Origin of the sequence: Streptomyces sp. NPDC058637, assembly GCF_042717325.1 — a bacterium.
Taxonomy (GTDB): domain Bacteria; phylum Actinomycetota; class Actinomycetes; order Streptomycetales; family Streptomycetaceae; genus Streptomyces.
The window spans coordinates 269774-324830 of sequence record NZ_JBHXRD010000002.1 but is presented as its reverse complement, the minus strand read 5'-3'; the positions used below and the strand labels follow the sequence as shown (position 1 = coordinate 324830).

Genomic DNA, 55057 nt, shown 5'->3' with positions numbered 1-55057 from the left:
ATGATGTGCAGTCCGACATAGCCCTCGGTGGGATGTTCGAAGCCTTCCGGAAGGGTCCCGATCACGTCGAAGCCGAGGGATCGGTACAGCCGCACGGCGTGGGTGTTCGTCTCCACCACGGCGTTGAACTGCATCGCGCGATAGCCCGCCGCCCGCGCCCAGTCCACGGTGTACTCGCAGAGCGCCCGGCCCACGCCCCGGCCCGAGTGCCTGGGGTCGACCATGTAGCTGGCGCTGGCGATGTGGGAGCCGTTGCCCATGTGGTTCCTGTTCATCTTGGCCGTACCCAGCACCGTCCCGGCATCGTCGACCGCGACGACCGCGCGGCTCGGCGCCGGCACGAGCCACCAGCCCTGGGCCTCCTCCTCACCCAGCTCCAGCGGGTAGGTGAAGGTCTCGCCCGCGGTGACGATGTCCTGGAAGAACGGCCAGATGGCGGGCCAGTCCTTCGGAGTGGCTTCTCTGATCAGCATGGGGGCAACGATGCCCCCGACCCCGCACGTCGGCAACGCATTAACGATCACGACTCCGTCGCCTGCCCAGCCCGATGCGGTTGAGCAGCCACCGCCCGGCCGAGGGCCGTGCGCCACCGGAACCTGCTGTCAGGACGGCCGCCCGGGACCGCTCGGTCGCCGGCCCGGGGCCTGGGTCGCGTCCGGGGTGTGGGGCGGGGCGGGCCTCCCGGGCCCGGTCCAGCGCCGCCCCGAGATTCACCCGGCACCAGAGGATCTCGTCCGGATCGTCCGCAAGCATCAGCTGTCCCATGGCCTCACGCCCGGAGATGGAACCCGGGCGTCCGAAGGCGGGGTCCGGGCGCATCCGGGCGAGGTAGGCGCGCTCGTAGGGGTCGTCCACCACCTCCGCGAGCTGGACCGGGTCCAGGGCGGAGGCCTGCACAGCCGCGCGAACCCATGGATCCTCGGTGCGGCTCAGCAGCCTGTCGGTCCTGCGGGAGCGCCAATTGCGCGCACGGCGGTCGCTCCCGGCCTCCAGCATGGCCCGCATCCCTGCCGGGCTCCTGCCGGTGAGCAGCTCCGGCTCCCTGGCGGCGAAGGCGACGAGCTCGTCCACGAGATAGAGCCAGACCACCGCCCGGTACCGGTTCAGGTAGAACGCGACCGGTGAGACGCAGCCGATCCGGGCGAGGCCGGTGAAGCGGCCGGGACTGATGCCGAGCAGTTCGGCGCCTTGCGCCGTCCCTGCCGTGCGCACCTTGGCCCGAAGCGTCTCGGGGAACCCTTCGGTGGCGCGCAGCCGGTCGATCTCCTCCCGGCGGATACGCGGCCTCCCGCCGGGCGGCTCTTCGGCGCTGATGAGCCCCAGATGAACGGCGAGATCGAACTCCCCGCGCTTCAGCGCCAGTTCCTGAGCGGCACGCCCGGCACTCACCGGGCCCTCCGCGGCCACCGCCACTCCCCCGGCGGTCACCGTGGTCCTGCTGTCGCTGCCCGCCGCTCGCGCTCCCGAGGCTCGTGCGCCCGGGATCGCCCTTCGGGTACGGGCGTCCGCCGTTCGCGTGCGGGCTCCCGTCGTTCGCGTGCGCATTCCCGCCGTTCGCGTGCGGGTGTCTTCCGTAACGGTCATGACCGTCCTCCCCCGTGAGGCCCCCGGATGTCCTGTACGGTCCCCGGGTGGTCGAATACTCTCCGTGATCACGGTAACGGGCGGAGGATCTTTTCGTGCGGCCTGTGGACAACTCCGCAGTCCCGACGAAAGATGCAGGTCAGAGAGGTTTGATGTCGTCCATGTCTTGACGTACCGCCACACCGAGGTGTTCTCCCACGCGGTTCACGAGCAGGGTCATCTCGTAGGCGACCTGGCCCACGTCGGCCTCGGCGGCACTCAGTACGCACAGGCAGCTGCCGTCCCCGGCCGCCGTCACGAAGAGCATCGCCTCGTCGAATTCGACCATCGTCTGGCGGGCTCTTCCCGCCCCGAAGTGCCGCCCCGACCCCCGGGCGAGGCTCTGCAGCCCGGACGAGACCGCGGCCAGGTGCTCCGCGTCCTCGCGGGCCAGGGCCGTGCTGGCTCCGGTCACCAGTCCGTCGTTCGACAGGACCAGTGCGTGCTGTATGTGCTCCACCCTGCTGGTGAGATCGTCAAGGAGCCAGTCAAGTCCCCGGTCCAACGCCATACGCTCGTCCTCCCCGTTCATCCGTTCCCCACGTCGTGCGCAAGCCTTGCGTACGGCCCCGTTCCGGGCAAGCGTCCCCCGGTCCACGGGGCGTCGCTTCACGCCAAGACCCTCTTGTCGGCCGAGGATGGGCGCATGGCACACCACATGACTGAGGACGAATGGCGGGCCTTCCTCTCCGAGGGCACCCGCACCGGCAAGGTGGCGACGGTACGGGAGGACGGCAGCCCGCACATCGCTCCCGTCTGGTTTCTGCTCGACGGTGACGATCTGCTCTTCAACACCGGGAAGGAGAGCGTGAAGGGCCGCAATCTCACGCGGGACGGCCGGGTGTCGGTGTGTGTCGACGACGACCGGCCGCCGTTCGCGTTCGCGGTGGTCCGAGGACGCGCGGAGCTGAGCGAGGACCTCGGCACGCTGCGGGAGTGGGCGACCCGTATCGCCTCCCGGTACATGGGCCCGGAGGCGGCCGAGGAGTTCGGGGCACGCAACGGCGTGGCCGGCGAACTGCTCGTGCGGGTACGTATGGACAAGGTGCTCGCGATGGCCCAGGTCGCCGATTAGGACCTGCCCGGCCGACCACGGCCGATTGCCCCGCCGGTGCCACCGGGTTCGCTCCCCCGGTGCCACCGGGTTCGCTCCGCCGGTGCCGGAGCGCGCACGGACGGTGCCGGGGCTGATGCGTCGCCGTCCCCTCCCGCGCCGAGACAGTCAAGGGCCGAGGCACGGGAGGGTTGCGCGGGGCCTCGTCCCCCGCCTCACCGGGGACCCGCCTCACTCCGGGCATCCCTCACTCCGGGCCCGCCTGTCCGACGGCGTCGAGTAAACCGGGCCGTGTGCATCCGCCCGGCTTACTCGACCATCCGGAAGAGAACTTCCTTCCGGAGGCGCGGTCACGCGCGGCGCGGAGGACGACCGGCGGGCCCCGGTCGAGGTCTAGGGCGCGCGAGGTGTCCTCATCGCCGAACGGGCGTGCTCCCGGGAAGCGGTTCACGGCGACGACGAACGGGATCCGGCGGCGATGGCGGAAGCCGCCGTGAGCAGCCAGTTGCGGCGTGAGCGACCACCGGTGCCGAGCGCACGCACGGTGCAACGCAGTCCGAGTGCGGCGCCGATCGATGCCGTCGCGTACGACAGCAGGGGTGTCAGTCAGCCGAAGGTGGCGTGGTCCAGGTGTCCCATGGATCGGGGACGTCAGCCCGGCCGCGGGCGCACGCCGGGGGCTCATGTCGAAACTCCCGGACGATCAGGCAGCGTCCGAACGCGCGTACCGTTTCGTGTCGTTTCGCTCAGGTGGCGACTGAGCGATCATGTCCGTATGGCCGACGACCACACACATGTCCAGGACTTCTTCTCCGTGCGGGCGGCGGACTGGGACACCCGGTTTCCCGACGACGGACCGGCCTACGCCGCGGCGGTCGGCGAGCTCGGTCTTCGTCCCGGCGACACCGTGCTCGACGCGGGCTGTGGGACGGGGCGTGCACTGCCCGCGCTGCGGGCGGCGGTGGGGCCGGGCGGCTCGGTGATCGGGGCCGATCTGACGCCCGCCATGCTCGAGGCGGCGGCACGGGCGGGCCGCGGCGGGAGCGGCGCGCTGCTTGTGGCCGACGCCGCCCGGCTGCCGCTGCGCGCGGGCGTGCTCGACGCGGTTTTCGCGGCCGGGCTGATCTCGCATCTCGCCCACCCGGAGCGGGATCTCCGCGAGCTGGCGCGGTCGGTGCGCGAGGGTGGCCGGCTGGCGCTGTTCCACCCGATCGGGCGTACGGCGCTGGCCGCCCGGCACGGCCGCGGCCTCTCGGAGGACGATCTGCGGGCGGAACCGCGTCTCCTACCGTTGCTGGCCCGGGCCGGGTGGGAGGTGAAGTCGTACACCGACGAGGACGACCGTTTCCTGGTCCTGGCCGTGCGCGCGCCCTGAACGGCCCACTCCACACGGGGCCGTACGAGCTGAAGCCCTCTCAGCACGGAGGGCCTACGAGTTGAGGCCCCTCGCCACGCAGGGCGTACGAGCGGTACGCCGGTCTCCACGCAGGGCGGAGACATCGCGCCGGGCATTCGGATCGCACGCTCCGAGCGCCGGGCGCGCGTGGAGCCGTCCTCCTCACGCCGGGCGCGCGGCGATAGCCCGTACCAGCGCGTCCGGCCTGTCGAACATGACGTTGTGTCCGGCGTCAGGGACGGTCTCCACCCGCACGCCGGCGGCTGTCAGTGTCTCCCCGCCGGAGAGCTCGCCGCTCAGCGCCCCTTGCAGGAACACGCGTTCGGCCGTCGACTCCATCAGCATCCGGCGCACGGTCGGGTCGGTGCCGCGTGTCAGGCCGGTCGCCGAGCGGTGCAGTGCCAGTGGGTCGGCGAGTCTCATGGTCGCGGCCCAGACCGGGCCGACCCGGGCCAGCGCACGGGAGAAGCCGTCGCCGTGGACGAACTCCTCCTCCGTCAGTGCGGCGATGCCGCTGCTCCCCGCGGTGGCGGGCGGATGCGGGTCGAGATTGGCCTCGGTGAGGACGAGTCGCCGGACCAGCTCCGGGCGCCGGTGCGCCAGGACGACCGCGACCGATCCCCCCATGCTGTGTCCGACGAGGTCCGCCTCGCGAACCCCCGCTCCGTCGAGCGCGGCGGCCAGCGCGTCGGCGTGGTCCTCCAGCGTGTAGCCGAAGTCCTGGGGCCGGTCACTGATGCCGTGCCCGGGAAGGTCGACAAGGAGGGAGCGGCGGCCCGACAGAGCCGGATCGGCGGCGATGTGCGCGTGATAGACGCAGGACATGGCTCCGAGCCCGTGCACGTACACCGTGGCCGGACCGGTGCCGTCCCCCGTCCACCCCGACTCGGTCCATCGGATCACGCTGCCCCGCCGGTCGAACCGCGCCTCACGCACTGGACCCCACTCCCTCAGCTCACCGCATCGTCCCTTGACAGACGGAGCATACATCGGCATCGATGTATGCCGAGTTCGATGTACTACGCCCGTCAGGCAGAATGCGGGGCATGCTGGAGCTCTCGATCCTCGGATTCCTGTACGACTCGCCCCTGCACGGCTATGAGCTGCGCAAACGCATCACGGCGCTGACCGGGCATGTGAAGCCCGTAGCGGAGAGCACGCTGTACCCGGCCATCAAGCGGCTGGAGAAGGCGGGGCTGCTGGCCAGGGAGACGCAGCCGGGCAGCACGGCGGCGCCCCGTCACGTCCTGACCCTGACCGGGGCGGGCAGGACGGAGCTCCGGCGCCGACTCGCCGAGCCGGCCCGTGGAGACATCACCGACGAGAACCGGTGGTTCGTCCTCCTGGCGTTCCTGCGGCATCTGCCGGATCCGTCGGCCCAGGCCGAGGTGCTCCTGCGGCGGCTGGCCTTCCTGGAGGAGCCCGCGAGCTTCTTCTACGCCGGCGACCGGCCGCTGCGGGCCGAGGAACTGGACGATCCGTTCCGCCGGGGCATCCTCACGATCGCCCGGGCGACCAGTGAGACGGAGCTGCGGTGGCTCAGGGCCACCCTGGGCTCACTCGGCCGGCACGTCTGAGGCCGGCACGTCTGAGGCCGACGCGTCCGAAGCAGGCGCGTCCGAAGCCGGCGCGTCCGACGGCCGACCGTGCGGGACCGGGCAGCCGCGGAGGCCCGGAGTGGGGAACGTCCCGAGCCGCGCCACCTCGTAGCCGCTCGGGTAGCCCTTGATCTCGGGGTTCTGCCGGGCGTAGTGGGCGGTGGAGCGCGGCGGCAGGAGCCGCACGGCACGGGCCCTCAGCCGGAGTGCTCCGTGGGTCAGCCCCCGGGCCACGGGTCCGGGGCGCCCGTAGCGGAACGCCCGCAGCAGCGAGTCGTCGAGCAGGGCGAGCGCGGCCCTGCGTACGAGGGGGGCGAGCGGCGCCGGATACCAGGAGCCCATGAGGGCCAGCGTCGCGTCGGAGACCGCGCGAGCGCCCTCGTCCCAGCCGAAGTGCTCGGCCTCGTAGCCGTCGAGGGTGCGCTCGAAGTCCTCGTACGTCCACGGCACGTCCTTGATGCCCAGGTGTGTGCCGAGGGTGCGGTAGTAGGCGGCGAAGGCGCGCAGTTCGTGGTCGGACAGGCGGCGCCAGCCGTAGGTGTCGAGCCAGCGCTTGGGCGTGACGACGAAGGTGCACAGGACGTAGCGCATGTCGTCGTCGCTGATGTCGTAGCTGCGGTGCATCCGGTTGATCCGGCGGACCGCCGTGCGTCCCGCCTCGCTGCCGAAACCGTGCTCGACGACGGTGTCGAGGAGAAGTGCGGTGTCGTCGTACCGCTTCTGGGAACGCCCCGTCAGCTCACCGGTCTCCGCGAGAAGTCGGCCGATGCTGGGGACGGCATAGGTGCGGTACAGGGCGAGTTCGAGCGCGCGGGTGATGTCCCAGGGGAATTCGTACGTCACGGTCAGCCGGTAGATCTCCAGGAAGTCCCGTTCGGGGTCGAGCCGCTGGATCTCCTTGAGCCGTTCGAACCGCTTCACCCTGGTCTCCCCTCGTCGGCCGGAGAAGCGAGCCTACGTGGCCGGGCCGTGCGGGCACCACGGTGCGAGACGGGTGCCGGCACGCCGGAACGGTGGCATGCCGCCGCCCGTCGCGGGGGCGATATCCCTCGTCAGGGCCTCGACGGCAAGGTTACCGAGTAGTTAGGGTGCGCCGACGGAGAGAGTGACGATGGACCGGACGACATGGGACGAGGAGGGTGCTGTGGCCGGGACGGACGACACGGTCGCCGACGAGGACGCGCTGTTCGTGCTGACCGCGGTGCTGCTGACCCCCGCGCAGTTCCCGAGCGTGCTCGGGGACGACTACGTGGCCGCGTGCGGTGCGCTCGGCCTCGAACCCTACGCGGAGGGGTACGGTCTCGTCCTCGGCCAGGACGGCGGCGGCGCCCGCTGGACGGTCGTCGTCGAGGACGTCTCCCTGGTGGCGGTCGCCATCGCCTCCTGGGACTGCGGCATGGAGTACGACCTCTCCCCCGACGACCGCTCGGTGGTGTGCGCGCTGCCGGGCTGGCCGCTGGCCCTGGCGGTCGCGGCGCCCGGTGTGCCCGCGCCGCACGACCCTGAGCCGGATCCGGCTGCCGAGGGGACGGACCCGGCGCCCTTGGCGCCGCCGGACACCGCGGCCTGGGGGCCGGCCCAACGGCGCCTCGGCGCGGACGAGATCGCCCTGCGGTGGGCCGCCTGGCGTGAGCAGATCGACGACGGGACCGCGTTCGGGCGGGCGGACGGGAAGACACCGGGCGACACGGAGGCGCCGGAGGACGAGCAGGCTGCAGGGGACTTGTCGGAAGCCTTGATTGCCTCGGACGCGCCGGATGACTCCGCGGGCGACGGCTCCGGGCGGCATCCCGGGGTACGCAGGGTACTCGCGGAGGCCCGTGCGTACGTGACCGAGCCTCCCCCGCCCGGGCGGATACGCTCGGCGTTCGCCCCCGGCGGGGCCCGGACGCTGCGCGTCGACGGGCCCGGATGGTCCCTGGTCGCCAGGACCGACGACATCGCCTTCGTCCTGATGGACGAGGAGCCCGGCGAGGTCCTGCCCGTCGGCCGGGGACCCGAACTGCCGGGGCTGCTGGAGTCGCTGGACGAGCTGGCGGTCAGGCCGGCCTGATCCACCCCGGTGCGCGAAGGCGTCCCCGGGCGTCATGCGGTGGGCGCGGAAGCTCACCGTCCGCGCGACCGGTTACGTCTCGCGCTGCGCGTCCGCGGGGTCGTGCGGCCGGACGCCGAACACCGCGCGCGAGCCCTTCAGCGGCGTGTCCGACGACGGCCAGGACCGCGCCGGGCCGTCCGGGTCGCCCAGGGCCGTCCCGTTGCCCCTGGCGGGCGCACCCGACAGCCGCGTCACCTCGCAGCGCTGTCGGAACGCCCGAACACATCCAGTATGCGGACGCCCATCCGCCGTGCGGTGCACCGCATCCGACGCCGCGCGCCGGTCCATCAAGGATGACGGGACAGCCCTCAGACCCGTTCCAGCGGGCGGTGCGGCTCGGCGGGCAGGTCCGCCTTGACCGGGTCGCCCGGCCGCACGACTCCGCCGACCACGACGACGCCCATGATTCCGGCCTTGCGGACGACGGCGCCGGTCCCGTCCCGGCCGACGACCTGCTTGAGCAGGCCGTCCTGGAAGATGTCGATCTGCAGGCACGGGTTGCGCAGTCCGGTCACCTCGACGACGGCCTCGTCGCCGAGGTGCAGCAAGGTCCCCGCGGGGAGGGCCAGGAGGTCGATCCCGGCGGTGGTGACGTTCTCCCCGAGGTCGCCCGGGGCGACCTCGAATCCCGCGTCCCGCAGCTCGGTGAAGAGCTCCTGATGGATCAGGTGGACCTGGCGCAGATTGGGCTGCGTCGGGTCCTGGGCGACCCTGGACCGGTGCTTGACCGTGACCCCGGCGTGGACGTCTCCCTCCACGCCGAGTCCGGCCAGGAGCGTGATGCTGTCCCTGTTCGGCTTGGTGAACGCGTACACGTCGTTGCTGCTCACCGCCGCGACCGTACTGTTCAGCGCCCTATCTCCTTACGGCTGACCCTGCGGAGCCTGCGTCGCTGGGAGGGGTCGAGCATCAGGTAGCCCACCGCGGGCACTCCGATGAGGACCAGCAGCGACCACCAGAATCCGATGAACGGAATCAGGATGACTGCCGCGACGACGCCCCCGATGGCGATCTTTGCACCGTTCGACATGATCCGTGCCTCCTCCGCGGCCGGAGCCGCTCCTGGTGTGTGAACGCCTGTGCCCGCCCATCGGTTCCTCGGACCGGGCCCCGGATGTCTACCGCAGGGGTTCGCCGACCTCGTGCATGTGCGCCAGGGCCTGCCGGTAGGACTCGATGAGGCCGGTCTCCGCGTACGGCATCCCGATCTCCGCGCAGTGCGCCTTGACCATGGGCTGCGCCAGGCGCAGGTGGGGGCGGGGCATGCTCGGGAAGAGGTGGTGCTCGATCTGGTAGTTCAGGCCGCCGAGGAACCAGTCGGTGAGGATGGAGCCGCGGACGTTGCGCGAGGTGAGGACCTGGCGCTGCAGGTGGCCCCAGCGGTCGCCGTCCGGGTCGGGCATCTCCATGCCCTTGTGGTTGGGCGCGAACGCCATGCCCAGGTGCAGGCCGAAGATCGCGTGGTGCACGAGGGCGAAGACGACGGCCTTGCCGGGTGACAGGACGGTGAGGAGCAGCGTCGCGTACAGGGCCAGGTGTGCGACCAGCAGGAGGCCGGAGAGGACTCGTTCGCGTGCGGGCTGGCGCCGCAGGAACTGGAAGCCGTAGATCTTGAGGGCGATGCCTTCGAGGAGCAGCATCGGGAAGAAGAGGCGCGCCTGGTTGCGGGTGAGCCAGCGGGCGAAGCCCTCACGCTGGGCGGCCTGCTTCTGGGTCCACACCAGGGCGCCGACGCCGACGTCGGGGTCCTTGTCGATGTGGTTGGGGTTGGCGTGGTGGCGGACGTGCTTGTCGTTCCACCAGGCCTCGTTCATCCCGAGGAGCAGGTTGGCGTGCACGAATCCGATGATCCGGCTGACCTTGCGGTCGCCGGATATCTGGGCGTGGCCGGCGTCGTGCCCGACGAAGGCGGTGCGGGTCCACACGATGGCCAGCGGCAGGGCGAGGAGGAGGGTCCACCAGGTGTCGCCGAGGAGCACCATGCCGGTGATCACCGCTCCGAGGGCCACCAGGTTGACGGCGATGCCCGCCGCGTACCAGCCGATGCGGCGCTCCAGCAGCCCCTGGCCCCTGACGGTCTTGAGGAGTGGTGCGAAATCACTGCCGGAGCTCTGCTGACCTGCTGGACCCTCCGATCCGTCGCGGGTGTTCTGCGCAACGGTGGCTACCGCCTGGGGCATGACGTCTCCGGTTTCTGGGCATCTGCACTGACCTCGTCAAGCGTACGGATGGCGGGCCTGTGGCAGCCATGGCGCCATCACCCCGGCTGTACGGGGGCAAGCCCCCGTGCCCGGTGGTGGTGCAGGCCGCACCCAAGCTTCAGAAGGCAGAAACACGTGAGGTGGGTCACTGTGCGTTTCTCCCGGAACGGGCCGTGAGTGGGGTACCCTCGGCGACCCCGGGCCCACTAGTCAAATTTGAGGAATCTGACATCGCTGTGCACAGGCTCCCTGCGGCCACACTCAACGAGATCTCTGAACTCTCCCGCTGCTCCGCAGTCTTCCTCCCCGCGGATCCGGCCCGTACCGGCCTGATCGCGTTCTGGAACCCGGACGGTAGCACCCCGCCCGGAGATCCCGGGAGTTCGGCCGAGCTGACCGTCGTCGGAAGCGACCTCCGCCCCTGCGTGGTTCCGGCGTTGCACCTGCCCGTACGGGACGCGCTCCCGGTACTCACACGTGCGCGCGTGGGCGCGGACGCGTCTGCCGCGACGGCGTTCTGGGGTGCCGCCGGGGTACTCGCCCTGCAACTGGTCGCGCGCGGGCTCCTGCTGCCGGGGCTGAGCGCCGCCGATCACGACGCCTGGCGCGTCGGTCCCCTGACGGCGGACGACCTGGAGCGGATCCGGGTACTGGCGGCGTCCATGCCGCCCGGTGCCCACGCAATGCCGCTCGACGCGGCCGCCGACCCGATCGTGCTGGCCGAACCGGAACCCCTGCTGCGGTCGTTCCTCGACGCGGTGGCCGACGGGCTGCCGCGCTCGCCCGCCGCCGAGTACGCCGCGGGCGGACCCGCGTTCGCCGCCCCCGGCGTACGGCACCTGCCCGCGCTCCGGCCGTGGGCTGCCGATGTGGCCGCCGGGCACGACGCCGGCGTGCGGCTCTCGCTGCGCGTCGAGGTGTCCGGACTGGACCGGGCGGACGAGGACGGTACGGGCGGTGGCCCGGCGTTCCGCGCCGTCCTGCAGATCCACAGCGTCCAGGACCCTTCGCTGGTCGCCGACGCCGCGGACGTCTGGGCGGACCGCGCCCCCGCCGCCTCACTGTTCGGGCCGCGTGCCCGGATGGACGCCCTGCTGGCGCTGCGCCGCGCCGCCCGTGCCTGGCCGCCGCTGACGCCGCTGCTCTCGGCCGCGGTGCCGGACGCCGTCGAGCCGGCCGACGAGGAGATCGCCGAACTGCTGGGCCCCGCCGCACGCACCCTCGCCGCGACGGGTGTACAGGTGCACTGGCCCAAGGAACTCGCCAGGAGGCTCACCGCGCGTGCGGTGATCGGCCCGGCCGACGAGGGGGACGGCCCCTCGGGCGCGCGGCGGACGTCGGAGATGCCGTCCCTGATGTCGGCCGACGCCCTGCTCGCGTTCGACTGGCGGTTCGCGCTGGGCGACGACAGGTTGAGCCGGGCGGAGCTCGACCGTCTCGCCGAGGCGGGCAGGCCGCTCGTCAGGCTGCGTGACCAGTGGGTCCTCGTCGATCCGGAGGAGACCAGGCGCGCCCGCGAGGCCAGGGACCGCAAGGTGACCCCGATCGACGCCCTGAGCGCCGTGCTGACGGGGACCACGGACATCGACGGGCGTCGGGTGGAGGTGGCCGCGACAGGCTGGCTGGAACAGCTGCGTGAGCAGCTCGCCGATCCGGAGTCGTCACAACGGCAGACGGTCGGCCCACCGCCCTCGCTCGCCGCGACCCTGCGCGACTACCAGCTGCGTGGCCTGAACTGGCTGCACACGATGACGTCGCTCGGCCTCGGCGGCTGCCTCGCCGACGACATGGGGCTCGGCAAGACCATCACGCTGATCGCGCTGCATCTGCACCGGCAGGGCATCGGGTCGGCCGCGGGCCCCACGCTCGTGGTGTGCCCGACCTCCCTGATGGGCAACTGGCAGCGGGAGATCGAGAAGTTCGCCCCGGGCACGCCGGTGCGCCGCTTCCACGGTGCCGCGCGTTCCCTGGAAGGCCTGGCGGACGGCGAGTTCGTCCTGACCACGTACGGCACGATGCGTCTCGACGCGGCGCGCCTCGCGCGGGCCTCCTGGGGCATGGTCGTCGCGGACGAGGCGCAGCACGTCAAGAATCCGCACTCGGCGACCGCGAAGCAGCTGCGGACCATCGGCGCCCGGGCCCGTGTCGCGCTCACCGGTACGCCCGTGGAGAACAACCTCTCCGAGCTGTGGGCGATCCTCGACTGGACGACACCTGGCCTCCTGGGCCGGCTGGGTACGTTCCGCACCCGGTACGCGAGCGCGGTGGAGGGCGGCAACGACCCCGCCGCGGCCGAGCGGCTGGGCGCGCTGGTCCGCCCGTTCCTCCTGCGTCGCCGCAAGTCCGACCCGGGTATCGCCCCGGAGCTGCCGCCGAAGACGGAGACGGACCGCGCGGTGTCGCTCACCGCCGAACAGACGGGTCTCTACGAGGCGGTGGTACGGGAGACCCTCGCGGAGATCGCGGGCGCCGACGGTTTCACGCGTCGCGGGCTGGTGGTGAAGCTGCTGACGGCCCTCAAGCAGATCTGCAACCATCCGGCGCAGTACCTCAAGGAGGAGCGGCCCCGGATCGTGGACCGGTCCGGGAAGGTGGAGCTGCTGGACGAGCTGCTCGACACGATTCTGGCCGAGGGCGCGAGCGTGCTGGTCTTCACCCAGTACGTGCGGATGGCACGGCTGCTGGAGCGGCATCTGGCGACGCGCGGGGTGCGGACCCAGTTCCTGCACGGCGGGACACCCGTGGCCGAACGGGAGGCCATGGTGAACCGCTTCCAGGCGGGCGAGGCGCCGGTGTTCCTGCTGTCGCTCAAGGCGGCGGGCACGGGGCTCAACCTCACCCGTGCCGGGCACGTCGTGCACTTCGACCGCTGGTGGAACCCGGCCGTGGAGGCGCAGGCCACCGACCGTGCGTACCGGATCGGGCAGACGCAGCCGGTGCAGGTGCACCGGCTGATCGCCGAGGGCACCATCGAGGACCGGATCGCCGACATGCTGGTCCGCAAACAGGGGCTCGCGGACGCGGTGCTCGGCGGGGGTGAGACCGCGCTGACGGAACTGACCGACGCGGAACTGGCCGATCTGGTCGAGCTTCGAGGGGGCGCACGATGAACGAGGGTCACGAGCCGGAGCGTACGTTTGCCGCGCTGCCGCCCGCACCGGGTCGCGGCTTCGCCTACTCCTGGTGGGGGCAGGCCTGGCTGAAGGCGCTGGAGGACACCGCCCTGGACGGTCAGCAGCTGAAGAAGGGCCGGATGCTGGCGCGGGCGGGCAGGGTCGGCGCCGTCTCCGTGCGGCCCGGCCGGATCACCGCGGTGGTGCAGGACCGCGACTCGACCGCGTACCGCAGTGATGTGCTGCTCCAGCGGCTGGACGAGGAGGACTGGGACCGCTTCCTGGACATGGCGTCCGAACGCGCCGGTCACATCGCCGCGTTGCTGGACCGTGAGATGCCGCCGCACCTGGTGGAGGACGCGGCGGCGGCCGGGGTCGATCTGCTGCCGGGGATCGGTGACCTGGAACCGGAGTGCAGCTGCGAGGCATGGGACCACTGCCCGCACACGGGAGCGCTGTGCTACCAGGTCGCGCGGCTGCTGGACCAGGACCCGTTCGTCCTGCTGTTGTTGCGCGGCAGGGGTGAGCGGCGGCTGCTCGACGAGCTCCAGGCGCGCAGCGCGGCGCGCGGGGCGCGTGGCCCTGACGCGCGGGGGGCGGAGCCTGCCGGTGCTCCGCCCGGGGTCCGGGCCGACGAGGCGTTCGCGGCGCGGGACATCCTGCCGCCGCTGCCACCGCCGCCGCCGTTGCCCGCGGAGCCGGGCCTTCCGCCGTCGCTGGACACGGAGACGGACCCGGGGTCGGACGTCGATCCCGCGGCGCTGGAGATCCTGGCGGCCGACGCCGCCGTGCGGGCCTTCGCCATGCTGACGGACTGCGTCGCCGAGGGGCACGAACACCAACCGCCCTCGACGGTGTTGACCCCGGAGCAGGACGCCGTGCGGCTGGCTGCCACCACCCGTCCGGAGGCGCGGATCACCGCGCGGCTCGCCATGGCTTCGGGGAGGCAGCCTGCCGCGCTCGACGCCGCGGTACGAGCCTGGCGCTACGGCGGGACCGTCGGCCTCGCCGTGTACGACGAGGAGTGGCTGCCCGGCCCGGAGGAGCTCGCACGGGCGCGGGCGCGGCTCGCCGCGGCCTGGGAGGCGGGCGAGCGCCCGCAGCTGCGCGCCGAGCGGAACCGCTGGACGGTGGTGGGTTCCGACGCACAGCTGCGGTACGGGCCGGACGGACGCTGGTGGCCGTATCGCAAGGAGCGCAGCCGGTGGGTTCCGGCCGGGCCCGCGGACGACGATCCGGCGGGTGCGCTGGCGGGCACGCTTCCGGAGGCCTGAGATCCGGACGGGGCGGCGCACGCGTCGCCCCGTTCGTCACCTGCTGCCCGCACGTTCAACTCGATGTCACCAGGTGTTGAGGGTGGGGGCAGAGCCTTGCGCTCGATCACCGAGTCCGTGCCGCCAGGAGGCCCCATGTCCGCGCGCGTTGTCCGTCGTTCCCTCGCCGTCGGGCTGCCGCTCGCCCTGCTCTCCACGGTCTGTGTGGCGGGAACCGCGCTGTCCCAGGACCGCCACGGCCCTGCCGACCGTCCGGAGCGCACGGCACGGGTCACCGGCAGTGCGGTGCTCGGCGATGTCCCGCTGGCCGGATTCAGCAACGGCCTGCTGCCGGGTTCGGTCTCCGACGACCGGGGTGTGATGCTGGGCGGCATCGGCAGCGACATCTACCCGGCGGGCCGCAAGGGCGAGTTCTGGACGGTGACGGACCGCGGTCCCAACGGCCAGATCAAGGTCGACGGCAAGAAGCGCCGTACCTTCGCGGTGCCCGGCTTCGACCCCGCGATCGTGAGGATCCGCGTCGCCGGCGAGCGCGTGGAGGTGCTGGACTCCCTGCCGCTGACGACGCGTTCCGGCGCCGCGGTGACGGGTCTGTCGAACCAGGCGAGCCGCGACGAGGCCCCGTACTCCCATGACGCGCTGACCCCGCTCGCGTACAACCCGAACGGGCTGGACACCGAGGGCATCGTCCGCGCGGCGGACGGGTCGTTCTGGCTGGTCGACGAGTACGGTCCGTCACTCGTCCACGTGTCCTCGCGCGGCCGGGTCCTGACGCGGTACGTCCCGGAGGGCCTGGAGCTGAAGGGCGCCGACTACCGGGTCGTCGAGGCGCTGCCGGGCGTGCTGCTGCACCGCAAGGCCAACCGCGGCTTCGAGGGGCTGGCGCTGCTGCCGGGCGGCGATCTGGTCCTCGCGGTGCAGAGTCCGCTGTCGCTCCCGGACGAGGACGCGGGCGAGGAGTCGCGCAACGTCCGCTTCCTGCGCTTCTCGACGAAGAAGCAGCAGGTGACCGCCGAGTACGCGTACCGTTTCGACCCGGTGGAGGTCGTCGACCCCGGTGAGGACGACACCTCCGAGCTGAAGATCTCCTCGGTCGTCGCGCTCGGCCGCGACAGCCTGCTGGTGGAGGAGCGCACGGACAGGTCGGCCAGGCTGCACCGGGTGACGCTCCCCCGTGGCGCCGGCATCCTGGGATCGGTGTGGGACGACCCGGCCACCTCGCCCGCGTACGAGGAGCTGACGGACCCCTCCGCGTCCGGGGTCCGGGTGCTGCGCAAGAGCCTGGTGGTCGACCTCGGCACGATCGAGGGCGTTCCCGGCAAGATCGAGGGCGTGGCGGTGACGGGCCGGGACACCCTGGCGCTCATCAACGACAACGACTTCGGGATGACGGACGGTGCCGAGGCCTTCGACGCGAACGGCCGCCTGGTGGACAGCGGTGTCGAGACGTCGGTGACCCTGCTGAAGCTGCCCCGCCCGCTGGTCGGCCCGACCCGGTGAACGGCACGCGGTCGCCGGGCACATCTCCCGTGCCGTGCCCGGCGACCGCGTGTGTGTCGCGGCTCCGGCACGCCGCGCCCTTCTCCGTGCGTGGCGCGCCCCGTAGGGTGAGGCGTTACCCGGCCGCGCGGGGGCGACGCGGTCCGGTGTGCTGACGTCGCCCGCGCGAGGGGGAGTCGATGCGGCGCAGAAGGATCCTGCAGGGCGCGGCGGCCACCGCCGCGGTGGCCCTTCTTCCGGCCTCGGCCCGCGCGGTGGCCTCCTCGACGGCCGGCACGGACTACCCGTCGGCCCACTGGGCTCCCGCGTCCCCGTCCAACTACACGGTGTCGAGCCGCCCTTCGGCGTTCCCGGTCGACTTCGTGATCGTCCACGTCGCCCAGCAGACGTTCACCGAAACGGTCGACATCTTCCGGAATCCGGCCAAGCGGGTCTCCGCCCACTACGTGGTGCGCTCGGGGGACGGCTTCGTGGCCCAGTGCGTCCGCGAGGAGAACATCGCCTGGCATGCGGGGAACTGGGACTACAACACCCGCAGCATCGGCATCGAGCACGAGGGCTGGGTGGACGAGCCCGCCTACTTCACCCACGCGATGTACGAGCGGTCGGCCCGGCTCACCGCGGACATCTGCGACCGCTACGGCCTGCCCAAGGACCGCGCCCACATCATCGGCCACCACGAGGTCCCGGGGAGTGACCACACCGATCCGGGGGCGAACTGGGACTGGGTGCGCTACATCCGCCTCGTCAACCTGCTCTGACCGTCCCGCGCCCGGGCGCCGGAGGCCCACTACGGCCTCGTACGTCCGTCAGCCGGCCGGGCCCGCGTCCCCGTCCCTCAGCCGGCCGGGCCCACGTCCGCCCCGGTCGCCGCGTACCGGGGCCGATTCGCCCGTGACGTCCTCCGGTACGTCCTCCGCGTCGACGGCCGGCATCACCGTTGCGCCGCGCAGTCGTTCCAGGTCCCCGGCGCGTACCTGGATGACCAGCAGGGCGATCAGCGCGGCGATGACGGCCATGACGGCGGCGACGACGAACGCGCTGGACACTCCCGAGGTGAGCACCTGGTCGCCCCAGGGGGCGGGGAGTTCGCCGGTCCTGCGGAACTCCTGCTGCTGGGCGGGGGTCGCTTCGGCGAGGAAGCTCGGCACCTGTTCGGTGGCCTCGTTACGGCTGGCCGTACCGAAGACCGTGACCAGGATGGACAGGCCGAGCGATCCGCCCACCTGCTGGGTGGCGTTGAGGACCCCGGACGCGGCTCCCGCCTCACGGGGGGCCACTCCGGAGACCGCCATCAGCGTCACCGACACGAACTGCATGCCCATGCCGAAGCCGAAGACGATGGTGGGCCCCAGGATGCTCCCCAGGTACGAGCTGTGGACGTCGGTCAGCGTGAGCCAGCCGAGCCCCAGCGCCGCCAGGACCGCGCCCACCACCATGAAGGGTTTCGGGCCCCACCTGGGCAGCAGCTTCGAGGCGATTCCCGCGCTGACCGCGATGACCGCGCTCACGGGGAGGAAGGCGAGCCCGGCCCTCAGCGGGCTGAAGTCCAGGACGTTCTGCACGAAGAGCGTCAGGAAGAAGAACATGCCGAACATCGCGGCAGCCAGGCTCAGCATGATTCCGTAGGTGCCCGCGCGATTGCGGTCGCGGAACATCTTCAGGGGGGTGATGGGCTGCTTCGACCGGCTCTCGACGGCGAGGAACAATCCCAGGAACACGACGGCCGCGAGGAAGGATCCGATGGTCAGGCTGTCGCTCCAGCCGTCCTCCGAGGCACGGATGAAGCCGTAGACGAGGAGCACCATGCCGATGGTGGAGGTGAGCGCGCCGAGGACGTCGAAGTGGCCCGGGTGGCGTTCGGACTCCTTGATGTACCGGGGTGTCGCGAAGGCGATCAGCAGCCCGATGGGCACGTTGACGAAGAAGACCCAGCGCCAGTCGAGCCACTCCACCAGGACCCCGCCCGCGAGCAGCCCGATCGCGCTGCCGCCGGCGGAGACGGCGGCGAACACGCCGAACGCCCGGTTGCGCTCCGGACCTTCCCGGAAGGTCGTGGTGATGAGCGAGAGCGCGGTCGGCGAGGCGATCGCGCCGCCGACGCCCTGCAGGGCGCGCGCGGCGAGCAACTGCCAGGATTCCTGGGAGAGTCCGCCCAGCAGCGAGGCGAACACGAAGAGCAGGACGCCGAAGACGAAGACTCTGCGGCGCCCGAGGATGTCGCCCAGGCGGCCACCGAGCAGGAGCAGCCCGCCGAAGGTCAGCGTGTAGGCGTTGATCACCCAGGACAGGCTCTCGGTCGAGAAGCCCAGCGTGGTCTGGATGTGCGGAAGCGCGATGTTCACGATGGTGATGTCGAGGACCACCATCAGCTGGCACGAGGCAATGACGAGAAGAGCGATTCCCCTGCCGTGGCCCCGCTCCGGAGATTCGGCAAGGGTCGAGGTTTTCGCCGGTGATTCCGTCATCGAGTTACCGCGATTCGGGCCGTCCGAGCCTTGAGTGAACGGGAGCGTTCACCCATCGACCGTAGGCCGAACGGGCGTTCCTCGCCAATCGGCCCCGGACCGCCCCGGTCACCGCCGACGGACCGCCCCGGTCACCGCCGACGGGGCGGCGCGGACCCCGCCGGACGGCGGGATCCGCGCGCGGAGTCCTGCCGGACAGGGGGATCCGGCGGGACAGGTGTGCGTCAGACGAAGTTCACGTCACTGCACAGGAAGTACGTCTGGTCCATGTGCGAGGCCTGCCAGATGGTGTACACCACGTGACGGCCGCTGAGGCCGGAGGTGCTCACCGGGATCTCGTAGTTCTGGCTGGGCCCGTAGCTGCCGGTCTCCGCGACCAGCTGGAGGTCTCCCCACGTCAGCGGCTCGGTGGCGGGGTCGAATCCCTCTTCGGTGACGTAGACCTGGAAGTAGTCGGCGCCGTGACTGGCCTGGTCGTACAGCTTGACGGTGAAGTCGCCGCCGATGTCCGTGGTCTTCCAGGCACCCACGGTGTCCAGGGAGTTGTAGCGGCCGCCTTCGGTACGGCCACCGCTGCACAGCTGGCCGTCCGGCACGGCTGCCGGGAAGTCGCCGCCGGAGCCGTTGCGGTACAGCCCGTTCCAGTTCCACATGGCGTTCGGGTCGGCCTGCCAAGCCTGCCAGCACATGGGGTCCTCCTGTGCCATGGCCGGGTTCTGGAAGTCGCTGCCCCAGCGCAGCCAGCAGCCGTAGTTGCGGGAGGCCGGGTCGACGACGGAGCCGTGGGCACTCGCGGTGCCTGTCCATGGCAGCAGACAGAGAAGCGCGGCGACGAGCACACCGCCCAGCCGTGGCATCACGCGACGTAACTTGAGGTGATCATGACAATTCATGCGATGATCTCCACCTTCGGGAGTGGGGGGAATGACCGGCGTGGGAGCGCTCCCGCGCCACAGGGCCTGTGCCCGGAGCCGTCCCGCTCGAAACATGGCCGACGTTCGGACGCGGACCCGCGCCCGACTCCCCGGGGCTCTCTGCGGCTCACCCCATCGGCCCGTCGGCAGGACGCGGCACACAGGGCGCGTGCACAGTCGTAGACATGACGGGAAATCGTGACGAGGACGAACGCGACGAAGGGCACGAGCGCCCGCCCGGCGTCGACGACACGACGGTCGAGGCGCTCGGCGCGCTGACGGAGGCGCTGGAGTCGGTGGAGCGGGCCAGGGGGCGCCTCTACGACTTCCACCAGCTGACGGGCGGCGCGGACCTCACCCTCGACCGGGCCGTGGAACTGCTCCGTACGGCCGGCCACGCGGGCCATGCCGACCTGGTGGAGCGCGAGATCCTGGGCCGCAACGTCATTCCGGGCTGCTGGACCTACCAGATCGTCGAGGCGTACGACGCGACCTACTACCGGCCGTTCGTCGAGGTCGAGGCCCGGGTGAGGCGGGAGCTCGTGGCGGGACGGCAGCACCTGTACGAGGCAGAGATGAAGCAGGCCCGACGCACCCATGGGCATCCCGACCACACGGCGAGGCCCTGACCGTGGAGGCGTCGGATGCCCTGCGACGGATCGCCTTCCTCCTGGAGCGGTCCCACGCGGCCACGTACCGGGTGAAGGCCTTCCGTACGGCCGCCGCCTCGGTCGACGCCCTGCGCGAGGGAGAGCTCGCGGACCGGGTGGCTCGGGGTTCCCTCGAATCGGTGCGGGGCATCGGGCCCCGGACGGCGGAGGTGATCCGGGAGTCGCTGACCGGTGCGACACCCGGATACCTGGAGCGGCTGGAGGCGGAGGCCTCGGAACCGCTCGCCCAGGGGGGTGAGGCGTTGCTGGCGGCTCTGCGCGGCGACTGCCATACGCACTCCGACTGGTCGGACGGCGGAAGTCCGATCGAGGAGATGGGCAGGACGGCGGCGGCGCTGGGCCACGAGTGGACCGTTCTCACCGACCACTCCCCCAGGCTGACCGTGGCCAACGGGCTGTCGCCGGAGCGCCTGCGCCATCAGCTGGAGGTGGTGGCGGAGCTGAACGAGCGGTGGGCGCCCTTCCGCCTCCTCACCGGAATCGAGTGCGACATCCTGCCGGACGGGTCCCTCGACCAGGAACCCGAGCTGCTGGAACGCCTCGACGTGGTGGTCGTCTCCGTTCACTCGAAGCTGCGCATGGACGCGGCGGCGATGACGAAGCGGCTGCTCGCGGCCGTACGGGATCCGCACGCGGATGTGCTCGGGCACTGCACGGGGCGCCTCCTGGGCGGAAAGACCCGCCCGGAGTCGGAGTTCGACGCCGCCGGGGTCTTCGCGGCGTGCGCGGAGGCGGGGACGGCGGTCGAGATCAACTGCCGGCCCGAACGGCTCGATCCGCCGCGCCGCCTGATCGGCCGGGCGGTCGACGCCGGTGTCCTCTTCTCCATCGACACGGACGCCCACGCGCCGGGGCAGCTGGACTGGCAGATCTACGGCTGCGCGCGGGCGGCGGAGTGCGGCGTCCCGGCCGACCGCGTCATCACCACGTGGACGGCGGACCGGCTGCTGGAATGGACCCGCGGGAAGGCGGCCGGCTGACCGTGCCGGCGGGCGCGAGTCCGTACCGGCGGGTGCGGGCGGCGGGGGCCCTGGCGCGGGAACGCCCGGCCGGGCACGCGCCCGCCCTGCGTACCCGGCACCGCCCTCCGCTCGCCCCCGGTTCGGCCGAGTCCGTACCGGCGGGTGCGAGTCCTCCGAGCAGCTCGCCGGTCGGAGCAGGTCCCCGAGGGCACGCCCGCCGGTGCTGCCGCCCGTCGGCTCGGGCGGGCGAACCCTGTGCCGGGCCCGCGGGCCCGGCACACGCCGGAAGGCTGCCGCGGGACGTCGGGCGTACAGTCGATCACGGTGCCGATACCCGAGTGGCTTCCGGGGACGACGGAGGCAGGAGGATCTATGTCCGATCAGCACACCGGACCTTCCCTTCCACGCGCGCGCGGCCCGGTGTCGGCGGGCGTGATCGGCCTTCTGCGTGGTGACGCGCCTCTGCCGGATCCCGGTGCCGCCGGGGACAGCGATCCGTACGGGGCCGATCCGCAGCTGGCGCTGTACGTCTGTTACGAGCTCCACTACCGGGGTTTCGCCGGCGTGCGCCCGGAGCTGGAGTGGGACCCGGGGCTGCTCACCGTTCGTGCCGAGTTGGAGGAACGCTTCCTCCCCGCGCTGCGTGCCGACGCCACGGGACCGCCGGATCTGGACGACGTGCTGGCCGGCCTGCTGGTGGAGCCGGTCCACGGGACCGGGCTCTCGTGGTTCCTGCAGGACCGGGGCGAGCTGCGGCACCTGCGCGCCTACGCGGTGCAGCGCTCCCTGTACCACCTCAAGGAGGCCGATCCGCACGCCTGGGTGCTGCCGCGGTTGAGTCCTGCACCGGCGGCTGCGCGCGGCGCTGGTGGGGCATCTCGCCGCTGTCGAGATCACCTCCTCACCCGCTTCCCGTCGCCTGGCCCGTGCCATGAAACGGACGGGGGCGGGGCCTGCGGCGGAGTTCTTCCACACGGAGCACGTCGAGGCCGACGCGGTGCACGAGCAGGTGGTACGCCGGGACGTCATCGGCGGGCTGCTCGACGACGAACCGGAGCTCGCGGCCGACATCGCCTTCGGGATCACCGCGACCTCCTGTCCGGAGGACCGGCTCGGGGAACGGCTGATGGCGGACTGGCGGACTGGCGGACCTGAGCCGGCCACTCGTACCGCCCTTTCCCACGGGTGCGCGGTGACGCATCCGGTGCCACCGCATCGGAGGCCCTCCATCGGGGCACCGCGCTCGGAGTCATCAAGTCGATTCATGGATTCGAGGAGTCCTGGATGTCCGCGGAACTGACCGAGGAACCGGCCCGTCCGGACCGGCTGCTTACGCTCCCCGGCGTGTACGCGCCGCAGCACGACACCCGCCTCCTCATGGCGGCCCTGGACCGGGAGGAGATCGGCCCCGGCACGAACGTCCTGGACCTCGGTACGGGCAGCGGTGCGCTCGCCCTGCACGCGGCGCGGCTGGGGGCGCGGGTGACGGCCGTGGACATCGCGCGGCGGGCCGTGATGACCGCGCGGCTGAACGCGCTGCTGCACCGGCGGCGCGTCACCGTGCAGCGCAGCGATCTCCTGGCCGCGCTGCCCGGCAGGTCCTACGACCTGGTGATCTGCAATCCGCCGTACGTCCCGTCCCCCATCGGCCGGCTGCCGGGGCGTGGTCCCGCGCGGGCGTGGGACGCCGGGAGCGACGGGCGTGCGGTCCTCGACCGTGTCTGCGGCGCGGCTCCGGCCGCGCTGCGTCCCGGAGGCCTCCTGCTGATGGTCCACTCGGGCCTGTGCGACAGCGACGTGACCCTGCGCCGCCTGTCGGACGCCGGTCTGCACGCACGGGTGAGCGACCGCGCGCACGTCCCCCTCGGGCCCGTGCTGCGGTCCAGACTCCGGTGGCTGAGGGAGTCGGGCCTGGTCGGCCGGGGCGAAACGACGGAGGAACTGGTGGTCATCCGTGCCGAACGTCCCTGAACGTCCTCGCGGGATCTCTGTCGACGGACGGGCGAAGGCCCTCCGCTGATCGAAGGGCCCGTGGAAGTCACCTGTCCCGACGGCACGGTGGCCGGGTCGAACCGGTTCGTCGTCGCCGTCTGTACCTTCCGGCGGAGCCGGATGGACCCGTGGTGCGACACCGGCCACCGCCGCCGCACGGACGGGGTGAGGAGGGCGGGGGCGCCCGCAGGGGCCGGACGTCCGACGTACCGGAGGGACCGGCCGCCCGGCTGGGCTGAGCAGCCGTTCGCCGCATCGGGGTGACCGGAACGCTCGCCTGCGAGGCCCGCTCAGGCCTCCGCGCGCGGACGGTTCCGCGTGGCGCCGCGCAGTCGGCGGAGCACCGTCTGGATGCGGGGGTGGCGTTCGTGTACGTCCGCCGCGCGGCGGTCGAGCTCTTCACCGAGGCGTTCCGTGCGCTTGTCGATGTCGAGTTCGTCGAGGATGCGGTCGATCTCGGCGAGGAGGGCCCCGTGCAGCTGCCACTGCCGGGGATGCTCCTGGACGTTCGCGAGCAGCAGGTCGGCCACCCGGTCGCGTGTCGCGCGACTGCGGCCGAGTGCCTCGGCGAGGCGCTCCTCGGCCTCCTCCCCGCTGGCGGCGATCTGTGTCGTGATCATCACCGCGAACCCCTCGATCGCGTCCGACATGTGTCCGAAGAGTTCCCGCAGGAGTACGGCCACGTCCGCCGGGAAGAGCTCCTCCTCGGTACGTGCCTTGGCCAGGTCGGTCAGGGTGCGCGTCAGTACGCGCAGCACCACGGCGCAGATCTCCAGCGTGTCGAGTCCGGTCCGCAGGACCACGCGGTACAGCAGCCCCTGGCGGACCCGGGGGTTGAGCATCAGGCTCTCCTCGGCCTGCCGCAGCGAGGCGTCCACCTCCACGATGTCGTGGTCCAGCCGACGGGCCTCGTGCAGACGCGCGGCCGCCTTCGGTACGGGGTGGTTGCCGCCGATCTCCTCACCGAGGGTGCGGAACATGCTGCCCATCCGCTTCCCCATGCCGCTGATGGAGGCGCCCGCAGTCTCGACCCAGACCGGCGGCGCGAACAGGAGGTTGAACAGGAGCCCGACCCCCGCCCCGACCAGGGTCTCGAACACCCGCTCCCAGGCGGTGTCGGCGACCTGGGAGACGCCGAGCACCAGCATCGCGCTGATGGCCACCTCGACCACGAACTCGTTGACTCTGACGCAGCGCCCGATCAGCAGCGAAGTGAAGATCGTCAGACCCAGACTCCACCAGCTCAGCCCCACCAGGGAGCTGAACCCGCTGGCGATGAGTACGCCGACGATGACCGAGTTCACCCGTCGGATCCCCGTGGTGAGTGTGGCGTAGAGCGTCACCTGCACCACGAGGAGGGCCGTGAGCGGGGCGGTCAGGGGCGCCGGATGTGGCTCGGGCAGCGCCCATTGGGCCACCACGAAGGCGATGACGGCCGCGGCGGTGGACCGCAGCACCTGCGTGGCGGCGGGCTCGGTGGTGCGCTGTACGAGCTTGATGACGGGCGCGGGCGCCGATACTCCAGGCATTCCTTACCGGTGCCCCGTCCCGGGGCGTCGCAGCGGTCGGGAGGGCAGGCACGCTCCGTACGGACGCATCCAGGTGCCGCCCGTGCGTACCCGCGGTGCGGACCCGGCGGTGCGGGGGGATGGTGGAGGTATGGCTGTCTCACACATCCCCCCGAGTTCCCTGTCGCCCGCGCGCCCGCTCACGCCCCCCGGCGAGACGCCTCCGGGCGAAGGGTGCATCAGCGAGGCGCACGTCGAGCGTCCGGACGGCGGCATCTGGGAGCATCCCGTTTTCTGGGCCGCGACCGTGCTGTTCGGTTCGCTCGTCGTCGCCGGCTACTTCATCGCCCGAATCTTCGGCTTCACGTGAGGACGGCGCGGGGCGCGTCGGACCGCGCGTGGTGAGGGCCGCCGATGAGTGACCGCGGGACGCTGGACGCGCTGCTGGAGCTGCACGGGACCACCTACGCGGCCGAGGCGGGCATCCGGCTGCGCGACACGCCTCAGCCGCTGTACCAGCTCCTGGTGCTGAGCGACCTGCTGAGCGCCCGTATCCGCGCCTCGGTCGCCGTGGCCGCCGCCCTGGCGCTGTACGCGCACGGGATGCGCACCCCGCGCCGGATGGCGGACGCGACGTGGCAGCAGCGTGTAGGCGCGCTGGGTGAGGGCGGGTACCGCCGGTACGACGAACGCACCGCGACCCAGCTGGGTGACGGCGCCGTACTCCTGCTCGACGAGCACGGCGGGGATCTGCGGCACCTTCGCAGGGACGCCGAGGGTGACACCGGAGCGTTGCGGAAGGCACTGCAGCGCTTTCCCGGAGTGGGTCCCGCAGGTGCGGACATCTTCCTGCGCGAGGTGCAGACGGTGTGGCCCGAGACGGCTCCCTACCTCGACGCGAAGGCCTTGCAGGGTGCGGAGCGGCTGGGTCTGCCCACCTCGTCGGCGGGGCTGACGCGGCTGGCGAGGGGCCGGGATCCCGCGGTCCTCGCCGCGGCTCTGGTGCGGGCCGCGCTGGACCGGGACGTCGCGGCATCGGCCGGCGCGTCCTGAGGACTTCCGGGCGTCAGCGCGGGGGGCGTGGCGTGCCGGGCTTGACTGAGCGGCCCTCCACGAGTGCCCGGCGGATCCGGGCGGCACTGGCCCTCGCGTGCGCGGTGGTCGCCGTACGGTCGGCTACCGCGGTGACGAAGCGGTGTGTGGGGCGCAGACACTGTCCGCACGGGGTGTCGCTCGTGACCAGGTAGCCGTCCTCGCACTGCGGGTCCACGCACCGGCCCGGGCTCACCAGGGCCTCGGCGATCTCCTGCGGCGCCCAGCGGCGCCGGCCGTCCTCGTCCTTCTCGTGAAGGGCGTGGGCCCAGCGGACGTTCCACCGCCGTTCCACCCGGTCCAGGAGCTGGTCGGGGGTGCGACGGGCGAGCTCCTGGTGGACCAGGTCGTACACGGACGGGGGGGTGCGGTGGGCGAGGGCCTGGAGCAGCGGCTGCGGAAATGCCTGCAGGACGTATCCGACGGGGGTGGTGGCGCCTCGCTCCTTCCACTTCCGGCAGCCGCAGGGGCCTTCCACGGGCAGTCTGCTGCCGCACCGGCCGCACTGTCCGCGGCATTCCGCGCAGAATCCCCCGTCGAGGCCGTCCAGGTGGGGTGCGGGAGCCCGGCCGCAGTCACGGCAGCAGGCGGCGCAGGGGCCGCAGAGGCGCTCGTTGCCGAGGTGCGTCGACCACTGCCGCTGCTGGCAGCGGCAGCAGAGGGCGCTGTTGCAGTGTTCGTGATGGGCGGCGCCCGGCTGCCGTCCGGGTTGCGGAAATGACATTGCTGCGTTCTCCAGGTGCGTGGCGAGGAGCGATCAGGTCCTGGCCAGGTCGACCGAGCGTGCGCGAGGGCCCGACAGCGACCGTATCGCCCTGTGCGGGTCCCGCGCGGCGCTCTGCCGCGATCGAGTCGATTGTCTCGCACCCGGAGCGTGCGTGGGGTCAGGGGTGCAGGCCGCTGACCACGTTCGCGGTGGCGGTGATCCCTTCGTGGATGGTGGGCGCCATGCTCGTACCGGCCATGAGGAAGCCGAGCAGCGCGCAGACGATCGCGTGCGAGACCTTGAGTCCGCCGTTACGCAGGAAGATCACCGCGAAAATCAGCAGGAAGAGCACCAGTGAGATCGTAATGGCCATGGCCAACCTCCTCCGCCGCGCCGGAATTGCGGCATTCGGCCGCCAGTCTGGCGCAGCGGGGAGGCCGTCCGGCGGACTGCCATGCCCGCCGAACGGGCGGTAACACACGGTGACGGAGGTCGGTCAACGGGAGGAGAGGGATTGAAATACGGGCCTTATGCCCGCTTTTCGCGTCCGTACCCTCCCATCGACGGGCGCTAGTCGCGGTGGCGGAGAAAGGATTCCAGGGCTTCCAGGTCGTCTGTGTTGAGGTGGTCCACCTTCGCCGCCAGCAGCTCGTCCCATACCGCGGTCCGGGCGGGGCCGGCCGTGTCGGGGGTGGCCCAGAAGCGGACGCGCTGCCCCTTGGCGTGGGCGGCGGCGACGAGGTCCCGCAGTCTGTCCCGTTCGGCGGCGGGGAAGGGGCCGGTGCCCTGCCAGCCGAAGTTCTGGGTCCAGTTGGCGCTGATGAGCGGGATGAAGGACGCGGGCGCCGCCGTGCCGAGGTCGTCGAGCCGGCCGTCGTAGAAGGCGTACCGCGTGAGCTGCGCCTCCATCGGGACGCGGGCGGCCCGGTCCCCCGAGATGACGGGGGTGACGGCTCCGGCGCGGACCCGGCCGTGGCTGTAGCGGGTCAGGATGTGGCGGTGGCGCCGTAGTACCTCGTCGAGTGCGAGGTAGGCCGCGGCTCCGTCGCTCTTGATGTCGATCAGCAGTTGCAGCGGCGTGCGGTGTCCGGCGTGGACCGTGCCGTGGTTCGCCCTGACCCGGGCGAGCAGCGGGTCCAGGTAGAGCGAGGTGAGGGTGCGGGCCGGGTCGAGGCCGCTCGCCTCGTGGGCGACGAGCAGTTCGCCGTCGACGAGGAAGACATCCGCCTCGACGCTGGTGAACCCGTGCGCGAGAGCGTCGTGGAGGGGGCGCGGGTGCAGGTAGTCGTTGTGCGCGTGGGCGTGGGTCAGCGGGCGCGGGCCCGGCGGCCGGGCGGGCGCCGCCGCGGCCGTCTGGGCGGGGACGAAGGCGCCTGCGGCTGCGGTGGCGAGTACGGTGCTGACGACTCTGCGGCGGGTCAGGTGTGCCATGGGGTCTCCCTGAGGCGATGAGCGGGCAGAGCGGGCGGGGGGACGCGACGAGTATGGAGCCCCGGCCGATCAGAAAGGCAGGTACCTGCCAAGAGTTGGAGGGGCCGTCGTCCGCCGGTCGGCTGCGCTGCGCCTGCTGTTACCCGCGTGCCCGGCGTAGGCACGCCGGAGCGGGGGCACGTGGTCACGTGCCCCCGCTCCGGGTTCCCGCCTACGGGGCCGCCAGCTCCACGAGTTCGGCGACGGCCTCACGGTGGCGTCCCGCCGTGCCGTACGCGATCGAGTCGGCCTTGGCCCGCTTCAGGTACAGGTGCGCGGGGTGCTCCCAGGTCATGCCGATCCCGCCGTGCAGTTGGACGCACTCCTCCGCCGCGTGGACCGCGACCCTGGAGCAGTACGCCTGGGCGACCGCCACCGCGAGTGGTGCGTCGGGGCTGCCGGTCGCCAGTGCGTCCGCCGCGTTCCGGGCGGCGGCCCGGGCGGAGACGACCTCCAGCCAGAGCTGGGCCATCCGGTGCTTGAGCGACTGGAACGATCCCACCGGCCGGTTGAACTGGTGGCGTTCACGGGTGTGCCGGACGGTCTCGGTCAGACACCACTCGGCGAGCCCGAGCTGTTCGGAGGCGAGGAGTCCGGCACCGCTCAGCAGCCCCTTGGTCACGGCGCGCGTCGCGGGCCCCGGCGCCGCGAGAAGTGTTCCGGCCGCCCCGGTGAGGGTGACGGCGGCGAGGGGGCGGGTCAGGTCGAGCGGGACGAGCGGCTCGACGGCGACACCGCCGGTGCCGGTCTCCACCGCGTACAGGCCGTCGGCGGTGGGCACCAGGAGCACGTCGGCCGCGACTGCCTCGGCGACACCGGTCACGGTCCGGTCGAGGGTGCCGGTCATGGCCGCCGCGGCGCCGGCGGCGGGTGTCGCGAACGGCAGGGCGAGGACGGCGACCTTGCGGCCCGCGGCCAGGTCGCCCAGGAGTGCGCCGACCGGGCCGTCCTGCGAGTCGAGCGCGAGGAGGGTCTCGGTCGCGACGACCGCGCTGGTCAGATACGGGGCGGGGGCGACACTGCGGCCGAGCTCCTCCAGGACCACGGCGGCTTCGCGGTGGGTGGCGCCCTGTCCGCCCAGCTTCTCGGGCACCAGCAGCCCCGCCGCGCCGATCCCGGCGGCCAGCGATTCCCAGAGCCGCAGGTCGTACGGCGTGTCGGACTCGATCCCGGCGATCACCGTCGGCGCGTCGGCCCGGTCGTCGAGCAGGGAGCGCACGGCGGACCGCAGGTCCTCCTCGGTCTCCGAGTAGAGCAGGTCGGGCGCCTGCGCGGGTTCGTTCTGTGCGTTCATCGGGCGAGATCCTTCCAGGCGACGTCCTTGTCGTTGCGCGGTTCGACGGGCAGGCCGAGTACGCGCTCGGCGACGATGTTGAGCAGGACCTCGCTCGTACCGCCCTCGATGGAATTGCCCTTGGAGCGCAGGTAGCGGTATCCGGCGTCGCGTCCGGTGAAGTCGACGATCTCGGGGCGGCGCATGGTCCAGTCGCTGTACAACAGGCCCTCGTCGCCGAGGAGTTCGACCTCCAGCCCGCTGATCTCCTGGTTGAGGCGGGCGAAGGCGAGCTTCATGCCGGAGCCCTCGGGGCCGGGCTGTCCGGCGACGAGCTGCTGGCGCAGCCGCTCTCCGGTGAGCCGGGCGACCTCGGCCTCGACCCAGAGGGTGACCAGCCGCTGGTGGAGGTCGTGGGTCCGCAGCTCGGGGCGTTCGCGCCAGGTCTCGGCGACGGTCCCGATCATGCCGCCCTCACGGGGGATCCGGGCACCGCCGATGGAGACGCGCTCGTTCATCAGGGTGGTCTGGGCGACCTTCCAGCCGTCACCGACGGGTCCGAGCCGTCGGCTGTCGGGGATGCGTACGCCGGTGAGGAAGACCTCGTTGAACTCGGCCTCGCCGGTGATCTGGCGCAGCGGCCGCACCTCGACACCGGGGTCGGTCATGTCGCAGATGAAGTAGCTGATGCCCCGGTGCTTGGGGACGTCGGGGTCGGTGCGGGCGATGAGGATCGCCCAGCGGGCCACATGGGCGCTGGAGGTCCATACCTTCTGTCCGTCGACCACCCAGTCACCCCCTTCCTGCCGCACGGCCCGCGTACCGAGTGCGGCCAGGTCGGACCCGGCGCCCGGCTCACTGAAGAGCTGGCACCACACCTCTTCGCCGACCCACAGGGGGCGCAGGAAGCGCTGCTTCTGCTCGTCGGTTCCGTAGCCGAGGATCGTCGGCGCGGCCATGCCGAGGCCGATGCCGATGCGGCGCGGGTCGTTGTCGGGGGCCTGTGCGGCGGCGAGTTCGCCGTCGATGACGGGCTGCAGGGAGCGCGGCGCGTCGAGTCCGCCGAGCCCGAGCGGGTAGTGCACCCAGGCGAGGCCGGCGTCGAAGCGGGCCCGGAGGAACTCGGTGCGGTCCGTGGTGGCCGGAGGGTGCGCGGCCAGGAACTCCCGGGTGCGCCGGCGGATCTCCGCCGTGTCGATGGCGGTGCTCATCGGGTGCCTCCCGCCGGAAGGACGACGATACGGCCGGTGCTCGTGCCGTCGGCGACCCGCTGGACGCCGCGTGCGGCGTCGGCCATCGGGAGCCGCTCGCTGACCAGGGGCTTGACGACTCCCTGCGAGGCGAGCTCGGTGAGCTCGTCGTGGCAGGCACGGACGGCGGCCGGGTCCTTGGTCTTGTACAGGCCCCAGTGGAGGCCGACGATCGAGTAGTTCTTCACCAGGGCGTGGTTGAGGCCCGGGGCGGGGATGGTCCCGCTCGCGAAGCCGACGACGACGACGCGGCCCTCGAAGGCGATGCACTTCACGGACTTGGCGTAGGCGTTCCCGCCGACGGGGTCGTAGACGACGTCCGCGCCGCGCCCGCCGGTGGCCTCCTTCACGGCCGCCACGATGTCCTCGCCGTGGCGGTCGATGACGAGGTCGCAGCCCAGTTCGCGGGCGATCGCGGCCTTCTCCGGTCCGCCGACGACTCCGATGACGGTGGCACCGGCCGCCTTGCCGAGCTGGACCGCCGCGCTGCCGACCCCCCCGGCGGCCGCGTGCACCAGCAGGGTCTCGCCCGCCCGCAGGTGGGCGCGGCGGTGGAGGCCGAACCATCCGGTCTGGTAGCCGATGTGCAGTGCGGCCGCCTCGGCGTCGTCCAGCGCGTCGGGGACGGGCAGCAGCGCGGCCTCGTCCGCGACGACGTATTCGGCGAAGCCGCCGTCGGGCAGGGCGGGGGTGGCGAGCACCCGGCGCCCGTCCTCCGTCTCACCGCAGATCTCGACTCCGGGCGTGAACGGCAGCGGGGGCCTGACCTGGTACTGCCCGCGGCAGAGCAGCGCGTCGGGGAAGTTGATGTTCGCCGCGAGTACCTTCAGCAGCACCTGCCCGTCGCCGGGCGTGGGCCGGTCCGTCTCTTCGAGCTCCATCACCTCGCTCGGCTCGCCGTTCCGGTGCACTCGCCATGCCTGCATGAGGGGCCTCCACAACACTGTCGGCATTACCACTGCTCCGGGGCATACTAAGCGGTCGCTTGCTCCCCTGGGAACACTTCGGGCCATGCCGTTCGAGGCCGGTACGGGAACGCTCCGGGCGCCCCCACCGCGGCCCTGGCGGAGACACCCGGGCGCGACAGACGCGAGTGCTCCCGGCCGCGCCGCCCGCCCGGTCAGGAGCGCTTCGGTTTGGCCCTGACGTGCATCCGCTCGCCCTGAGGGCCGAAGAGGCTCAGGAATTCGACCGGCCCGTCGCCCGCGGGCCCGAACCAGTGCGGCAGCCGGGTGTCGAACTCGGCCGCCTCGCCGGGACCCAGCACCAGGTCGTGCTCGGCGAGCAGGAGCCGCAGCCGGCCGGAGAGGACGTACAGCCATTCGTACCCCTCGTGGGTGCGCTGCTCGGGCTGCTCGCAGGAGCCCGCCTCCTGGACGAACTTGTACGCCTGGAGCCCGCCCGGCCTGCCGGTGAGCGGCAGCGCGGTCCGCCCGCCCACCACGATCGGCTTGGCCCTGACCCGCGGGTCACCGACGGGCGGCGCGCCGACCAGGTCGTCGAGCGGTACCTCGTGGGCCCGCGCGATCGGGAGCAGCAGCTCCAGGCTGGGGCGTCTGCCGCCGGATTCCAGCCGGGAGAGGGTCGACACGGAGATCCCCGTCGCCTCGGAGAGCGCGGCGAGCGTCACCCCCCGGTCCTTGCGCAGCCGGCGCAGCCGTGGGCCGACTCCGGTGAGTACGGCGTCGAGCTCGGGGGCGTCCTGGGTCTGTTCCTTCATGCCTCCATTCATACCGATGATTGCGGATTCGGCAAACAGCCTTGTCAGCGACTGGACCGAACGCTCGAATCCCGGCGTCGCGTCGACGGCGTGCGTGGGCCTGTCGGTGCCCGCGACGGCCACCCAGCGCACCCCGTCCCACGGGTCCAGGCCCCGCTCGGCCAGTTCCGGGAAGATCCAGCGGTTGCCCGCGTCACCCGCGGCGTCCAGCGTGGCCCGGCCGACCGCGCGGTGGTCGGGCGTGTTCCAGACGGCACCGCCCCAGGTGTCGCGATGGTTGAGGGTGATGAGCAGCTCCGGCCGGTGGCGGCGGACGGCCGCGGTGATGTCGCGGCGCAGGGCCGTTCCGTACTCGATCACGCCGTCGCGGTGGTCGAGGAACTCCACGGTGCGGACGCCGACGGCCTCGGCGCTCTCCCGCTGTTCCCGCTCCCTCAGCGGGGCGCATTCACGTGGGGCGACGGTGTCGATCCCGGCTTCGCCGCGGGTCGCCAGGAGGTATCCGACTTCGTGTCCGGCGTCGGTCCAGCCGGCGACGGCCGCGGCGCATCCGTACTCCAGGTCGTCGGGGTGGGCGACGACCGCCAGCGCCCGCTGCCAGTCCGAGGGCATGGCTTCCAACTGCTCCGTCATGACCGGCAGGCTATCCGGGGGACGGTCCCGGCCGTGTGCATCGCGGGGGTGTACCGGGGCAGGGGAAGCCGTAGTTGCTCCGGTCGGCCCTGACGCGAGCCGGAGCCCTACGAAATACCCCTACGGGTATTCTGAGCTGCGGGGTGCCCGGGACTCCGTCCCTCCCCCGCTCCGGCGACGAAAGGAACCGCTCGTGATCAGCCCCTCCTCCCTCTCCCCCGCCCAGGCCGCGGCCCGTCTGGAGGAGTTCACCGTCATCGACGTGCGGGCTCCCGGCGAGTACGCGGCCGGGCACGTGCCCGGCGCGCTGAACGTCCCGCTCGACCGGCTCCCCGAAGCGGTGCCGGCACTGAAGTCGGCCTCGGCCCGCGGCTCGCTGCTCGTGGTCTGCGCCTCCGGGGTGCGCTCCACCCGGGCCTGCGAGATCCTCGCCGATGCCGACATCGACGCCGCCACCCTGACCGGCGGGACCTCCGCCTGGGAAGGCGACGGACACGGTCTGGACCGTCCGGACGGCGCCCGGGTCACGTGGCCCATGGAACGCCAGGTGCGGCTCGCCGCGGGCTCCATGGTCGTTGCGGGCCTGCTGACCGGCAGGCGCTTCCCCGCCGCGCGCTGGCTGTCCGCGGGTATCGGCGCCGGTCTCGTGTACTCCGCGGTGAGCAACACCTGCGGCATGGCGGCGGTCCTGTCGAAGCTCCCGTACAACAGCTCGCCGCGCTCGGGGGCGGACCTGGACGCCACTCTGGAGGCCCTGCAGCGCTGACCCGTCCCCGGGCGGTCCGGCTACCGGTCGCTCTCCCCCCGGACGAGTGCGAGCAGGTGGTCCAGCACCCTGGGACCGCTCGCGCGCAGCCCGTCGTGCTCGTACCGGCTGGTCACCCACGTGCGGAGGCCGCGGATCGAGGCGGCGGTGCCCAGCGCGTGCCCGGTGTCCACGTACATGTCGTCGTGGTAGACGGCAGCCGCCACGGGTACCTCGTTGGCGGCGAGCCGGGCGGTGTCGTACAGGACCGGCCAGTCGGTGCGGGCGGCGAGCAGCTCGGCCGTCTCGCGCAGCGGGCGCAGTGCGGGGTCGACCTCGAAGTGCCAGGGATGGATGCTCTCACCGGTGAAGATCAGCGGCCCGTCGCCCGCCAGTGCGGCGGCGGCGTCGAACTGCGGGAACTCGGCGCGGACGCGTTCGGCGGACCAGCCGGTGGGCTGCGCGCCCCGGCCGTAGATCGCCTCGTGCAGGAGCGCGTACAGCGGGTGGCCGGCGAACGAGGTGGCCGTGCGCATGGCCTCCTGGAAGGTGTCGGAGAGTTCGGCCCCGTGCGGGCCGTCCACGAAGGCGTTCTCCAGGAGGTGGTGCAGCTGGTGGCTGCCGTTGCCGCCGCCCAGCAGGATGCCGAGGGACTGGAACCCCTCAGGCGTCAGCCGGTGGCCGCCGCTCTCCGGGCGGTGCCCGGCGAGGTACGCGGCGATCGCGCGCGCCCGGTCGACGTCCATCGGGTAGCGGGCGTAGTGGGCTGCGACCTTCCGTTCGATCCGCGGGTACGCGGCCCGGTAGACGTCGTCGGCGTGCGCGTCGAGGGAAGGCAGTCCGCCGGTGATGAGGACGGCTTCGAGCCCTTCCGGGGCGGACGACAGGTAGCGGACCGCGCAGAAACCGCCGAAGGACTGCCCCAGGACGGTCCAGGGCGCCCCGCCGGTGAGCTGCGGCCGGATCAGCTCGCAGTCGCGGACGATGCTGTCGGACCGGAAGTGGGCCAGGTAGTCGGCCTGTTCACGCGGGCCTCCGCGCAACGGCAGGGTCTGGCGGTTCGCCGGGGTGGACAGGCCGGTGCCGCGCTGGTCCAGGAGCAGTACGCGGAACCCCCCCACCGCCCGCCCCAGCCAGGCCTCCGCGCCGATGAAGCGGCGGGCACCGAAGCCGGGGCCGCCCTCCAGATAGACCAGCCACGGCAGGTCCTGGCCGACGTGCGCGCTCGCCACGGCTTCCCGGCCGAAGATCTCGATCTTCTCGCCGCCCGGGTCGTCGTGGTCGAGAGGAACCGTGAACCGGTGATCGGTGAGGACGAGGCCGGGGTGGCGAAAGCTGTTCAAGAGTGCTCCTGTATCCGGTGTTTCCCGGACAGTTCAGCACATGCCCCTGTCCCGGAGGGTTCCGGCCCGGGCACTCCGCCCTGCGACGGGCTCGCGGCGCGCACCCGGGCGGGCCCGGACGGTTCCGGGCGGGCCCGGACGGTTCCGGGCGGGCCCGGACGGTTCCGGGCGGGCCCGGACGGTTCCGGGCGGGCCCGGACGGTCCCGGACGGTCCCGGACGGTCCCGGCGGACGCCGTTCTCGCGTCCGGTGACCGCGGGCCGCACAGCCGGGGTGGCTACGGACGCGCTGCGAACGACCGGCGACCGTGGCACGGTGGACGACGGAGCCGGGCGGGCGCGGGTCCACGGCACCCCGGGGCGCCGGGCGGGCCGGTGGCGCGGCCGCCCTTGTGACGACCGCCTCCACTTGCGCCCCATTGCCAGCGTTTGCCATTAACCCGCGCATGCAATTATTGTTGACGCCAGTAACCATCGTATGCAGCTCGGCACAGCCGACGCCAGGAAGGACCCCCATGCCCTCGGTCCCCAACGTCACACTCAACAACGGCATCACCATTCCGCAGCTCGGCTTCGGCGTCTTCCAGGTCCCCGACGACGAGACCACCGCGGCGGTGTCCGCCGCCCTGGAGGCGGGCTACCGCTCCATCGACACGGCCGCCGTGTACGGCAACGAGGCGGGCGTGGGCCGCGCGCTCGCGGACTCCGGCCTCCCGCGCGAGGAGCTGTTCGTCACCACCAAGCTGTGGAACGCCGACCAGGGCTACGACTCGACGCTCGCGGCCTTCGACACCGGCCTCGCCAAGCTCGGCCTCGATTTCGTGGACCTCTACCTGATCCACTGGCCGACCCCGGCGCGCGACCTCTACCTCGACACGTGGCGCGCGCTGGAGAAGCTGGTGGCCGACGGCCGGATCCGGGCGGCCGGAGTCTCCAACTTCCAGCCCGCCCATCTGCGCCGGCTCATGGACGAGAGCTCCCTCGTGCCGGCGGTCAACCAGATCGAGCTGCACCCCGGCCTCCAGCAGAACGAGCTGCGGGCCCTGCACGCGCAGCACGGCATCGCCACGGAGGCCTGGAGCCCTCTGGCCCAGGGCGCGCTGCTGGACGACGAGGTCCTGGTCGCCCTCTCGGAGCGCCACGGCAAGTCGCCCGCCCAGGTGGTCCTGCGCTGGCACCTCCAGCTCGGCAACGTCGTGATCCCCAAGTCGGTCACGCCCGCGCGCATCCGGCAGAACATCGACGTCTTCGACTTCGAGCTCCCGGACGCCGACATGGACGCGATCGCGGGCCTCGACCGCGGCATGCGCACGGGCCCGGACCCCGACACCCTCAACTGAGACCCGCCGCCCGGTCCGCCGTGCGGCCGTGACCCGTTCGGCGGATCGCGAACGGCTGCCGTTAGGTGCCCGACCGCTGCCGCCGCCCGTCGGCGCGGCGGTGCCGTGGTGGCCGCCCGAGGCATCGGGCAACCGTCCGGACCACGGCGAGTGGCTCCTGGACACGTCTGACCGCCGGCTTCGCGAACGGCCGGCCTGTCGCGCGCGTCGCGTGCCGGGTCCGGCCGAGGCGATCGATCGCGCGGACACGGCCCCCGTAACGGGGAGCCATCACCCACGCGGCTGAGCGGACGCCGCGCGAGGGCCATTCCGTGGTGGGTGTACGCGTCACCCCCGGGTGGCGCCGGCGGTTCCACGGAGCCTGCCCGGCACCACCACCTCGTACGACAGCGCGGAAGCGGTCGCCGCCGGACACCGGGCGCCTGAACCGGACCACGGCGGCGCACAGCACCACCAGCTCCAGCCCCGTGGTGCTCGGTGGCACCGGGGACGTCTCCCGGCGGGCGCCCACGTCCACCCCGTGGGCCGGGCTCCGGGCCGCCGCGGCACCGGTGGCTCGCGCAGTCCTCACGGCCGCCACGACTCGCGCCCCCTGTGAGAGCCCCTGCGATCCGGCAGGGCCCCGTGAGCACTGCGCGCTCGCCGACCATGCGTACCTGGGACAGGTCAACGGCCCGACCTGGGACAACGACGCCTACGCGGCGGCCCACTCATGAGGCCTCCCGCCGAGCCACCGGACCCAGGCCGGGTCGTCGAGCAGCTGGTCGCCGTCGTCGAGTCCGGCGCGGCGGAGGAACTCGACGACGTCGCGGTCGCCGTACGCGATGCCGAGAAGGGATGTGCCACCGCCGGAGCCACGTACCGAGACGCGGCGGCCACCATCGGCTCCGAGGCGGTGGACGGTCACGGGCGGGGTCATGACTCCACAGTGCATCCACCCGGGGCACCGTGCCAGGGCAGCCCCTGCCGTTCGCCGGTCACCGGCCGGCCGCAGAAAACCGTCCGGGCCGCCTCGCCGTCGCCGGCGACGGCTATCGCCCCCGCCGGTAGCTGCTGCCGTCCTTCGGGCGTACGAGCAGGCCGGCGACCACCAGATAGCGGCGCAGCGCCGAGCAGTCCTCGTGCACGGTGAGGAGCGCGTCGTTCACCTCGCGCTCGGTGTACACGCGGTCGCGCTCGAACAGTGTCTGCGCGAGGTGCTCCAGCAACTGCTCGCGGCGGGCCACCTTCCGGGGGATCGCCGTCAGGCGCCCGCGCGAGAAGAGTGCGGCCACCTGGTGCGAGCTGCGGGTATCTGTGTCGGACATCCGGGCAGCCTCGCAGCTGCCGGACGGACCGGCAACGCGATTTTTTTCTGCCCTCCCCCATCCGATTCTCGCACCGACCGTCGTACGGTATGACCATTCATCTCTGCGACACAAGGCGGTCCCGCATGTCCCTGTTCGATCTGCCCCTCGATCAACTGCGCGTCCACAGCAGCCGGTCGGTGGAGCCCGCGGACTTCGACGCGTTCTGGTCGGCCACGCTCGACGAGGCCAGAACCCATGACCTGGACGCCCGTTTCGAGCGGTGCGCCGACACCGGCCTGTCCACGGTGGACGTGTACGACGTGACGTTCGCCGGCTTCGGCGGCCATCCGGTCAAGGGCTGGCTCGTCCTGCCCGCGGGCACCACGGAACCGCTGCCGGTAGTCGTGGAGTTCCTCGGATACGGCGGCGGGCGCGGCCTGCCGCACTCGTATCTGCTCTGGGCGTCCGCCGGTCTGGCCCACTTCGTCATGGACACCCGCGGCCAGGGCAGTGGCTGGGCGCCGGGCGACACGGCGGACCCGGTGGGCAGCGGTCCGTCGTTCAACGGATTCATGACGCGCGGTATCGAGGACCCGTACGCGTACTACTACCGGCGGTTGATCACGGACGCGGTGCGCGCGGTGGAGGCGGCCCGCTCGCACCCGTTGACCGATGCGAGCCGTACCGCCGCGATCGGCGCGAGCCAGGGCGGCGGCCTCGCGCTCGCGGTCGGCGGGCTGATACCCGACCTGGCGGCCCTGGCACCCGACGTGCCGTTCCTCTGCGACTTCCCCCGGGCGATCCGCGTCACCGACCGGAACCCGTACCGCGAGATCGCCAACTACCTCAAGACGCACCGGGGACGTGCAGAGCAGGTCGCCGGGACGCTGGCGTACTTCGACGGTGTGCACTTCGCGGCGCGCGGGCGGGCGCCCGCGTTGTTCTCGGTGGCACTGGAGGATCTGACCTGCCCGCCGTCCACGGTCTTCGCCGCGTTCAACGCGTACGCGCACCCGGACAAGGAGATCGAGGTGTACGACTTCAACGACCACGAGGGCGGCGGCCCGTTCCAGCAGGCGGTGCAGCTCGCCCGGCTGCCGCGACTCCTGAAGGCCTGACCTCCGGGAACGCCCCGGCCCCCTTGACCCGGCTCGCGTACGGAGCCTAGGTTTCCCGATGGAAGAAAGCGCTTGCTGTCCGGTAGGCGGTCATCTCTCCACATCAGGGGGTGTTTGTCACGCCCAGCCATGGTTCCCACCGAGGACCGGTACGGGTCGCGATCGTCGGAACGGGTGCGATCGCGCGAGGCAGTCATCTGTCCGCGCTGACCGCGCTCGCCGCCGAGCAGCCGCTGGAGATCGTCGCGGCGGTCGATGTCGACGTGGACACGGTCGAGGCGTTCTGCGCGGATGCGGGCATCGGCCGCGCGTACACGGACCTCGGCCGGATGCTCGCGGAGCAGCGGCCCGACCTGGTCGTCATCGGCACGCCGCCCCGGTTCCACCGCGACCAGACCGTGGCCGCGCTGCGCGCCGGGGCATGGGTGTGGTGCGAGAAGCCGCCCTGCCCGTCGCTGGAGGACTTCGACGCGATCGAGGCCGCCGAGGGGGCCGGGGAGGGCGGCCCGTACGCGGCGATCGTCTTCCAGCACCGCTTCGGCTCGGGCGCGCGGCATGTGGGGGAGCTGCTGGCCGGGCGGGCGATGGGCCGGCCGCTGGTGGCTCACTGCCAGACCACCTGGTACCGGGACGCGGCGTACTACTCCGTTCCGTGGCGGGGCAGTTGGGGCAGCGAAGGGGGCGGCCCGTCGATGGGGCACGGCATCCATCAGATGGACCTGCTGCTGGATCTGCTCGGCCCGTGGGCGGAGATCCGCGCGATGGCGGGGCGGCTGGTGCACGACGTCGAGACGGAGGACGTCTCCACCGCGCTCGTCCGTTTCGAGAGCGGCGCGATGGCGACCGTCGTGAACAGCGTGCTCAGTCCGGACGAGATCAGCCGGATCCGGATCGACTGTGAGCACGCGACGGTCGAGCTGACCCATCTGTACGGGCATCGAAACGCCGACTGGCGGATCACTCCGGCGCCGGGCGTCCCTTCCGGACAGGCTGCCGCCTGGAGCGACTTCGGACCCGATGAGCCCAGCTCGCACGAGGCGCAGCTGCGCGGGCTGCTGGATGATCTGAGGGCCGGACGGCGTCCGCGCAGCAGCGGCGCCGACGGCCGCAAGAGCCTCGAACTGGTGGCCGCTCTCTACAAGGCGGCCTTCACCGGGGCGACCGTGCGGGCGGGCGAGATCCGCCCCGGGGATCCGTACTACTCCGCTCTGCACGGCGATGCTCCCGGTTGGGCGCCGGGGCCCCTGGCGAAGGCCGTGGAGGCGACGGCATGACGAGTTCCCTGGAGCTGACCCGCCGGCACGGCGACCACGTCGCGGTGACCGTCGCGGGCAGCGGCGTCGAACTGCTGCGGTACGTGTACCGGGCCGAGGATCCCTGGGAGGCGCCGAAGCCGTACATCCACCCCCTGCGCACGCTGTCCGGCCGGGTGGTGACCGACTACCGGCCCAACGACCACCGCTGGCACAAGGGTCTGCAGATGACCGCCTCGCACCTGTCGGGCCAGAATCTGTGGGGCGGCAACAGTTATGTGCACGGCGAGGGGTATCTGGCCCTGCCGGAGCGTGTCGGTTCCATGGCGCACGCCGGGTTCGACGAGGTGTCGGTGCGCGCGGACCGGGTCCGGCTGGCCGAGCGGCTGACCTGGCACCCGCACAGCGGTGAGCTCTGGGCGGACGAGACGCGCGGCATCGAGGTGCACGACATCGACACGGAGGGCGGGAGCTGGGCGCTGACCTGGTCGTCCGCGATCACCAACCGGCGCGAGGAGCCGCTGCGCTTCGGCAGCCCGACGACGCACGGCCGGGAGGGCGCGGGGTACACCGGCCTGTTCTGGCGTGGTCCGCGCGCCTTCCGTGACGGACGGATCCTCTCCCCGGACGGCGAGGGCCCGGGGCTGATGGGGCGGCAGGCTCCATGGCTGGCGTACAGCGGGGAGCACGACGGGGCCGACGGGCACGCGACGCTCGTCTTCGTCCACTCCCCCGGGAACGATCACACCGGCGTCGGCGGCGCGCACCCGGCGCACTGGTTCGTCCGCAGCTCCCCCTTCGCGGCCGTCGCCCCGTCGTTCGCCTTCCACGAGGAGCTGGTCCTGGCCCCCGGCGCGACCCTGACCCTCCGCTACCGGGTGCTGGTCGCGGACGGCGCCTGGGACCGCGAGCGGATCGCCTCCCGGGTCGCCGGGCTGCCCTGGTAGGAGCGCGGACCGACGGGCCCCTCACGGACCGCGGGCCCCGGCAGGGCCCGCGGTGTGCGCACTGCCGTCCGGGCTACTTCGCCCCGGACGCGGTGAGGACGAAGACGGGGATGTCACGGTCGGTCTTGGTCTGGTAGTCCGCGTAGTCGGGGAACGCCTCGACGGCGCGGCCCCACCACACGGCCTTCTCCTCGCCGGTGACCTCGCGGGCGGTCATGTCCTGGCGCACGGTGCCGTCGCGCAGTTCCACGTGGGGGTCGGCAAGCACGTTGTAGTACCAGACGGGGTGCTTCGGGGCGCCGCCGAGGGAGGCGACCACGGCGTACTCGCCGTCGTGCTCGACCCGCATGAGGGGGGTCTTGCGGAGCTTGCCGCTCTTGGCGCCGCGCGTCGTCAGGAGGACCACGGGCATTCCGCGCATCGTGGTCCCCTTGGTGCCTCCGGAGCTCTCGATGAGCTCGACCTGCTCACGGACCCAGGTCGTCGGGCTCGGCTCGTACTCGCCCTCGATCGGCATGCCACTGTCCTCTCGTCGGAATCCTGCGTCGTGGGTCCATCATGACGTCCTCGGGAGCCCGGGGTGTGCAGGAACACCGTCGGGCCGGGGCTCGCGGCTCGTGCGTGTGCTGCCTTCCGGCCGCTTCCGTCTCACCATCCGGGAGGCGACGAGCCGCTCGTAGCGGTCCCTGCTCACAGAAACCGGACCTCTTCAGGTAATTACGTCCCGATATTTCCGGAATATGCGCTCGCCCTGCTCCAGGGACACACCGACGCAGGGCATACCGTGGGGGCAGCGGAGTAAGCCATGCCTTACTCCGCTGCACTCTGCCCGTGCTCGTCCGCCCAAAGGAACAACCTCCATGACACGCCCCGTCCGCGTCGCCATCGTCGGAGCCGGTCCCGCCGGAATCTACGCAGCGGACGCGCTGCTCAAATCCGAGGTCGCACAGGACCCGGGTGTATCGATCGACCTGTTCGAGCGCATGCCCGCGCCCTTCGGCCTGATCCGGTACGGGGTGGCCCCGGACCACCCGCGCATCAAGGGCATCGTCAAGGCGCTGCACCAGGTCCTGGACAAGCCGCAGCTGCGGCTGTTCGGCAACGTCGACTACCCGAACGACATCGGCCTGGACGACCTGCGGTCCTTCTACGACGCCGTGATCTTCTCCACCGGCGCCGACGCCGACCGCGCCCTCGACATACCGGGCATCGAGCTCGACGGCTCCTACGGCGCGGCTGACTTCGTCGCCTGGTACGACGGCCACCCCGAGGTGCCGCGCACCTGGCCCCTGGAGGCCGAGAAGGTCGCCGTCCTCGGCGTGGGCAACGTGGCCCTGGACGTGGCGCGCATCCTGGCAAAGACGGCGGACGAGCTGCTCCCGACCGAGATCCCGGCGAACGTGTACGACGGCATCAAGGCGAACAAGGCGCTCGAGGTGCACGTCTTCGGGCGGCGCGGTCCGGCCCAGGCCAAGTTCAGCCCGATGGAGCTGCGCGAGCTCGACCACTCGCCGAACATCGAGGTCATCGTCAACCCCGAGGACATCGACTACGACGACGGCTCGATCGCGACCCGGCGGGAGAACAAGCAGGCCAACATGGTCGCCTCCACGCTGGAGAACTGGGCGATCCGGGACGCGGGCGACCGCCCGCACAAGCTCTTCCTGCACTTCTTCGAGTCCCCGGTCGAGGTCGTCGGCGAGGACGGCCGCGTCGCCGGTCTGCGCACCGAGCGGACCGAGCTGGACGGCACGGGCAACGTCAGGGGCACGGGCCGTTTCACGGACTGGGACGTGCAGAGCGTCTACCGGGCCGTCGGCTACTACTCGGATGAGCTCCCGAAGCTCCCCTTCGACGTGGCCTCCGGCACGGTCCCGCACGCCGCCGGCCGTGTCCTGGCCGGTGGGGAGCCGATGGAGTCGGTGTACGTCACCGGCTGGATCAAGCGCGGTCCGATCGGCCTGATCGGCCACACCAAGGGCGACGCGAACGAGACGGTGGCCTGCCTGCTGGAGGACCACGCCGCGGGACGGCTGCCCGAGCCGGCGCAGCCCGGTCCGGACGCCGTCGTCGATTTCCTCGAGCAGCGCGGCGTCCGGTACACGACCCGTGAGGGCTGGCACCGCCTGGACGCCCACGAGCAGGCGCTCGGGGCGGAGCAGGGCCGGGAGCGGATCAAGGTCGTCGACCGTGCGGCCATGCTCGACGCGTCCGGCGCCTGACCACAGGCCGTGAACGCCCCCGGAGCCCTTTGCGACAGGGGTTCCGGGGGCGTCGTGCTGTCCCGGCCCCGTCCACGCCGTCCCGTCGCCGTTCGCGGTCCCGTTCATACGTACGAAGCGCCCCGTGGCTCCGGACCACACCGGCACCCCCGGTCCCGGCCGCCTGTCGGGACCGGCATCCTGGAGACCCCGCCCGGCTCCTCGGGTCGTTCGACAGCGGCTGCCCGGGGAGCGGAGCGGGCAGGGGCGGGGACCTGACAGAGGGAGGACCTCTTGGAACGGCACGGACGCGTTCTCGCGTTACTCGATTCCGCCGGCACGTTCTTCGAGCCGGAGCGGCTGGCCTTCCCCGGCGCCGGCGAAGGTGACTGGGAACGTGCGGCCTCCCTCGATCCCGGCGCACGGGGACCGGACGGGGCGTGGCGGCTGAACTTCTGGTGCTTCGCGATCGAGCGGCCCGACGGGCGCTGGGTCCTCGTCGACGCGGGCGTCGGACCGGCCGAGGGGCCTGGAGCTCCGTGGTGCCCGGTCCCGGGCCGGCTGCCGGAAGCACTCGCCGAGGCCGGGATCGCAGCGGCGGACGTGACGGACGTCGTCCTGACCCACCTGCACGAGGACCACGTCGGCTGGTCGACGACAGTTGCCGGGGACTCCGTGTTCCCCCTGGCCCGGTACGTCGTCCAGCACACGGAGGCGGCGGCCCTCGACCGGTCGGACCCGGTGTGGACGTGGGTCGTCGAACCGCTGCGTGCCACGGGACAGCTGGACGAGGTGCACGGGGAGCACCGGCTGGGGCATGGGGTGACCCTGCTTCCCACGCCCGGCCACACACCTGGCCACCAGTCCGTCCTGGTCGAGCAGTCCGGCGGCCGGGACGTCGTCGTCACCGGTGACGCACTGGTGCACGCGGTCCAGTTGGGCAATCCGGCCGTCGTCTACGCCCGCGAGCGCGACCCGGACACCGCACGCGCCTCCCGCGAGGCACTCCTGGAGCGTGCCACCGCCCACCGGGCCCTGCTGGCACCCGCCCATCTGACCCGGGCGTTCGTCGAACCGTAGCCTCGCGAAGCCGCCAGGCCTGTCCGGTGGATCCGTCCGGGCCCCGGCTACGCTTCTGCCGTGAAGCCCTACTTCGATCCGGTGCCGCTGCTGGGTGACGCGCGCGAGTCGTTCCAGGGGCGGTGGACGGACCGGAAGTGGCTCAACGTCCCCGGACCGTTCTACGGGGCCGACACCGACAACTGCGGTACGGGCCGGATCCACGCCCCGTAACTCGTGCTCTACGAGGCCGAGCACTTCACCGAGTACGTCTACCGGCAGCCCCGCGGCACAGAGGAGTTCCGGCAGTTGGTCGACGCCGCCGAGGCGGAGTGCTTCTCCGGCTACGGCTGTGACGGCGACGAGCACTGGACACCGGCAGGGGTCCGGGAGTGGTGGCGGGACCGGGGCCGGATCCAGGAGTATCCGGCGGACCGGCGCGACGCGTGGGAGGCCGACGACGAGAAGGCGGCGCAGGGGACCGCCGCCGCCCGCGACTACGCGGCGTACCTCGACGGTGAACCGGCCGCGCACCTCCGGGTCTGTCTCTTCCTGCTCGACGAGCGGCGTCCTCCGGCGCCGGCGGACCGGCTGCCGGAGCTCTGGCCGAGCGGGGCGGCGGGTGCTCCGGGCATACCCGGAGCCTTAGACTCGGCCAATGGCGAAGTATTTCGATGTACACCCCGAGAATCCTCAGCGCCGCACCATCAGCAATGTGGCCGACAGCATCCGGTCCGGCGCGCTGGTCGCGTACCCGACGGACTCCTGCTACGCGTTGGGCTGCCAGTTGGGCAGCCGCGACGGCGTCGGGCGGATCCGGACGATCCGTGATCTCGACGACCGCCACCACTTCACCCTGGTGTGCCAGAACTTCGCACAGCTGGGACAGTTCGTGCAGGTCGACAACGACGTGTTCCGCAGCATCAAGGCGGCGACGCCCGGTAGTTACACCTTCATCCTCCCCGCCACCCGGGAGGTGCCGCGGCAGTTGCAGCACCCGAAGAAGAAGACCGTCGGCGTCCGGATCCCCGATCACGCGGTCACCCAGGCGCTGCTCGCCGAGCTCGGCGAGCCGTTGCTGTCCAGCACGCTGCTCCTGCCCGACGAGAAGGAGCCGATGACGCAGGGCTGGGAGATCAAGGAGCGCCTCGACCACGTGGTGGACGTCGTGCTGGACTCGGGTGACTGCGGCACCGAACCGACCACGGTCATCGACTTCTCCAGCGGTGAGCTGGAGATCGTGCGCCGGGGGGCGGGGGACGTCTCCCGGTTCGAGTAGTACGCGGCACGCTCGCCCGGCACGGGACACGCTCGCCCGGTACGCGGCGCTCACTCCGCGTCTCGAGGAGCCGCGCCGAGATGCCTCATGGCTCCTAGGCTGGTTCCGTGGAGGGGTCCGCTCCGTACGGCTCCGAGGAGTGATCATGAGCGAGTCAGCGTCAGAGGACGTCCACGGTCGCGCACAGCGGATGCGCGCCGAGGCGAAGGATCTCGAGAAGGCCGCCGAACGGGCCACCGATCCTGAGGAACGCCGTCGCCTGAAGGACCGGGCTCACCGGTTGGAATCAGAGAGTGTGCAGGTCAGCGGTATGGCTAGCGGGGACATCTACCCCATGGAGTAGCGGTGCGGACGCCGGCCCAGGCAGTCCGCGCGGGGGTACGTGGAGGGGGCTGTGCCCGCTTCGGGGTGAGTACGCTGCCTCCCTCAGACCACGGCGGCGGCGTCCGGTGCCCGTCGCAGGCCGGTGATCCGGGCGAGCCGTTGCATGGAGTCCACCAGGGCCTCCCGGTCGTACGTGCTCGTGGTGACCAGCACCTCGTCCGCTCCGGTCTCCTTGATGACCGTGTCGAGTCCGTCGGCCACCCTGTCCTCCGTGCCCGCGAGGTGGCCGCGCAGGCCGCGCTCGAACAGTTCCCGCTCCTTGGCCGTCATGGTCAGATCCTCGATCCGTGCGGCCGGTGCCAGCGGCGGGAAGCTGCCGTGGCTGCGCGCGTGCGCCATGGACCAGGCTTCGGGGACCAGGAGCCGTCGGGCGGCCTCCTCCGTCTCCGCGACCGCGACCGTGCCCGCCACGATCACGTACGGCTCCCGGGCCCAGACCGAGGGCCGGAATCCGCCGCGGTAGCCCTCGACGGCACGGGCCAGCTTCTCGCGTCCGCGTAGATCACCGATGACCAGCGGCAGCCCGGCCGCCGCCGCGATGGCGGCACCTTCACCGGTCGCCAGGACGTACGGGGGTATGCGCAGCCCCTCCGCGGGCCTCGCGTGCACCTGGGGATGGGCCTGCTGTGTGCCGTCGAGCCATCCGAGGAGTTCCGAGAGCTGCGCGGCGAAGGCGTCGGCGTCCTCCTTGTCGCGGCCCAGGGCCCTGCGGATCCCGTCGGTGAAACCGACGGAGCGTCCGAGCCCCATGTCGATCCGGCCGGGGAAGAGGGAGGCGAGCACACCGAACTGTTCGGCGACGACGAACGGCTGGTGATTGGGGAGCATGACCCCGCCCGTCCCGACGCGGATCGTGGAGGTCGCCGCGGCGACGGCGGCGGCGAGGACGGTCGGCGCCGATCCCGCGACACCGGGCACGCTGTGGTGCTCGGACACCCAGAAGCGGTGGTAGCCGAGCGCTTCGGCCGTACCGGCCAGCCGGACGGTGTCCCGCAGCGCCTGCGGAGCGTCGTGTCCCTCCCTGGTGCGGGAGCGGTCGAGGAAGGAGAACCGGGTCGATGCGATGGCAGAGCTCACGCCTGGTTCAACGTCCTGGGGCCGCCGTGATTCCCGGCACCGCCGTGGGTTGCGGTGAACGGCGCGGGCGGCGGGCCGCGGGTGCCCTGGCGCGGGTACGCCGGGCCGGGCACGCGCCCGCCCCGCGTACCCGGCACCGCCCTCCGCTCGCCCCCGGTTCGGCCTCAGGCCGCGTACTGGTGCGACGAGTACGTCAGGTAGCCCGCGTCGCCGCCCTGGTAGTAGGTGGCCTCGTCGGCGGGCGCCATCGGAAGGGACCCGCGCAGTCGCTCGACCAGGTCGGGGTTGGCGATGAAGGCGCGGCCGAAGCTGATCAGGTCGGCACCCAGTCCGAGCCAGTGGTCGGCGTCGTCCCGGCCGGTCTGCTTCGGGCCCATCGGCTGCACGGGGTTCATGACCAGGGTGCCCGGCCATGCCCGGCGCAGGCCGATCAGGGTCTCCTCGTCCACGGTCGCTTCGAGGTGCACGTACGCCACTTCGAGGCGGGCCAACTCGGTGAGCAGCTCGGTGTAGAGCTTGCGGACGTCCGTCTCCCGGACCCCCCAGAACTCGGCGCCCGGCGAGAGCCGGATGCCGGTCCTGGCCCCGCCGACGGCATCGACCGTCGAGGCGGCCGCCTCGACGGCGAACCGGATCCGGTTCGCGACCGGGCCGCCGTAACGGTCCGTGCGCAGGTTGGCGTTGGAGGCGAGGAACTGCGCGATCAGATAGCCGTTGGCACCGTGCAGCTCCACCCCGTCGAAGCCCGCGTCGACGGCACGGCGGGCGGCCCGGGCGTACGACTGCGCGTGCTCGGCCACTTCGGCGGTGTCCAGGGCGCGCGGCACAGGGGCGGGCCGCGGTCCCGTGGGGGTGAACACGTCGCCGACGGCGGCCACGGCCGAGGGGCCGATCGGCTGCACGCCGGTGGTGTCGGGGTGCGACACCCGGCCGCCGTGCATGATCTGGGCGAAGATCCGGCCGCCGTTGGCGTGGACGGCCTCGGTCACGGGCTGCCACGAGGTCACTTGCTCGTCGGTGTGCAGTCCCGGGGTGCCGGGGCTGGACTGTCCGATCAGGCTCGGCTGCACCCCCTCGCTGACGATCAGTCCGGCCGTGGCCCGCTGGGCGTAGTAGGCCGCCATCGAGGGCGTCGCCAGACCCTCGGCGGTGGCCCGGATCCGGGTCATCGGGGCCATGACCACCCTGTTGGGCAGGGTCAGGCCGCCGAGCCTGTGGCTGGTGAAGAGGCTTGTCACGTGAGGACTCCTTCGCGGATCGCCGTGCCCGGATCCCGGGCACAGCAGTACGCTAAAACCTCACACTGATGTCAGAGGCAAGCCCTGTGGCGCAGGACACACCCGGGAGGATTCCGTGCGGATCGGGGAGCTCGCGTCACGGGCCGGAGTCAGCATCCGGTCCGTGCGCTACTACGAGGAGCAGGGTCTGCTCAGCAGCACCCGCAGCCCCAGCGGGCAGCGACACTACACGGGCGAGGAGGTCGAGCGGGTCACTTTCATCCAACAGCTGTACGCCGCAGGCCTGTCCAGCCGCACCGTCGGCGAACTGCTGCCCTGTGTCGACAAGCCCAGTGAGGAGAACTCCGACGCTGCGCTGCAACGGATGGCGAAGGAGCGCGACCGGCTCTCCCGGCACATCGCCGACCTCGTGGAGACCAGGGAGGCGCTCGACCGCCTGGTGGCTACGGCTCGCGCGTATCGCGAGTCGTTGGCGGCCGTGACCGGCTGACAGCCCGTACGACAGCGTGCCCCGGCCGGTTGACGGTTTGCGCTGAGCGCGGTCAGGTGGGCGGGACGCGCTGCGAGGGGGTGCCGGGATCCGCCGCGTGGACACCGGTGTCCCTGTCCGGGCCGCCCGGGGCGTCGCTGCGGTGGGATCGCGCTGGGGTGCGCCGACGGAGGACGAGGGGCCGGTGAAGGCCGCCCCGGCGAACCGGAGGAGCTGGACCGCGGTGCCCTGCGGCGCCGGGGTGGCGGAGAATCCCATGGTGCTGCTCCGGCGGGATTGAGTTCGTCACGGAGGGGCCGTGGGTCACGGGTCGTTCCGGGGTCACTCCGGCGCGTGGGCCCCGGCCAGGGCGTCCACCGCCTCTTCCCACAGGACCGGCAGCCGATCCGCGAGGGGAAGGGCTCGGTCGGTGAGGAAGGAGACCTCGGCCCAGGTCCCGAAGAACGACAGGCCGACCGCGAAGAGGTGACCGGGGAGAAGCAGGGGGAGCAGTGCGGAGCCCGTCACCCGGGTGGCGCCCAGGCTGCCCTCCTCGGCCAGTGGCATGGACGTGGCCATGATGTTGGTGACGCGCGGCGAGATCACCCTGCGCATGTACCACTCGGTCGGCGCGTCGGGCATGAACCGGACCATGTCCTGGATCGCCTGACGCCACCGCTCGCCCCGCAGCTTCACGGTCGCCGCCCTGACCCGTTCCAGGCGCCGCAGGGGTGAGTCGCCGCCCGGGGTGTCCCCGGGGCCGAGGGAGTGCACGGGCAGTTCCATGGGCATGGCGAAGCAGCGGTTGCCCCATGTCTGTTCCTCGTCGTGGCGGCGTCCGTCGACGGGAAGCAGTGCCGACACCCACGGCAGCGGAGTGCCGGACTCGGCCGACCAGGCCGCCAACAAGCCCGAGAGCGCGGCGAGATGGACGTCGTGGGCCGATCCGCCGTGTGCCGTTGCGATCCGCCGGAGGGTCGCCAGCGGTACGCGGCCCCGCAGCAGTTGCCGGTCGCCGACCGGCACGAAGGGCGCGGCCGACCCGCGGTCGCGGACGGCGAACGCGTCGTACCCGAACTTCACCGCCAGGCCGAGCGCCCTGCCCACCCTCCCCGGAAGCCCGGCACGTCGGCCCGCCCGGGGCACCGGGCGGGCGGACGGCGCCCCTGCGCCGAGCAGGGAACGGAAGGCGAGCGCCGCGGCGGAGCCGTCCTGGCAGGCGTGGTCGAACCGGTAGCACACGGCGTACGCGTCGGGCGTGTGACCGTGGACGAGCCAGATCCCCCAGCGTGTGCCGGCCGTGAACGGCGCGTTGAGGGCCGTGTCCATTGCGGAGTCCCACCCGCCCGGGCCGTCCGCGACCGTCTCGTGGACATGGCGGTCGATGCAGTAGTCCGCGTCCGGTCGCCACGTGGAGCGTCGAGGCCTGCCGTCCACCCGGCTCGCGAACATGGGGAGCTGGGCCATACGCATACCGACGTACGCGCGGAAGTCCGCGAACTCCGGTGGCCGGCCGCTCAGATACGCGACACCCCCGGTGTCCCAGCGGACGTCGGGATGCGTCCGTTCCAGGCTGAGGAACGCGCGGTCGATGGAGTGGGTGCGGCGGTGTGCACTCGGAACGGACGGGACGGACACGGTCATTGAGGGCTCCAGTTCGCACCGGTGGACGGACGGGAGGGCCTGACCGGGCCGGGGCCCGGTCGAGATGCCGGCCCGTCGGCGCGTCCTGTCCACCGCGACGGCTCGTATCGCCTCGGTTTATACCGGGGTACGGGGGGCCCGGAACCCCGCCCGGCGCGCTCCGGACGCCGGGCCCGTCGCGTCGCACGGACGGTCGTGCCGTGTGCCGCCCGCCGGTCGCGGCACCGTGCCGCCGGAGCCGGTTCCCGTACACCGTCCGCAAGATCACCCGGAATGATGACGGGTACGGGCGACGGACGGCGGTCCGGGCCTTTTCCCCCCCCCGCGCCCCTGGACCGCGGCCCTGACCAGGCACCACACGTGTCGCCCGTCCCTCCCGCTCCCGGCCCGGGGGCCGTTACTCCTTTCAGGTGAGCCGGCTGGACGATCACTCCACCCTTCCCTCACTATCGGTCACTGTTCCTCATGTACCGGTAGCCGCCGGTGCCGGATCGCCCCGGGCGGAGCGACGGGCCGTGCCCCGCTCCCACCGGTGACGGCAGTCGGCGCCCCGGATCAGCGTGTGCGGTCGCATCCCTCTCGAAGCCCTTGGAGTCATGAGTCGTGCACGTCGCCCTCACCGGCGCCACCGGGTTCCTCGGCCTCCGCCTCCTGCGTCATCTGCTCGCCTCCCAGCGCTCCTTGACGGTCCTGGCCCATGCGCGATCCGGTGACGCCCTGACGCGCATCACCCGCTTCCTGGAGCTGTCCGGGGCTCCGGACACGCTGCTCGCGGAGCTGCCCGGCAGGCTCCGGATCGTGGAGACCGATCTGGAACGGCCACGGCTGGGACTGTCCCCGTCCGGTTTCCAGGAGTTGGCCGACGGCCTCGACGCGATCTGGCACAGCGCGGGCAGCATCAATCTCCAGGACGACCTCGCACCGCTGCGCAGGGTCAACGTGGACGGCACACGGCACGTGCTCGAACTGGCCGCCGCCGGAGGCAGGAAGCCCGTGGTCCACCACGTGAGCACCGCCTTCGTGGCCGGGGCACGGCGCGACGGGGTGGCGTACGAGGACGAGCTGGACGACTCGCACGGCTTCGAGAACGCCTACGAGCGCTCCAAGTACGAGGCGGAGGTGCTGGTCCACGCCTGGTCGCGGGCGCACGGCCGTCCTGTCGTCGTGCTGCGTCCGAGCATCCTGGTCACGGACCTGCCGCCGCACCCCGACCTGCCCCCGCACCCCCTCCAGGTCGTCGAGAAGATCCTGCGGGACTCGCTGAGCACGGTCGACGGCACCGGACTCCCGGGACCACGCCGGCCGGTGATGCGGCTGGTCGGGCATCCGCACGGTCATCTCAACCTGCTGCCGGTGGAGTACGCGGCCGCCGTCATGGTGCGGCTGGCCGACCGGCCGCCCTCCGGAGGCGTCGACACCTACAACGTCGTCCACGGCCACGACGTCCCGGTCTCGACCGTCGTGGCACTCCTGGAACGCCTCGCTCCCCTGACGTTCGACGTGGTCGCCGGCAAGCCCGACGACGCGTCCCCGCTGGAGGCCCTGCTGGACTTCTACCCCGGCTTCACGGCCTATCTGAGTCACCGTCGCCGCTTCGACGACACCCGGGTCAGGACCCTGTTCGGGTCGTCGGCGGCCGAACGCCGGGTGGACCTGGACTATCTGTGGTCCGGGCTGGGCCCGGTGCGGCCGACGGTGGATCGACCGACACCCACGGGCGCCGTCCCGCCCCGCAACCCGCCGGCCACCGCACACCCGTGACCACGTCCGCGCCCCGGTGCGCCCGTCCCGCACCCCGCAGACGCCCTTCTCCGCTGGAGTCCGCTCTTGTCCGTCCTCACCGGTTCCGACCCCGGCGTCAGCCACCCTTCGGCCTTCTCCCCCGACGGGATCGCCGCCTGTGCCCGGCGCATCCGGGAACAGGTGCACATCGTCACCGGGCCGACCGGCCGTGACCTGGGTCTGGCCGTCGGTCCCCCGCCCACCGGCGCGACGTTGCTCGGGACGCTGCCCCCGCTGTATCCCGAGTGGCTCGGCGGACGCGCCTTCTGCGAGGCGCACGGTGTCCGGTTCCCCTACGTGGCGGGCGAGATGGCGAACGGCATCTCCACCACCCGGATGGTGACCGCGATGGCACGGGCGGAGATGCTCGGCTTCTTCGGCGCGGGCGGCCTCGCGTACGCCGATGTCGAACGGGCCGTGCGCGTGCTGGCCGAGGAACTGGCCGACCGCCCGAACTGGGGGGTGAACCTCATCCACGCACCGGCCGAGCCCGCGCTGGAGTTCCGGGTCGCCGAGTTGCTGCTGCGGCACTCCGTCCCGAGGATCTCGGTCTCGGCGTTCATGGAGCTGACCCCGGCCGTCGTCCTGTGCGCGGCCCGGGGGCTGCACCTGGACGCCGCCGGGGGGATCGTCCGGGGCGCCCGGCTGCTCGCCAAGGTCTCCCGCCCGGAGGTGGCCGAGCAGTTCCTGTCGCCCGCGCCTTCGGACCTGCTGCGCCGACTCGTCGAACAGGGCGCTCTGACGGCACGGGAAGCCGATCTGGCCGCGCGGGTGCCGGTGGCCGAGGACATCACCGTGGAGGCCGACAGCGGCGGGCACACCGACAACCGCCCGCTCGCCGCGCTGCTGCCCCGGATCGTCCTGTTGCGGGACGAACTCACCCGCAGGTTCGGCTACTCCCGGCCGGTCAGAATCGGCGCGGCGGGCGGTCTGGGCACGCCGAGCGCGGTCGCCGCCGCGTTCGCGCTCGGGGCTGCCTACGTCGTCACGGGGTCGGTGAACCAGACCGCCACCGAGGCCGGTCTGTCCGACGAGGCCAAGGAAATGCTCTCCGAAGCCGACATCGCCGATGTGACCATGGCTCCGGCGGCCGACATGTTCGAGCTGGGCGTCAAGCTGCAAGTGCTGGCCCGGGGCACGATGTTCGCCCGGCGGGCGGACCGGCTCCACACCGCCTACCGGAACCACTCCTCGCTGGAGGAGATCCCCGGGCCGTTGCGCGCCACGATCGAACGCGACGTCCTGCGCGCCCCGTTCGACGAGATCTGGCAGCGCACCCGGGAGTTCTGGAGGCAGCGGGACCCGTCCGAGATCGTGCGCGCGGAGGCCGACCCCAGACACCGTATGGCGCTGGTCTTCCGCTGGTACCTCGGGAACTCCAGCCGGTGGGCCATCACCGGGGAGTCGGCCCGGCGCACGGACTTCCAGATCTGGTGCGGCCCGGCGATGGGCGCGTTCAACCGGTGGACGGCGGGCACCTTCCTCGCCGGGGCGGCGAACCGGTCGGTCGTGCAGATCGCGCTCAACCTCGTCGAAGGCGCCGCCGTCCTGACCCGCGCCCATCAGCTGCGTACCTACGGCGTTCCCCTGCCGGCTTCCGCCTTCGCCTACGCGCCGCGCAGGCTCGCATGACCGGGACCGGCGTCCCGGAGGCGTCGGCGGCAGCCGTTCGACGACAAGGAGAACCCGTGTCCGGTACCCGCCCTCAGGTGCCCGTCGCCGTGGTCGGAGTCGGCGCGCTGGTACCCGGCGCGACGGACGCCGCGGGCTACTGGCGGACGGTGATCGGCGGCCGGGACCTGATCACCGAGGTCCCCGCGTCCCGCTGGCTCGTCGAGGACCACTACGACCCCGACCCGGCCGCCCCCGACAAGACGTACGCCCGCAAGGGGGCGTTCCTGCCGGAGGTCGACTTCGACCCGCTCGCCTACGGTCTGCCGCCCACCAGCCTTCCGGCCACGGACACCGCCCAGCTGCTCGCGCTGATGGTCGCGGACCAGGTCCTCGCGGACGCCGGCGGCCTGTCGCGCGTGGACCGGGACCGGGTCGGTGTCGTCCTCGGAGCCGCCGCCCTGGAACTGCTGTCCCACATGAACGAGCGCAGCCGGCGTCCGGTGTGGCTCAAGGCGATGCGGGAGAGCGGACTCGCCGAGGCCGAGGCGCAGGCCGTGTGCGACCGGATCACGGACCACTACGTGCCGTGGCGGGAGTCGACCTTCCCCGGGCTGCTCGGCAATGTGATCGCGGGCCGGATCGCCAACCGGTTCGATCTGCACGGCACCAATCACACGACCGACGCGGCCTGTGCCAGCTCCCTGGCGGCGCTGTCGACGGCGGTCGGCGAACTGGCACTGGGCCGGTCCGACCTGGTGATCAGCGGCGGCGTCGACACCGCGAACGACATCGGCATGTTCATGTGCTTCTCCAAGACGCCCGCGCTGTCCCCCAGCGGTGACTGCCGGCCGTTCTCCGAAGCGGCGGACGGCACCATGCTCGGCGAGGCCGTCGTCATGTACGCGCTCAAGCGGCTGTCCGACGCGGAGCGGGACGGCGACCGGATCCACGCGGTGATCCGCGGGATCGGCACCTCCTCCGACGGCAGGAGCACGGCGATCTACGCGCCCCTGCCCGCCGGCCAGGCGCGGGCGCTGAGGCGTGCGTACGAGGAGGCGGGCTACGGTCCGGACACGGTCGAGCTGGTCGAGGCGCACGGTACGGGAACCAAGGCCGGGGACACCGCCGAACTGGCCGCGCTGAGCGCGGTGTTCGGTGAGTCCGGGCGTACGGACCGGCAGTGGTGCGCGATCGGCTCGGTCAAGTCGCAGATCGGCCACACCAAATGCGCGGCAGGTGCGGCGGGACTGCTCAAGACGGTCATGGCCCTGCACCACAAGGTTCTGCCCCCGACCATCAAGGTGGACCGGCCCGCCCCGGCGACGACCGTCCCGGACAGCCCGTTCTACGTCAACACCGAAGCCCGTCCGTGGGTGCGGCCGTCCGGTCACCCCCGCCGGGCGTCGGTGTCGAGCTTCGGTTTCGGTGGCAGCAACTTCCACGTCACACTGGAGGAGTACGTACCGTCGGACTCACCCGGTCGTGCGGCCTGGCGCCACCGTTCCGCTCCGACCGAACTCGTCCTGTTCGGCGCCGCTTCGGCGGCCGCCCTGTCGGGAGCCGCGATCGACGACCGGCCGCTTGCCGAGATCGCGCGGGAGAGCCACCGTACGTTCTCGCCCACCGACCGGGTGCGGCTGGCGGTCGTCGCCACCGGCACCGAGGACCTGCTGGAGAAGTTCGCGCAGGCGACCGCGCTGATCCGGGCGCGGCCGGACACGGCGTTCTCCACGCCGTCCGGTGTCCAGTACGCCACGGCGGCC

General features: G+C 72.2%; 54 protein-coding genes and 3 pseudogenes (2 of these 57 cut by a window edge). 29 read left to right on the top strand and 28 right to left on the bottom strand.

Features of this window, described 5'->3' with window-relative positions; translation table 11 throughout:
- The 3 genes from ACFWVP_RS03530 to ACFWVP_RS03520 all read right to left on the bottom strand — a co-directional run.
- Window positions 1-473: the 5' portion of a GNAT family N-acetyltransferase gene (locus ACFWVP_RS03530; protein WP_384493261.1), read on the bottom strand. The gene continues 16 nt to the left of window position 1, outside the view; the window shows 473 of its 489 coding nt (coding positions 1-473); its start codon is at window positions 471-473; the stop codon falls past the left edge of the window.
- Between the two features lie 40 nt (window positions 474-513).
- On the bottom strand, window positions 514-1584 hold the full coding sequence (locus ACFWVP_RS03525) for a DUF6397 family protein (protein WP_384493260.1): 1071 nt from the start codon (window positions 1582-1584) through the stop codon (window positions 514-516).
- A gap of 139 nt (window positions 1585-1723) precedes the next feature.
- The gene (locus ACFWVP_RS03520) at window positions 1724-2134 is read right to left on the bottom strand and encodes a roadblock/LC7 domain-containing protein (protein ID WP_384493259.1); all 411 of its coding nucleotides are present in this window, start codon (window positions 2132-2134) and stop codon (window positions 1724-1726) included.
- 135 nt (window positions 2135-2269) lie between these two features.
- Here ACFWVP_RS03520 and ACFWVP_RS03515 point away from each other — a divergent pair, with 135 nt between their 5' ends.
- Complete coding sequence (locus tag ACFWVP_RS03515) at window positions 2270-2698, top strand: PPOX class F420-dependent oxidoreductase (RefSeq protein WP_384493258.1); 429 nt, start codon at window positions 2270-2272, stop codon at window positions 2696-2698.
- 287 nt (window positions 2699-2985) lie between these two features.
- Here the strand turns inward: ACFWVP_RS03515 and ACFWVP_RS03510 are convergent.
- Window positions 2986-3164: pseudogene (locus tag ACFWVP_RS03510) on the bottom strand (ATP-binding protein); the annotation flags it as partial.
- A 288-nt stretch (window positions 3165-3452) separates the two neighbouring features.
- Between ACFWVP_RS03510 and ACFWVP_RS03505 the strand changes: the two are divergent.
- Entirely contained in the window at window positions 3453-4052 is a 600-nt protein-coding gene (locus ACFWVP_RS03505; protein WP_384493257.1) for a class I SAM-dependent methyltransferase, read from the top strand.
- Between the two features lie 183 nt (window positions 4053-4235).
- On the opposite strand, the gene ACFWVP_RS03500 is transcribed toward ACFWVP_RS03505, so the two are convergent.
- Window positions 4236-5009: an alpha/beta fold hydrolase gene (locus tag ACFWVP_RS03500; protein WP_384493256.1), complete on the bottom strand. Its 774-nt coding sequence runs from the start codon at window positions 5007-5009 to the stop codon at window positions 4236-4238.
- Window positions 5010-5119: 110 nt separating this feature from the next.
- Between ACFWVP_RS03500 and ACFWVP_RS03495 the strand changes: the two genes are divergently transcribed.
- Window positions 5120-5650, top strand: a complete 531-nt coding sequence (locus tag ACFWVP_RS03495; RefSeq protein WP_384493255.1) for a PadR family transcriptional regulator — start codon at window positions 5120-5122, stop codon at window positions 5648-5650.
- Here ACFWVP_RS03495 and ACFWVP_RS03490 read toward each other — a convergent pair.
- Window positions 5630-6592, bottom strand: a complete 963-nt coding sequence (locus tag ACFWVP_RS03490) for an oxygenase MpaB family protein (protein ID WP_384493254.1) — start codon at window positions 6590-6592, stop codon at window positions 5630-5632. The two genes, ACFWVP_RS03495 and ACFWVP_RS03490, sit on opposite strands and share 21 nt — an antisense overlap.
- Before the next feature lie 223 nt (window positions 6593-6815).
- Between ACFWVP_RS03490 and ACFWVP_RS03485 the strand changes: the two genes are divergently transcribed.
- Complete coding sequence (locus tag ACFWVP_RS03485) at window positions 6816-7724, top strand: hypothetical protein (protein ID WP_384493308.1); 909 nt, start codon at window positions 6816-6818, stop codon at window positions 7722-7724.
- Window positions 7725-7796: 72 nt separating this feature from the next.
- Here the strand turns inward: ACFWVP_RS03485 and ACFWVP_RS03480 are convergent, their stop codons facing one another.
- The 4 genes from ACFWVP_RS03480 to ACFWVP_RS03465 form a co-directional block, all read right to left on the bottom strand.
- A complete protein-coding gene (locus tag ACFWVP_RS03480; RefSeq protein WP_384493253.1) occupies window positions 7797-7961 on the bottom strand; it encodes a hypothetical protein in 165 nt (54 codons plus the stop codon).
- 113 nt (window positions 7962-8074) lie between these two features.
- Window positions 8075-8617, bottom strand: a complete 543-nt coding sequence (locus tag ACFWVP_RS03475) for an MOSC domain-containing protein (RefSeq protein ID WP_384493307.1) — start codon at window positions 8615-8617, stop codon at window positions 8075-8077.
- Entirely contained in the window at window positions 8614-8796 is a 183-nt protein-coding gene (locus ACFWVP_RS03470) for a hypothetical protein (protein WP_384493252.1), read from the bottom strand. Before ACFWVP_RS03470 ends, ACFWVP_RS03475 begins: the two co-directional genes overlap by 4 nt.
- 88 nt (window positions 8797-8884) lie before the next feature.
- Window positions 8885-9946 carry a fatty acid desaturase family protein gene (locus ACFWVP_RS03465; RefSeq protein ID WP_384493251.1) on the bottom strand — a complete coding sequence of 354 codons (1062 nt, stop codon included), beginning with the start codon at window positions 9944-9946 and terminating at the stop codon, window positions 8885-8887.
- 257 nt (window positions 9947-10203) lie between these two features.
- Between ACFWVP_RS03465 and ACFWVP_RS03460 the strand changes: the two genes are divergently transcribed.
- The 4 genes from ACFWVP_RS03460 to ACFWVP_RS03445 all read left to right on the top strand — a co-directional run bounded on the left by ACFWVP_RS03460 (window position 10204) and on the right by ACFWVP_RS03445 (window position 16615).
- Window positions 10204-13077, top strand: coding sequence for a DEAD/DEAH box helicase (locus ACFWVP_RS03460; protein WP_384493250.1), 2874 nt, complete (start codon window positions 10204-10206; stop codon window positions 13075-13077).
- The gene (locus tag ACFWVP_RS03455; RefSeq protein WP_384493249.1) at window positions 13074-14354 is read left to right on the top strand and encodes an SWF or SNF family helicase; all 1281 of its coding nucleotides are present in this window, start codon (window positions 13074-13076) and stop codon (window positions 14352-14354) included. The genes ACFWVP_RS03460 and ACFWVP_RS03455 overlap by 4 nt, the downstream gene beginning before the upstream one ends.
- Before the next feature lie 135 nt (window positions 14355-14489).
- Window positions 14490-15854 (top strand): esterase-like activity of phytase family protein, encoded by a 1365-nt coding sequence (locus ACFWVP_RS03450; protein ID WP_384493248.1) that lies wholly within the window; start codon window positions 14490-14492, stop codon window positions 15852-15854.
- 179 nt (window positions 15855-16033) lie between these two features.
- Window positions 16034-16615: an N-acetylmuramoyl-L-alanine amidase gene (locus tag ACFWVP_RS03445; protein WP_384493247.1), complete on the top strand. Its 582-nt coding sequence runs from the start codon at window positions 16034-16036 to the stop codon at window positions 16613-16615.
- 48 nt (window positions 16616-16663) lie between these two features.
- On the opposite strand, the gene ACFWVP_RS03440 is transcribed toward ACFWVP_RS03445, so the two are convergent.
- On the bottom strand, window positions 16664-18322 hold the full coding sequence (locus tag ACFWVP_RS03440) for an MFS transporter (RefSeq protein WP_384493246.1): 1659 nt from the start codon (window positions 18320-18322) through the stop codon (window positions 16664-16666).
- 224 nt (window positions 18323-18546) lie between these two features.
- On the bottom strand, window positions 18547-19215 hold the full coding sequence (locus ACFWVP_RS03435; protein WP_384493245.1) for a lytic polysaccharide monooxygenase: 669 nt from the start codon (window positions 19213-19215) through the stop codon (window positions 18547-18549).
- Window positions 19216-19421: 206 nt separating this feature from the next.
- Here ACFWVP_RS03435 and ACFWVP_RS03430 point away from each other — a divergent pair, with 206 nt between their 5' ends.
- The 5 genes and pseudogenes from ACFWVP_RS03430 to ACFWVP_RS03410 all read left to right on the top strand — a co-directional run bounded on the left by ACFWVP_RS03430 (window position 19422) and on the right by ACFWVP_RS03410 (window position 23125).
- Window positions 19422-19865, top strand: a complete 444-nt coding sequence (locus ACFWVP_RS03430; protein ID WP_384493244.1) for a hypothetical protein — start codon at window positions 19422-19424, stop codon at window positions 19863-19865.
- A 2-nt stretch (window positions 19866-19867) separates the two neighbouring features.
- The gene (locus ACFWVP_RS03425; protein WP_384493243.1) at window positions 19868-20887 is read left to right on the top strand and encodes a PHP domain-containing protein; all 1020 of its coding nucleotides are present in this window, start codon (window positions 19868-19870) and stop codon (window positions 20885-20887) included.
- A gap of 354 nt (window positions 20888-21241) precedes the next feature.
- A pseudogene (locus ACFWVP_RS03420) lies at window positions 21242-22169 on the top strand (iron-containing redox enzyme family protein).
- Window positions 22154-22840 carry a HemK2/MTQ2 family protein methyltransferase gene (locus tag ACFWVP_RS03415; RefSeq protein ID WP_384493242.1) on the top strand — a complete coding sequence of 229 codons (687 nt, stop codon included), beginning with the start codon at window positions 22154-22156 and terminating at the stop codon, window positions 22838-22840. The pseudogene ACFWVP_RS03420 and the gene ACFWVP_RS03415 overlap by 16 nt, the downstream one beginning before the upstream one ends.
- 60 nt (window positions 22841-22900) lie before the next feature.
- Window positions 22901-23125: a CDGSH iron-sulfur domain-containing protein gene (locus ACFWVP_RS03410; RefSeq protein ID WP_384493241.1), complete on the top strand. Its 225-nt coding sequence runs from the start codon at window positions 22901-22903 to the stop codon at window positions 23123-23125.
- A gap of 26 nt (window positions 23126-23151) precedes the next feature.
- Here ACFWVP_RS03410 and ACFWVP_RS03405 read toward each other — a convergent pair whose 3' ends face one another.
- Window positions 23152-24390 (bottom strand): aromatic acid exporter family protein, encoded by a 1239-nt coding sequence (locus tag ACFWVP_RS03405; protein ID WP_384493240.1) that lies wholly within the window; start codon window positions 24388-24390, stop codon window positions 23152-23154.
- A gap of 130 nt (window positions 24391-24520) precedes the next feature.
- Between ACFWVP_RS03405 and ACFWVP_RS03400 the strand changes: the two genes are divergently transcribed.
- Together ACFWVP_RS03400 and ACFWVP_RS03395 are read left to right on the top strand one after the other, a co-directional pair.
- The gene (locus ACFWVP_RS03400) at window positions 24521-24739 is read left to right on the top strand and encodes a hypothetical protein (RefSeq protein WP_384493239.1); all 219 of its coding nucleotides are present in this window, start codon (window positions 24521-24523) and stop codon (window positions 24737-24739) included.
- A 44-nt stretch (window positions 24740-24783) separates the two neighbouring features.
- Window positions 24784-25422, top strand: a complete 639-nt coding sequence (locus tag ACFWVP_RS03395) for an endonuclease (RefSeq protein WP_384493238.1) — start codon at window positions 24784-24786, stop codon at window positions 25420-25422.
- Window positions 25423-25435: 13 nt separating this feature from the next.
- Here ACFWVP_RS03395 and ACFWVP_RS03390 read toward each other — a convergent pair whose 3' ends face one another.
- From ACFWVP_RS03390 to ACFWVP_RS03355, 8 genes and pseudogenes are all read right to left on the bottom strand, one after another.
- Complete coding sequence (locus tag ACFWVP_RS03390; protein WP_384493237.1) at window positions 25436-26185, bottom strand: hypothetical protein; 750 nt, start codon at window positions 26183-26185, stop codon at window positions 25436-25438.
- A 160-nt stretch (window positions 26186-26345) separates the two neighbouring features.
- Window positions 26346-26540: a hypothetical protein gene (locus tag ACFWVP_RS03385; protein WP_384493236.1), complete on the bottom strand. Its 195-nt coding sequence runs from the start codon at window positions 26538-26540 to the stop codon at window positions 26346-26348.
- A gap of 197 nt (window positions 26541-26737) precedes the next feature.
- Entirely contained in the window at window positions 26738-27598 is an 861-nt protein-coding gene (locus ACFWVP_RS03380; protein WP_384493235.1) for a phosphatidylinositol-specific phospholipase C/glycerophosphodiester phosphodiesterase family protein, read from the bottom strand.
- A gap of 211 nt (window positions 27599-27809) precedes the next feature.
- Window positions 27810-28931 carry an acyl-CoA dehydrogenase family protein gene (locus ACFWVP_RS03375; protein ID WP_384493234.1) on the bottom strand — a complete coding sequence of 374 codons (1122 nt, stop codon included), beginning with the start codon at window positions 28929-28931 and terminating at the stop codon, window positions 27810-27812.
- Complete coding sequence (locus ACFWVP_RS03370; protein WP_384493233.1) at window positions 28928-30121, bottom strand: acyl-CoA dehydrogenase family protein; 1194 nt, start codon at window positions 30119-30121, stop codon at window positions 28928-28930. Before ACFWVP_RS03370 ends, ACFWVP_RS03375 begins: the two co-directional genes overlap by 4 nt.
- Window positions 30118-31086, bottom strand: coding sequence for an NADPH:quinone oxidoreductase family protein (locus ACFWVP_RS03365; protein WP_384493232.1), 969 nt, complete (start codon window positions 31084-31086; stop codon window positions 30118-30120). Before ACFWVP_RS03365 ends, ACFWVP_RS03370 begins: the two co-directional genes overlap by 4 nt.
- 194 nt (window positions 31087-31280) lie before the next feature.
- Window positions 31281-31880: a helix-turn-helix domain-containing protein gene (locus tag ACFWVP_RS03360; RefSeq protein ID WP_384493306.1), complete on the bottom strand. Its 600-nt coding sequence runs from the start codon at window positions 31878-31880 to the stop codon at window positions 31281-31283.
- A gap of 45 nt (window positions 31881-31925) precedes the next feature.
- Window positions 31926-32513: pseudogene (locus tag ACFWVP_RS03355) on the bottom strand (PIG-L deacetylase family protein); the annotation flags it as partial.
- 193 nt (window positions 32514-32706) lie between these two features.
- On the opposite strand from ACFWVP_RS03355, the gene ACFWVP_RS03350 reads away from it, so the two are divergent.
- The gene (locus tag ACFWVP_RS03350) at window positions 32707-33279 is read left to right on the top strand and encodes a rhodanese-like domain-containing protein (RefSeq protein ID WP_384493231.1); all 573 of its coding nucleotides are present in this window, start codon (window positions 32707-32709) and stop codon (window positions 33277-33279) included.
- A 20-nt stretch (window positions 33280-33299) separates the two neighbouring features.
- On the opposite strand, the gene ACFWVP_RS03345 is transcribed toward ACFWVP_RS03350, so the two are convergent.
- The gene (locus ACFWVP_RS03345) at window positions 33300-34601 is read right to left on the bottom strand and encodes an alpha/beta fold hydrolase (protein ID WP_384493230.1); all 1302 of its coding nucleotides are present in this window, start codon (window positions 34599-34601) and stop codon (window positions 33300-33302) included.
- Between the two features lie 514 nt (window positions 34602-35115).
- Here ACFWVP_RS03345 and ACFWVP_RS03340 point away from each other — a divergent pair.
- Window positions 35116-35940 carry an aldo/keto reductase gene (locus tag ACFWVP_RS03340; RefSeq protein ID WP_384493229.1) on the top strand — a complete coding sequence of 275 codons (825 nt, stop codon included), beginning with the start codon at window positions 35116-35118 and terminating at the stop codon, window positions 35938-35940.
- A 694-nt stretch (window positions 35941-36634) separates the two neighbouring features.
- Here ACFWVP_RS03340 and ACFWVP_RS03335 read toward each other — a convergent pair.
- Both ACFWVP_RS03335 and ACFWVP_RS03330 read right to left on the bottom strand, forming a co-directional pair.
- Entirely contained in the window at window positions 36635-36859 is a 225-nt protein-coding gene (locus ACFWVP_RS03335) for a hypothetical protein (protein ID WP_384493228.1), read from the bottom strand.
- Window positions 36860-36971: 112 nt separating this feature from the next.
- Complete coding sequence (locus ACFWVP_RS03330) at window positions 36972-37247, bottom strand: DUF2087 domain-containing protein (protein ID WP_384493227.1); 276 nt, start codon at window positions 37245-37247, stop codon at window positions 36972-36974.
- A 125-nt stretch (window positions 37248-37372) separates the two neighbouring features.
- Here ACFWVP_RS03330 and ACFWVP_RS03325 point away from each other — a divergent pair, with 125 nt between their 5' ends.
- From ACFWVP_RS03325 to ACFWVP_RS03315, 3 genes are all read left to right on the top strand, one after another.
- Window positions 37373-38347, top strand: coding sequence for an acetylxylan esterase (locus ACFWVP_RS03325; RefSeq protein ID WP_384493226.1), 975 nt, complete (start codon window positions 37373-37375; stop codon window positions 38345-38347).
- 110 nt (window positions 38348-38457) lie between these two features.
- Complete coding sequence (locus ACFWVP_RS03320; RefSeq protein WP_384493225.1) at window positions 38458-39621, top strand: Gfo/Idh/MocA family protein; 1164 nt, start codon at window positions 38458-38460, stop codon at window positions 39619-39621.
- On the top strand, window positions 39618-40547 hold the full coding sequence (locus tag ACFWVP_RS03315; RefSeq protein WP_384493224.1) for a PmoA family protein: 930 nt from the start codon (window positions 39618-39620) through the stop codon (window positions 40545-40547). The genes ACFWVP_RS03320 and ACFWVP_RS03315 overlap by 4 nt, the downstream gene beginning before the upstream one ends.
- A gap of 73 nt (window positions 40548-40620) precedes the next feature.
- Here ACFWVP_RS03315 and ACFWVP_RS03310 read toward each other — a convergent pair whose 3' ends face one another.
- Window positions 40621-41064 (bottom strand): nitroreductase family deazaflavin-dependent oxidoreductase, encoded by a 444-nt coding sequence (locus tag ACFWVP_RS03310; RefSeq protein WP_384493223.1) that lies wholly within the window; start codon window positions 41062-41064, stop codon window positions 40621-40623.
- A gap of 343 nt (window positions 41065-41407) precedes the next feature.
- Here ACFWVP_RS03310 and ACFWVP_RS03305 point away from each other — a divergent pair, with 343 nt between their 5' ends.
- From ACFWVP_RS03305 to ACFWVP_RS03285, 5 genes are all read left to right on the top strand, one after another.
- Window positions 41408-42769: an FAD-dependent oxidoreductase gene (locus tag ACFWVP_RS03305; RefSeq protein ID WP_384493222.1), complete on the top strand. Its 1362-nt coding sequence runs from the start codon at window positions 41408-41410 to the stop codon at window positions 42767-42769.
- Between the two features lie 273 nt (window positions 42770-43042).
- On the top strand, window positions 43043-43828 hold the full coding sequence (locus tag ACFWVP_RS03300; protein WP_384493221.1) for an MBL fold metallo-hydrolase: 786 nt from the start codon (window positions 43043-43045) through the stop codon (window positions 43826-43828).
- Window positions 43829-43888: 60 nt separating this feature from the next.
- Window positions 43889-44041, top strand: coding sequence for a hypothetical protein (locus ACFWVP_RS03295; RefSeq protein WP_384493220.1), 153 nt, complete (start codon window positions 43889-43891; stop codon window positions 44039-44041).
- Window positions 44042-44465: 424 nt separating this feature from the next.
- Complete coding sequence (locus ACFWVP_RS03290) at window positions 44466-45086, top strand: L-threonylcarbamoyladenylate synthase (RefSeq protein ID WP_384493219.1); 621 nt, start codon at window positions 44466-44468, stop codon at window positions 45084-45086.
- Window positions 45087-45231: 145 nt separating this feature from the next.
- Window positions 45232-45429 (top strand): DUF6381 family protein, encoded by a 198-nt coding sequence (locus tag ACFWVP_RS03285; protein WP_384493218.1) that lies wholly within the window; start codon window positions 45232-45234, stop codon window positions 45427-45429.
- Window positions 45430-45512: 83 nt separating this feature from the next.
- Here the strand turns inward: ACFWVP_RS03285 and ACFWVP_RS03280 are convergent, their stop codons facing one another.
- Together ACFWVP_RS03280 and ACFWVP_RS03275 are read right to left on the bottom strand one after the other, a co-directional pair.
- The gene (locus ACFWVP_RS03280) at window positions 45513-46547 is read right to left on the bottom strand and encodes an MsnO8 family LLM class oxidoreductase (RefSeq protein ID WP_384493217.1); all 1035 of its coding nucleotides are present in this window, start codon (window positions 46545-46547) and stop codon (window positions 45513-45515) included.
- Between the two features lie 164 nt (window positions 46548-46711).
- The gene (locus ACFWVP_RS03275) at window positions 46712-47785 is read right to left on the bottom strand and encodes an alkene reductase (RefSeq protein WP_384493216.1); all 1074 of its coding nucleotides are present in this window, start codon (window positions 47783-47785) and stop codon (window positions 46712-46714) included.
- A 115-nt stretch (window positions 47786-47900) separates the two neighbouring features.
- Between ACFWVP_RS03275 and ACFWVP_RS03270 the strand changes: the two genes are divergently transcribed.
- A complete protein-coding gene (locus ACFWVP_RS03270; RefSeq protein ID WP_384493215.1) occupies window positions 47901-48275 on the top strand; it encodes a MerR family transcriptional regulator in 375 nt (124 codons plus the stop codon).
- Between the two features lie 321 nt (window positions 48276-48596).
- On the opposite strand, the gene ACFWVP_RS03265 is transcribed toward ACFWVP_RS03270, so the two are convergent.
- Window positions 48597-49898 (bottom strand): hypothetical protein, encoded by a 1302-nt coding sequence (locus ACFWVP_RS03265; protein ID WP_384493214.1) that lies wholly within the window; start codon window positions 49896-49898, stop codon window positions 48597-48599.
- A 603-nt stretch (window positions 49899-50501) separates the two neighbouring features.
- On the opposite strand from ACFWVP_RS03265, the gene ACFWVP_RS03260 reads away from it, so the two are divergent.
- From ACFWVP_RS03260 to ACFWVP_RS03250, 3 genes are all read left to right on the top strand, one after another.
- The gene (locus tag ACFWVP_RS03260) at window positions 50502-51659 is read left to right on the top strand and encodes an SDR family oxidoreductase (RefSeq protein ID WP_384493213.1); all 1158 of its coding nucleotides are present in this window, start codon (window positions 50502-50504) and stop codon (window positions 51657-51659) included.
- Between the two features lie 66 nt (window positions 51660-51725).
- Entirely contained in the window at window positions 51726-53312 is a 1587-nt protein-coding gene (locus tag ACFWVP_RS03255) for a PfaD family polyunsaturated fatty acid/polyketide biosynthesis protein (protein WP_384493212.1), read from the top strand.
- Window positions 53313-53368: 56 nt separating this feature from the next.
- A protein-coding gene (locus ACFWVP_RS03250) for an SDR family NAD(P)-dependent oxidoreductase (protein WP_384493211.1) crosses the window boundary here: on the top strand, window positions 53369-55057 show its beginning. It continues 4209 nt past the right edge of the window; only the first 1689 of its 5898 coding nucleotides appear in the window; it begins with the start codon at window positions 53369-53371; the stop codon falls past the right edge of the window.

What these genes read in the sequence shown, in the direction of transcription:
- ACFWVP_RS03440 (WP_384493246.1), bottom strand. Translation starts at nt 18,322, where the DNA reads ATGACGGAATCACCGGCGAAAACCTCGACCCTTGCCGAATCTCCGGAG.
- ACFWVP_RS03385 (WP_384493236.1), bottom strand. Translation starts at nt 26,540, where the DNA reads ATGGCCATTACGATCTCACTGGTGCTCTTCCTGCTGATTTTCGCGGTG.
- ACFWVP_RS03465 (WP_384493251.1), bottom strand. Translation starts at nt 9,946, where the DNA reads ATGCCCCAGGCGGTAGCCACCGTTGCGCAGAACACCCGCGACGGATCG.
- ACFWVP_RS03505 (WP_384493257.1), top strand. Translation starts at nt 3,453, where the DNA reads ATGGCCGACGACCACACACATGTCCAGGACTTCTTCTCCGTGCGGGCG.
- ACFWVP_RS03445 (WP_384493247.1), top strand. Translation starts at nt 16,034, where the DNA reads ATGCGGCGCAGAAGGATCCTGCAGGGCGCGGCGGCCACCGCCGCGGTG.
- ACFWVP_RS03405 (WP_384493240.1), bottom strand. Translation starts at nt 24,390, where the DNA reads ATGCCTGGAGTATCGGCGCCCGCGCCCGTCATCAAGCTCGTACAGCGC.
- ACFWVP_RS03335 (WP_384493228.1), bottom strand. Translation starts at nt 36,859, where the DNA reads ATGACCCCGCCCGTGACCGTCCACCGCCTCGGAGCCGATGGTGGCCGC.
- ACFWVP_RS03340 (WP_384493229.1), top strand. Translation starts at nt 35,116, where the DNA reads ATGCCCTCGGTCCCCAACGTCACACTCAACAACGGCATCACCATTCCG.
- ACFWVP_RS03390 (WP_384493237.1), bottom strand. Translation starts at nt 26,185, where the DNA reads ATGTCATTTCCGCAACCCGGACGGCAGCCGGGCGCCGCCCATCACGAA.
- ACFWVP_RS03415 (WP_384493242.1), top strand. Translation starts at nt 22,154, where the DNA reads ATGTCCGCGGAACTGACCGAGGAACCGGCCCGTCCGGACCGGCTGCTT.
- ACFWVP_RS03370 (WP_384493233.1), bottom strand. Translation starts at nt 30,121, where the DNA reads ATGAGCACCGCCATCGACACGGCGGAGATCCGCCGGCGCACCCGGGAG.
- ACFWVP_RS03430 (WP_384493244.1), top strand. Translation starts at nt 19,422, where the DNA reads ATGACGGGAAATCGTGACGAGGACGAACGCGACGAAGGGCACGAGCGC.
- ACFWVP_RS03310 (WP_384493223.1), bottom strand. Translation starts at nt 41,064, where the DNA reads ATGCCGATCGAGGGCGAGTACGAGCCGAGCCCGACGACCTGGGTCCGT.
- ACFWVP_RS03325 (WP_384493226.1), top strand. Translation starts at nt 37,373, where the DNA reads ATGTCCCTGTTCGATCTGCCCCTCGATCAACTGCGCGTCCACAGCAGC.
- ACFWVP_RS03450 (WP_384493248.1), top strand. Translation starts at nt 14,490, where the DNA reads ATGTCCGCGCGCGTTGTCCGTCGTTCCCTCGCCGTCGGGCTGCCGCTC.
- ACFWVP_RS03360 (WP_384493306.1), bottom strand. Translation starts at nt 31,880, where the DNA reads ATGAAGGAACAGACCCAGGACGCCCCCGAGCTCGACGCCGTACTCACC.
- ACFWVP_RS03525 (WP_384493260.1), bottom strand. Translation starts at nt 1,584, where the DNA reads ATGACCGTTACGGAAGACACCCGCACGCGAACGGCGGGAATGCGCACG.
- ACFWVP_RS03305 (WP_384493222.1), top strand. Translation starts at nt 41,408, where the DNA reads ATGACACGCCCCGTCCGCGTCGCCATCGTCGGAGCCGGTCCCGCCGGA.
- ACFWVP_RS03315 (WP_384493224.1), top strand. Translation starts at nt 39,618, where the DNA reads ATGACGAGTTCCCTGGAGCTGACCCGCCGGCACGGCGACCACGTCGCG.
- ACFWVP_RS03330 (WP_384493227.1), bottom strand. Translation starts at nt 37,247, where the DNA reads ATGTCCGACACAGATACCCGCAGCTCGCACCAGGTGGCCGCACTCTTC.
- ACFWVP_RS03435 (WP_384493245.1), bottom strand. Translation starts at nt 19,215, where the DNA reads ATGAATTGTCATGATCACCTCAAGTTACGTCGCGTGATGCCACGGCTG.
- ACFWVP_RS03375 (WP_384493234.1), bottom strand. Translation starts at nt 28,931, where the DNA reads ATGAACGCACAGAACGAACCCGCGCAGGCGCCCGACCTGCTCTACTCG.
- ACFWVP_RS03455 (WP_384493249.1), top strand. Translation starts at nt 13,074, where the DNA reads ATGAACGAGGGTCACGAGCCGGAGCGTACGTTTGCCGCGCTGCCGCCC.
- ACFWVP_RS03495 (WP_384493255.1), top strand. Translation starts at nt 5,120, where the DNA reads ATGCTGGAGCTCTCGATCCTCGGATTCCTGTACGACTCGCCCCTGCAC.
- ACFWVP_RS03400 (WP_384493239.1), top strand. Translation starts at nt 24,521, where the DNA reads ATGGCTGTCTCACACATCCCCCCGAGTTCCCTGTCGCCCGCGCGCCCG.
- ACFWVP_RS03285 (WP_384493218.1), top strand. Translation starts at nt 45,232, where the DNA reads ATGAGCGAGTCAGCGTCAGAGGACGTCCACGGTCGCGCACAGCGGATG.
- ACFWVP_RS03365 (WP_384493232.1), bottom strand. Translation starts at nt 31,086, where the DNA reads ATGCAGGCATGGCGAGTGCACCGGAACGGCGAGCCGAGCGAGGTGATG.
- ACFWVP_RS03470 (WP_384493252.1), bottom strand. Translation starts at nt 8,796, where the DNA reads ATGTCGAACGGTGCAAAGATCGCCATCGGGGGCGTCGTCGCGGCAGTC.
- ACFWVP_RS03395 (WP_384493238.1), top strand. Translation starts at nt 24,784, where the DNA reads ATGAGTGACCGCGGGACGCTGGACGCGCTGCTGGAGCTGCACGGGACC.
- ACFWVP_RS03515 (WP_384493258.1), top strand. Translation starts at nt 2,270, where the DNA reads ATGGCACACCACATGACTGAGGACGAATGGCGGGCCTTCCTCTCCGAG.
- ACFWVP_RS03265 (WP_384493214.1), bottom strand. Translation starts at nt 49,898, where the DNA reads ATGACCGTGTCCGTCCCGTCCGTTCCGAGTGCACACCGCCGCACCCAC.
- ACFWVP_RS03520 (WP_384493259.1), bottom strand. Translation starts at nt 2,134, where the DNA reads ATGGCGTTGGACCGGGGACTTGACTGGCTCCTTGACGATCTCACCAGC.
- ACFWVP_RS03290 (WP_384493219.1), top strand. Translation starts at nt 44,466, where the DNA reads ATGGCGAAGTATTTCGATGTACACCCCGAGAATCCTCAGCGCCGCACC.
- ACFWVP_RS03380 (WP_384493235.1), bottom strand. Translation starts at nt 27,598, where the DNA reads ATGGCACACCTGACCCGCCGCAGAGTCGTCAGCACCGTACTCGCCACC.